A 57,671-nucleotide genomic window follows, 5' to 3' on the forward strand; every position below is an offset into this window, starting at 1 on the left:
CATCTTTGATTTCTCGCGGAGTAACTTGTGATGCTGATAATCTTGTTGACTATCAGTCTGACTCCACAAGCACCCACACGAATTGCTTGATTCAATTGTTAAAGAGCGGTTGGTCAGCTATTCGCTGTACCGATGCGCGCATTCTACAGCAGCCTCTGTTGCTGTCAAGCGGTTATTTTAAAATGTTTTCAAAGTTTCCTTTGTAACATCAACCACTTGCGCCTTCGATCTCTCGTTAGCGGGAGGCGAATTCTACAGCGTTACACGCTGCTGTCAACACCTCATTTCCTGCTTCGATGACTTGAAGCTGGCACTGCCAAAAACCATCCAACTCTTTGAAACTCAAGGAGTTTTCCGTTTCGACTGCGCCGGAAGAGGTGCGAATTATAGGCCGTTTGAACCTCGGGTCAAGCACTAGTTTCACACTTCTGTCATATAGCCTTGAAAGGGGCCTAAAAGCAGAGGCCAGCCTGACGGCTGGCCTCTTTTCTTCTATAGGCTGCTATCGCCTGCCTTACAGACTCGGAAAGGCAAACTGAGAGGCTTCATGGCTGGCACGTTGCGGCCAACGTTGTGTGATCGCCTTGCGACGCGTGTAAAAGCGCACGCCATCCGGGCCATAGGCATGCAGGTCACCAAACAGCGAACGTTTCCAGCCGCCGAAGCTGTGGTAGGCAACAGGTACTGGCAACGGTACGTTAACCCCCACCATACCCACTTCAATCTCGTCGCAGAACAAACGGGCCGCCTCTCCATCACGGGTGAAAATGCAGGTACCGTTACCGTACTCGTGATCATTGATCAGTTGCATGGCCTCTTCCAGGCTCTTGACCCGCACGATGCACAATACCGGCCCGAAGATCTCTTCTTTATAGATACGCATCTCAGGTGTCACGCGATCAAACAGGCAGCCCCCCAGGAAGAAGCCTTCTTCATGCCCCTTGATACTCAACCCGCGACCATCGACCACCAACTGCGCACCTGCTGCTACGCCATCATCGACATAGCCACTGACCTTGTCCCGCGCCTGACCGGTAACCAGGGGGCCCATGTCCAGACCGCACGAAGTCCCCGCACCAATTTTCAGCGCTTTGATTTGAGGAACCAGTTTGGCCACCAGGGCATCTGCCACCTGATCACCGACGCACACTGCAACCGAGATGGCCATGCAACGCTCGCCGCACGAACCATACGCTGCGCCCATCAGTGCACTGACTGCGTTATCGAGATCCGCATCCGGCATCAACACTGCGTGGTTTTTCGCCCCACCCAGTGCCTGCACGCGCTTACCGCGTTTGGTGCCTTCGGCGTAGATGTACTCGGCGATCGGGGTCGAGCCAACAAAACTCAGCGCTTTCACTTCCGGCGCCTCGATCAGTGCATCAACAGCTGACTTGTCGCCGTGCACCACGTTCATAACCCCCTTGGGCAAACCAGCTTCTTGCAGCAGTTGAGCAATCAACAGTGTCGAGCTTGGATCACGCTCCGAGGGCTTAAGAATGAAACAGTTGCCGCACACGATCGCCAACGGGTACATCCACAACGGAACCATGGCCGGGAAGTTGAACGGTGTAATCCCTGCAACTACACCCAGTGGCTGGAAGTCCGACCAGGCATCAATATTCGGGCCTACGTTACGACTGTATTCGCCCTTCAAGATTTCCGGAGCCGAGCAAGCGTATTCGACGTTCTCGATCCCGCGCTTCAGTTCACCCGCAGCATCCTCCAGAGTCTTGCCATGCTCTTCGCTGATCAACTGCGAGATCCGCGCTTCGTTCTGCTCAAGCAACTGCTTGAAACGGAACATCACTTGGGCACGCTTGGCAGGCGGGGTATTACGCCATGCCGGGAAGGCGGCCTTGGCTGCATCGATCGCCTGCTGGATTGTTTCACGGCTGGCCAGGGGAACCTGGTGGATCACTTTACCGGTGGACGGGTTATACACATCTGCGGTGCGCCCGGAATCGTTCAGCAACTCGCCATTGATCAGGTGTTGAATAGTGCTCATGGATGCTCCAGAAAGTTGTCCACAGGCGCGAACGCTGCGCGCCTGGGTGAATGCATTAAGTGTCGCTTCTATATAGAAGGATCAGTCGATCTGATTCAGCGCTTCGCCGACCGCATCGAACAAGCGATCCAGGTCTTGCGGCTTGCTGTTGAACGTTGGCCCGAACTGCAGGGTGTCGCCGCCGTAGCGCACGTAGAAACCGGCTTTCCACAGTTTCATCGCTGCATCGAACGGGCGCACAATTGCATCGCCATCACGCGGCGCAATCTGGATTGCACCCGCCAGGCCATAGTTGCGAATGTCGATGATGTTCTTCACGCCCTTCAAACCGTGCAATGCATTCTCAAAATGCGGTGCAACTTCAGCCACGCTCTGTACCAGGTTCTCTTTTTGCAATAGATCAAGCGCAGCAATACCCGCAGCACAGGCTACGGGGTGAGCCGAATAGGTATAGCCATGAGGGAATTCAACCGCGTACTCAGGCGTCGGCTGATTCATGAACGTGTGATAAATCTCGCTGGTAGCGATAACAGCCCCCATCGGAATCGCGCCGTTGGTGACTTGTTTGGCAATACACATCAAGTCAGGTGTCACGCCGAAGCTGTCAGCACCAAACATTGAGCCTGTACGACCAAAGCCAGTGATCACTTCATCGAACACCAACAGGATATTGTGCTGGTCGCAGATTTCCCGCAGACGTTTCAGATAACCCTGAGGCGGAACCAATACCCCCGCCGAGCCTGCCATCGGTTCTACAAAAACGGCAGCAATGTTCGACGCATCGTGCAATTCGATCAGCTTGAGCAGTTCATCGGCCAGGGCAATCCCGCCCTGCTCGGGCATGCCGCGAGAAAATGCGTTGCTTGCCAACAGGGTGTGGGGCAGATGATCCACATCCATCATTGCCTGGCCAAACAGTTTGCGGTTGCCGTTCACCCCACCCAGGCTGGTGCCTGCAATGTTCACTCCATGGTAGCCGCGGGCACGGCCAATCATTTTGGTTTTGCTCGACTGGCCTTTTAGACGCCAGTAGGCACGCACCATCTTCACCGCCGTGTCGGCACACTCCGACCCCGAGTCGGTGAAGAACACGTGATTGAGGTTGCCCGGCGTCAACTCGGTGATTTTTTCTGCCAGCTTGAAAGACAGCGGATGGCCGTACTGGAACGCCGGCGAGTAATCGAGGGTGCCCAATTGTCTGGCCACGGCTTCCTGGATTTCAGTACGGGTATGCCCTGCGCCGCAGGTCCAAAGACCTGACAGCGAATCGTAAATCTGCCGACCCTTATCATCCGTCAGATAACTGCCCTTGGCCGCGACGATAAAGCGCGGATCGCGATGGAAGTTACGGTTGGCAGTGTAAGGCATCCAGTGAGCATCCAGCTTGAGCTGGCTGGTCAGGTTCAATTCGGCGTTTTCGGGCATGTTCATCAGCAAAACCTCGCAAGGCAAAAGCGGCGTGGGATGTTGAAAGCGTTGTTGCGCCTAAATTGCCACGGCTATAAAGTCCATGAAATCCAACTCTTCTAACCTTTAGTCAGGCATACACTAAACTATGAGCAGCCGTCGCCCCGATGCACTGGCCCAGGTCAGCGACTTTGATATTCGACTGCTGCGTATTTTTCGCAGCGTCGTGGAGTGCGGCGGCTTTTCGGCAGCAGAGACGGTACTGGGCATTGGCCGTTCTGCCATCAGCCAGCAGATGAGCGATCTTGAACAGCGCCTGGGTTTACGCCTGTGCCAACGTGGGCGAGCGGGTTTTTCACTGACAGAGGAAGGTCGTGAGGTCTACCACTCTGCGCTGCAATTACTCGGCGCACTTGAGAGCTTTCGTACCGAGGTCAACGGCCTTCACCAGCATTTGCGCGGCGAACTGACCATTGGCCTGACCGATAACCTGGTCACCCTGCCCCATATGCGTATCACCCATGCACTGGCCCAACTCAAGGAGCGTGGGCCTGATGTACAGATTCATATCCGCATGATCTCGCCCCATGAAGTTGAACAGGGTGTGCTCGACGGCCGCCTGCATGTGGGTGTGGTGCCCCAGGCCAGCACATTGTCCGGGCTTGAGTACCAGCCGCTCTACAGTGAGCGTTCACTGTTGTATTGCGCCGTAGGCCATCCGCTGTTTTATGTCGACGACAGGCAATTGGAAGATGCACGCTTGAATGCTCAGGATGCCATTGCCCCCACCTTTCGCCTGCCCTCGGATATCCAGGCCCACTACCAGGCGCTCAATTGCACCGCCAGCGCGTCGGATCGCGAAGGCATGGCCTTTTTGATTTTGACCGGGCGCTATATCGGTTACCTGCCCGACCATTACGCCAGCCTGTGGGTTCAGCAGGGCCGCTTGCGGGCACTGAAGGCAAAAACACGTTTCTACGATTTGAGCCTGGCATCGGTGACACGTAAAGGCCGGCGCCCGCATCTGGTCCTGGAAAGTTTCCTTGAGAGCCTGGAAGCGACGCGTTAACGTGAAAAACTTCGCTACACAAACAGGTTGCCCGGAGCGCCCATGACCCTTGAAGTTCCTGCCCATGACGGCAAGCCTCCCAGCCGTATCCGGCAGAAAAACGAAGAGGCCATTCTCAAGGCCGCCGAAGATGAGTTTGCCCGTCACGGCTTCAGAGGCACCAGCATGAACGCCATCGCCCTGAGTGCCGGGCTGCCAAAGGCCAATCTGCATTATTACTTCACCAACAAGCTAAGCCTGTATATCGCAGTACTGAGCAATATCATCGAGCTATGGGACCGTACCTTCAACGTTTTGACCGCTGACGATGACCCGGCCCAGGCCCTGACTCAGTATATCCGCGTAAAAATGGAGTTTTCCCGGCGACAGCCCCAGGCTTCGCGAGTGTTTGCGATGGAAATCATCAGTGGCGGGGCCTGCCTGACCGAGTATTTCTCACAAGACTACAGAGCTTGGTTTCAAGGTCGTGCAGCTGTGTTCCAGGCCTGGATAGATGCAGGCAAGATGGACCCGGTCGACCCGGTCCATCTGATTTTCCTGCTATGGGGCAGCACCCAGCATTACGCCGACTTTTCGACACAGATTTGCCGCGTAACGGGGCGCAAGCACCTGACCAAACAGGATATGCATGCGGCCTGTGACAACCTGATCCGTATCATTCTCAAAGGCTGCGGCCTGACGCCCGCAGTCTAAGCCTGGAACCGACATGCCTTCGACCCTCACGGGGCTTTGCGAGTACCGCGAAGAAATCCGTAAAAGCCGCTTTATTACTTTTGCTGCCCCCATCACCAGCGCCCAGCAGGCCCTCGAATTTATCGAGCAACACAGCGACCTGAATGCCTCGCACAATTGCTGGGCGTGGAAACTTGGTGGGCAGTACCGCAGCAGTGATGATGGCGAACCTGGCGGCACCGCGGGCCGCCCGATACTCTCGGCCATTGAAGCGCAGGACTGCGATCAGGTCGCGGTGCTGGTTATCCGCTGGTATGGCGGCATTCAGCTGGGCACCGGCGGCCTGGCTCGGGCCTATGGCGGTGGCGCTAACAAATGCCTGCAAAACGCCGAAAAACTGCCGTTGGTCAGCCGTATCGCACTCAGTTGCTCTTGCAGTTTCAGCGAGCTGGCATTGGTCAAACTGCGCCTGGTTGAACTCAACGGCCTGATCACCGGCGAAGCCTTCACTGCCAATGGCGTTGACCTGCAACTGGCGCTGGTCGAAGAACAGATTGCTCCCGCGCGACAGCTTTTAGCGGACCTTAGCCGCGGCAGGATCCTGCTGCATCGTGACGCTGTCGAGCCAGCCCCATAAAAATGCTATTTTCCGACATCCATAGTTGCCCACAGTCACTGTGCACCCACCTGTGGATAACCTGAGCACATGCGGCCACAGCCCTTGTGTGCTGGGGGCTTGAAGCACTTGTACGATTTTTAACCAACTCATATCAACTTTGTAGAGGACGCTACTCATGACCGCAAAAAAAGCACTGATCATCGGAGCTTCACGTGGCCTGGGCCTGGGTCTGGTCAAGGAGTTGCTTGCCGATGGCTGGGACGTAACCGCCACTGTGCGCCACCCACAAAAAGCCGATGCCCTGAAGGCATTGGGGCCGGTGCGCATCGAACAACTGGACATGAACAATCAACAGGCGATCAAGGCATTGGGCAATACCTTGCACAATGAAGTCTTCGATCTGCTGTTTATCAATGCCGGGGTCAAAGGCCCGGACGACCAGCTGTCGGGCAATGCAACGCTGGCCGAGGTGGGGCAGCTGTTTTTCACCAACAGCGTGGCACCGATCAATGTGGCCCGGGAGTTTGTCAGCCGGATCCGTAAGGACAGTGGCGTACTGGCATTTATGAGCTCAGTACTCGGCAGTGTCACTCAACCTGATGCCCCCGAAATGGCCCTCTACAAGGCCAGCAAAGCGGCTCTCAACTCGATGACCAATACCTTTGTACTGTATGAACTGGGCGACAATAACCCGACTGTGCTGTCCATGCACCCGGGCTGGGTAAAAACCGATATGGGCGGCGAAGGCGCCGACATTGATGTCGAAACCAGCACCCGTGGCCTGGTGGCACAGGTCAAGGCATTTGCCGGAAAAGGCGGCCATCACTTTATCGACTACAAGGGCCAGACGATTCCCTGGTAGGCAGCCTGCGACAAATGGCGGGGGAATTGTGCCCCCTCCGACCTGTAGAATGTCGCCATCTGTACCCGATTTGATGAGAAAACCTTTTATGTATGACTGGCTGAACGCCCTGCCAAAAGCTGAACTGCACATGCATCTGGAGGGTTCCCTGGAACCCGAGTTGCTGTTTTCGCTGGCCGAGCGCAACAAGATCGCCCTGCCCTGGAACGACGTTGAAACCCTGCGCAAGGCGTATGCCTTCAACAACCTGCAAGAATTCCTCGATCTTTATTACAAAGGCGCCGACGTACTGCGTACCTCCCAGGACTTCTACGACCTGACCTGGGCCTACCTGTTGCGCTGTAAAGAACAGAACGTCATTCACACAGAACCCTTCTTCGACCCGCAAACCCACACCGATCGTGGCGTGCCGTTTGAAGTCGTGCTCAATGGCATTGCCAGCGCACTTAAAGATGGCGAGCAGCAACTGGGTATCACCAGCGGCCTGATCCTCAGCTTCCTGCGCCATTTGAGCGAAGAAGAAGCAGAAAAGACCCTCGATATGGCCCTGCCATTTCGCGATGCCTTTGTCGCCGTTGGCCTCGACAGTTCAGAAATGGGCCACCCACCGAGCAAGTTTGTGCGCGTATTCGACCGCGCCCGTGATGAAGGCTTCCTGACCGTTGCCCACGCGGGTGAAGAAGGCCCGCCGGAGTACATCTGGCAAGCCTTGGACTTGCTCAAGATCCAGCGTATCGACCATGGCGTGCGCGCCATTGAAGACGAACGTCTGATGCAACGCATCATCGACGAGCAGATCCCGTTGACCGTATGCCCGTTGTCCAACACCAAACTCTGTGTGTTTGATCACATGTCGCAACACAACATTCTCGACATGCTTGAGCGTGGCGTAAAAGTGACCGTCAACTCTGATGACCCGGCCTACTTTGGCGGTTATATGACTGAGAACTTCCACGCGCTGTACACCGATCTGGGCATGACCCAGGACCAGGCCAAACGCCTGGCGCAAAACGGTCTGGATGCGCGGTTGGTCAAGCCGTAACACGCGGTCTCCCCTGTGGGAACGGGCTTGCCCACGATGGCATCAACTCGATCAGGCAGACACACCTGATTGTCAGCATCGCGAGCAAGCCCGCTCCCACAGACATTTGAAACTGCAACACCGTCACTACCACAGCAGTTTTACTGTTTCCCCGGGTACAACTTGCTCAACATCGCACAGCGCTCACTGAGCATGTCGCGCAAGAGCCGCACCGGTTTACTCAATTGCGCCCGGTGACCACACAGCAGATTCAGCGGCGCCCGCTCGCACATCAGCCCCGGCAGTAACACCTTGAGCCGCCCGCTCTGCACATCTCCCGCCACATCCAGCCACGACTTGTAGGCAATGCCCTGCCCGGCAACCGCCCACAAGCGCACCACGTCGGCATCATCGCTGAAACGATTGCCGCTTACCGTCAGCCCCAGTTCGCGCTTGCCGTCATTGAATTGCCAATGGTCGTGAACCCGCGTGCCGAGCATGTACAACAGGCAATTGTGTTGCAGCAACTGCTCAAGCTGACGCGGCTCGCCCTTGCGCGCCAGGTAGTCGGGGGACGCACACAGCACCCGGCGGTTATCCGGGGCCACCGGCAGCGCCACCAGGCTGGAGTCTTCCGGCTCGCCGTAACGCAAGGCGATATCCACAGGCTGGCGGAACAGGTCGGCAATCCGGTCACCCAATAACAGGCGCACGGTGAGTTGCGGATGCTCACGCTGGAACTCATCCAGCCAGGGCAGCAACAGATTACGGCCGAAGTCTGAAGGTGCCGACAGTTGCAACACTCCGCTAACCTGATCTTGCCCACGCGCCAACAAGCGTCGCCCCTCATCGAGGCTAGCGAGTGCCGTACGCGCATATTCAAGAAAGCCTTCGCCTTCGGCCGTCAGACGCAAACTTCGGGTTGAACGCGCCAGCAGGCGCGCGCCCAGTTGAGCTTCTATCCGTTTGAGAGCAGCGCTGGCCACCGCCGGGGACATATCCATCACCCGGGCCGCCGCAGACAAACTGCCCAAGTCAGCCGCGTGAACGAACAATTGCAGATCATCGAAACGCAGCATTCACAATCCACCCGACCATTATCAATAAAAAATTGAAAGAGACTGCTGTTTTAGCCGGTTTTATCGCGCGATGAAATAGCCAATTATCACTGCCAGTTTCTTAATCATCTTCAGGACATGTCCCATGAAAGCTGTCGCCTACTACCACTCGTTACCGATTCAAGACCCGATGGCCCTGCAAGATATCGAGTTGCCAGAGCCGGTGGCCGGCCCCCGGGATTTGCTGGTCGAGGTCAAAGCCATTTCCGTAAACCCGGTGGACACCAAAGTGCGCCAGAACGTGCAGCCCGAGGCCGACACTGCCAAGGTACTGGGCTGGGATGTGGCCGGTGTGGTCAAGGCCGTCGGCAGTGAAGTCAGCTTGTTCAAGGTCGGAGACAAGGTCTTTTACGCAGGCTCCATTGCCCGTGCCGGGGCCAACAGTGAACGTCATGTAGTGGATGAACGCATCGTCGGGCATATGCCCAAAAGCCTCGATTTCGCACAGGCCGCAGCGTTGCCGTTGACCGCCATCACTGCCTGGGAGTTGTTGTTTGAGCGCCTTGGCGTCAACGAGGGCAAGACCGACGAGCAACAAAGCCTGCTGATCGTCGGCGCGGCGGGTGGTGTGGGTTCAATCCTGACGCAACTGGCCAGCCAACTGACTGCGCTCAAGGTGATTGGTAGCGCATCTCGCCCTGAAACCCAGGCCTGGGTCCGTGAGCTGGGCGCCGATCTGGTTATCGACCACAGCCAGCCGCTGAGCGAAGAACTCAAGCGTCACGGCATCGACGCCGTCACCCATGTTGCCAGCCTGACCCAGACTGACCAGCATCTCGATCAGTTGGTAGAAGCACTGGCACCACAGGGCAAACTGGCGCTGATTGATGATCCCAAGGCGCTGGATATCACCAAACTCAAACGCAAGAGCCTGTCACTGCACTGGGAGTTCATGTACACCCGCTCGCTGTTCCAGACCCCGGACATGATCGAGCAACATCTCCTGCTCAATCGTGTCGCCGGGCTGATCGATGCGGGCACCCTGCGTACCACGGTCGGCGAGCACTTTGGCAGCATCAATGCCACCAACCTGCGCCGCGCCCATGCACTGCTGGAAAGCGGCAAGGCCAAGGGCAAGATTGTGCTCGAAGGCTTCTGAGAGGACGTCTGACGGGACCCATGTGGTCATTTTTTAACCGTCAGTCAGAGACTTGATTCCGGGCATTTTAATCAAAGTTTTTCGGCATACACTGGCCTCCTTTGCGAACCGAAGGAGGCCAGTCATGAAAATCCTGATAAAAGCGCTAGCAAGATCCCGCGACTGCAAATGGCAGGTGCAAATCGACCAGCAAGCCGTCAACTTTCGCAGCGAGGCCGAGGCCCGGGCCTTTGTCGACAAGCTGCAATCGCGCCTGCATGCCCCGCACCGCCTGCCCGAACGTTTGGCTGGCTGAATCAGACCGGCTGCTGAGCGGCGATCCGTGCGGTGTACAGGCGCCGGGTCGCCACTGCCAGGCCCACTGCCACAAGCCCGCACAGGGTGATGACCATCGCCATTGGCATTGCGCTGCCGTCGTGCAATACCCCCACCAGTGATGCCGCCCCCGCCGCCACGCTGAACTGTAAGCAACCCAGCATCGCCGAGGCACTGCCGGCGCGCGCGCCCTGCCCGCTCATGGCGCAGGCCGAGGCATTGGGAATGATGCAGCCCAGGCTGGCAATGCAGATAAACAGCGGCACCAGCAGCGGCCACAGTTGTTCGGTATGCAAACTGCTGACGCCCAGCAAGACCAGACCCGCCGCCAGATACACCCACACCATGCGCGACAGCAAAAAGGCCGGGCCACGCTTGGCCAGCAGGCGGGCGTTCAACTGCGCCACCAGGATAAAGCCGGCCGCGTTGGTACCGAACAACCAGCCGTAATGCTCGGCAGGCACGCCATAGAGTTTGATAAATACGAAAGGTGAACCCGCGATGTAGGCAAACATCCCGGCCATTGCGATCCCCCCCGTCAGGGCATGGCCAAGGAACTCGCGATCCTTGAGCAACCGCCCGTACTGGCGCAATGCCCCCGACAGCGGCTGACGTGGCACGTTGGCCGGCAGGCTTTCAGGCAAGCCAAGCGCTACGGCCGTTGCCGCCAATGCGCTGAACACCGTCAACACCAGGAAAATCGATTGCCAGCCATACAGGTTGACCAGCAACCCACCCAACATCGGCGCCAGGATTGGCGCCAGGCCCATAACCAGCATCAATTGTGAAAACACTTTGGCCGACTGCACCGCGTCGCATTTGTCACTGACAATGGCCCGCGAAAGGACCATGCCCGCACAGCCGCCAAGGGCCTGGACAAACCGGGCACCAATCAGCCACTCCAGGGTCGGCGCAAAGGCGCATGCCAGTGACGCGACAGTGAATAGCCCGACGCCCACCAGCAGCGGCACGCGCCGGCCGAAGCGGTCCGCTACCGGGCCATAGGCCAGCTGACCGATGGACAGGCCTAGAAAGTACACGGCCAGCGTCAGTTGTATCTGGGTTTCGTCGGTTGCAAAGGCTTGTGCCATCGCCGGGAAGCCCGGCAGGTAAAAGTCGATCGCCAAAGGACCGAAGGCACTCAGGGCGCCAAGAATCAAGATTGTTCGAAGGTTCATCAGGTATCCAGGGATCAGGCTGCGATTAGCGCAAGCTGACAGTTTAGCTGTGGTTATCGACCCTGAACATTAAGTTAGCGAGCTAGCTAATAAATCACCTTGAACCCGTCCTGAAACAACACCGCCGTAGCAGCTGCCGAGGAACGAGGCTGCGTTCGGCGGCGCAGCCGCCGTAAGTCTGACCTTGCGGTGCGCCAGTCAGAGCTTGCTCTTAGCATCCACGACGACTACGTCGCCGAACGCAGCCTCGTTCCTCGGCAGCTGCTACATACAGGTTTAGTGCGCCGTGCGCGCCTCAAACCCGGCATTGGTGATCACGTCGATAATTTGCAACGGTGATACGTTGCTGTCCACCTTGACGGTTTTGCTCGCCAGGTCCACTTCAACCTTCGCGTCTTTATCCACCGTCTGCACTGCACGGGTCACCGCGCCCACACAGCCACCACAGGTCATACCGTCTACCTTGAACGTTTGCATGATTACGCCTCCTGTTTGAGATATGCCTACAGCTTCGACCTTGCCATCGTGGCAAGGTCAAGCCCGTTGTTTCACGCGCTGACTGGCAATCCATCCCGTGCTCGGCCAAGCTGCAAGCCTTGCGATTTGATAACAGGATACTTAGCCATGCGCTGGACCGCTTTGAGCCTAGTCAGCCTTTTGGGTCTTGCCAGTGTGCCGCTGTGGGCAAATGCCGATCAGGACTACGGAGTGCTGATCATTTCCCGCGAACGCCTTGAGGTGCCGACCAACTGCGAAGTGGGTGTGTACATCGACGACCAACTGGCCGGGCGATTGTTTCAGGAGCAGGCCCTGGCCTTTAACCTGCCGCCCGCCAGCGTCGATATCCGCCTCAAGCTGCTCCCCGGGCAAGCCCCCGGCTGCCTGCCCGGCATGCTGGTGCCGCCCGCGCAGCAGTTCACCCTGAAGGCCGGGGATGTGCGCAAATACCGCATCGCCCTGGGTAAACAGGGTATGTACCTCAAGCCCGCCAAACTGGAATATTGAGCGGCAAACAACGAACAGCAAGAAGCCTTGACCTTGCCATGGGGTCAAGGTCGATTCTATGGATAGATAACTTCTTGAGGAGGACTGCTCGTGCCCACCCAATTCGATCTGCCGATTGATGGCATGACCTGTGCCAGCTGTGCAGGGCGTGTGGAAAAATCCCTGGCCAAAGTGCCCGGTGTACGTTCGGTCAGCGTCAACCTGGCCACTGAACAGGCCCGTATCGAAGCGCCTGCCGAGAGCCTGCCGGCACTGGTCGAGGCTGTGCAACAGGCAGGCTATAGCGTGCCCGCCCACAGCCTGGAACTGGATATCAGTGGCATGACCTGCGCCTCGTGCGCAGGGCGCGTAGAAAAAGCCCTGGCCAAGGTGCCCGGGGTCAAGAGCGTCAGCGTCAACCTCGCCACCGAGCGGGCCCATGTCGAATTGCTCGGCCAGGTTGATCCGGGCCTGCTGATCAATGCGGTCACTCAGGCCGGCTATGGTGCCAGCCTCCACCAGAGCGAAAAAACCACCGAAGACGATCAGCAAAAACGCCTGCACCGTGAACGCTGGGCGCTGACCCTGGCTATCGTACTGGCGCTGCCGCTGGTGCTGCCGATGCTGCTTGCGCCTTTTGGCATCCATTGGATGCTGCCCGCCTGGGCCCAGTTTGTATTGGCGACCCCGGTGCAGTTTGTTCTGGGCGCGCGTTTTTATGTGGCCGCGTGGAAAGCCGTCAAGGCCGGCGCCGGCAATATGGACCTGCTGGTCGCCCTGGGCACCAGTGCCGGTTATGGCCTGAGCCTGTATGAATGGGCCATCGCCGAACCCGGCAGCATGCCCCATCTGTATTTCGAGGCCTCGGCGGTTGTGATCGCCCTGGTGCTGCTGGGCAAATATCTCGAAAGCCGTGCCAAGCGCCAGACCGCCAGCGCCATCCGCGCCCTTGAAGCCCTTCGCCCCGAACGCGCCTTGCGCATGGTCGACGGCCAGGAACAGGATGTCGCCATCAGTGATTTGCGTCTCAATGATCTGGTGCTGGTCAAACCCGGCGAGCGGTTCCCGGTGGATGGCGAAGTGGTTGAAGGCCAAAGCCATGCCGACGAGGCCCTGATCAGTGGCGAAAGCCTGCCGGTGCCGAAACAGCCTGGGGATAAAGTCACCGGCGGCGCCATCAATGGCGAAGGTCGCTTGATTATCAAGACCATGGCCCTGGGGACGGAGACCGTACTGGCGCGCATTATCCGCCTGGTGGAGGACGCGCAGTCCGCCAAGGCGCCGATCCAGAAGCTGGTGGACAAGGTCAGCCAGGTATTCGTGCCCGTTGTGCTGCTGATTGCCCTGGCCACGCTGCTGGGCTGGTGGCTCTACGGCGCGCCGATTGAAACCGCTCTGATCAACGCTGTCGCGGTACTGGTAATTGCCTGCCCTTGTGCCCTGGGCCTGGCGACCCCCACTGCAATCATGGCCGGCACCGGCGTTGCAGCCCGCCACGGGATTCTGATCAAAGACGCCGAAGCCCTCGAACGCGCCCACGAAGTCAGTGCCGTGGTTTTCGACAAAACCGGCACCCTGACTTCAGGCACGCCGCAAATTGCTCACTTCAGTGCGCTGGACGGTGATGAAGCACGCTTGCTGCAAGCCGCCGGTGCCCTGCAGCGGGGCAGCGAACACCCGCTGGCCAAGGCCGTACTGGATGCTTGCGCGGCGCGTGATTTAAAAGTGCCGGACGTTACCGACAGCCAGTCGCTGACCGGCCGCGGTATTGCCGGCACCCTGGAAGGCCGTCGCCTGGCCCTGGGCAACCGCCGCCTGCTGGAAGAAACCGGTCTCAATCCGGGCTCGCTCGCCGCATCGGCCAGCGCCTGGGAAACCGAAGGTCGCACGCTGTCCTGGCTGATCGAACAAAGCCCGCAGCCCCAAGTGCTGGGCCTGTTCGCCTTTGGTGACACACTCAAGCCCGGTGCCCAGTCGGCCATCGCCCAGCTCAATGCCCGTCATATCAGCAGTCACCTGTTGACCGGCGACAACCGCGGCAGTGCCAAAGTAGTGGCCGAGGCCCTGGGAATCAGCGATGTTCACGCCGAAGTGTTGCCCGCCGACAAGGCCGCGACCGTGGCCGAACTGAAAAAAACCGGTGTAGTGGCCATGGTCGGCGACGGTATCAACGACGCCCCGGCACTGGCCGCGGCCGATATCGGTATCGCCATGGGCGGTGGCACCGATGTGGCCATGCACGCAGCGGGCATCACTCTGATGCGCGGCGACCCGCGGTTGGTACCGGCAGCACTGGAGATCAGCCGCAAGACCTACGCCAAAATCCGGCAAAACCTGTTTTGGGCATTTATCTACAATGTGATCGGCATTCCGTTGGCTGCTTTCGGCTTTTTGAACCCTGTGCTGGCAGGCGCGGCCATGGCTTTTTCCAGTGTCAGCGTGGTCAGCAATGCGTTGCTGCTCAAATTCTGGAAGCCCAGGGATCTTGAATAAGGAGGCGTCATGAATATCGGCCAGGCCGCCAGACACAGCGGCTTGAGCGCCAAGATGATTCGTTATTACGAATCCATCGGTCTGCTCAAACCCGCGCAACGCAGTGACAGCGGCTACCGCCTTTACAGCGATGACGACCTGCATACCCTTGCGTTTATCAAACGCTCGCGGGACCTGGGGTTTTCGCTGGAAGAGGTCGGCAAGCTGCTGACCCTGTGGCAGGATCGCCAGCGCGCCAGCGGCGATGTGAAGGCACTGGCGCGCCAGCATATTGAAGAGTTGAACCAGAAGATCGCCGAGCTGAGCAGCCTGCGCGACACCTTGCAGGATCTGGTCGAAAGCTGTCAGGGCGACCACCGCCCTGACTGCCCGATCCTCAAGGACCTGGAGTCAGGCCCATGCTGCACCGTAAAGACATGATCATCTGCATGATCTGCTGATAAACCTGTGGGAGCGGGCTTGCTCGCGATTCAGGCGCCAAGGTGTATCTGGCTGACCAAGGTGATGCCATCGCGAGCAAGCCCCGCTCCCACAGGAACGTTAATCAGAAAGCTGTCAGCAGCACTTTAGCCAGCATCAGCACGCCAATCACCGCACACAGCCCCGCGAATCCCTGCTGTAGCCACTGGGCCGAGACGTGCGGGGCAATCACCCGCCCGGCAATCATTCCGGCCAGGGTGGCGCCAATAAATATCACGCCTTCATTCGACAGGCTCACGCCCTGGCTCATCAGATTGCCCAAGGTGCCCAGCGATACCAGCGCCACCACCATCAAGGACGTGGACACCACGGCGTGGATACGCACGTCACTGAACTTGCGAAATGCCGGCACGATCAAGAACCCGCCGCCCACACTCAATAACCCCGTCAGCAACCCCGAGGTAGCACCAATGGATACCAGGGTCATGCTGCAGCGGGCATTCCAGGTCAGTCGCCCGGTTGCAGGGTTGAGCATGCAGTTTTTTTCCAGTACCCCCAGGCTGCCGTCATCGCGGGCATCCGCCCGGGCCTGCAGGAACATGCGCACTGAGACAAACATCATCACCGCGCTGAACATCAACACCAGCACCTTGGCCGGCATCAACCGGGCAAGGTGCAGCCCGATGGGCGAGGTGGTCGAGCCGACCAGCGCCATCAACGCCGCTGCCTTGTAGCGCACCAGCCCCTTGCGCAGGCCATCCAGCGCCCCCAGTGCCGCTGCCGTGCCTACGGCCAGCAACGCCACCGGTGTCGCTTGCGCCAGGGTCCAGCCCAGCCCCAGAGTCAGCGCCGGGATGGCCAGGATGCCGCCACCGGCACCGGTCAGCCCGAGCACCAACCCCACCAGCATGCCAAATAAAATAATCAACATGGTCAGGGTCAATCCGGCTTGCAGTCAGTGAACCACTCGCGGCCTTTGAGCATGCCTTGCCAGTAAAACCACGGCAGCAATGTGGCCTTGAGCAGCCACGCCGATTTGCGGGGTACGGTCGGGTCCAGGGGAAAGGTGGGTAGCAGTTTGCCGCCATAGCCGAATTCAGCCAGGATCACCTTGCCGTTTTCTACGGTCAGCGGGCAGGAGCCATAGCCGTCATAGCGCTTGGGCAAGGTCACGCCCTTGCGCAGTGCGAGCAGATTTTCGGCCACCACGACCACTTGCTTGCGGGTTGCCGCCGCGGTCTTGGCATTGGGTGTATTGCACACATCGCCCAGGGCGAAGATTTCGGGGTAGCGTGGATGTTGCAGGGTCGCCGGATCGGTCTCGAACCAGCCCGCCTTGTCCGCCAGTTCACTGCGGCGGATCACATCGGGCGCCTGCTGCGGTGGCACCACATGCAGCAGGTCGAAGGTTTTAGCAACACAAGTCACACCGCCCTTGGCATCAGTCACATCAAACCAGGCCGTTCTGGCGGGACCGTCAACCTTGACCAGATTGGACTGGAAGGCCAATTGAGCCTTGTAGGCTTCAACGTACTTCATCAGCGGCGGGACAAAAGCCGGCACGCCAAACAACACCGCCCCCGCCAGGTTGAACTCCACCTTGATAGCGTCCAGAGCACCGCGTTTGCGCCAATGATCGCAGGCCAGATACATGGCTTTTTGCGGCGCACCCGCACACTTGATCGGCATGCCCGGCTGGGTAAACAGTGCCTTGCCGCCCTTCAGGCTGCGCACCAGTTCCCAGGTATAGGGCGCCAGATCGTGACGATAGTTGGAGGTCACGCCATTCTTGCCCAGGGTTTCTTCAAGGCCCTCGATATTTTCCCAAGCCAGTTCCAGCCCCGGGCAAACGATCAGTTGCTGGTAACCCAGCTCGCTGCCATCGCTGAGCAGCACAACCTTGCGCTGCGGAGCAAAGGCACACAGCGACGCCTTGACCCACACAGCACCTTTGGGCATGACCGCAACGGTGGGGCGAACCGTGTTTTTGATATCGTAGGCCCCTCCCCCGACCAGCGTCCAGGCGGGCTGGTAATAGTGTTCGGTGCTGGGCTCGATCACGGCGATACGCAAGGCCGGGCTACGCTTCAACAGGCTGGCCGACACCGAAATACCGGCCGAGCCACCGCCCACCACGACCACATCGTACTGCCTGGCCTCACGCGTGCCCTGGGTGGCCGCTTCAAAAAGCTTGGCAGAGCGATTGCCCGTGCGGCAGTACGCCAGCACCGGTTTGGGCAACTCGTCGAGCAGTTCACGCAATTGCTGCACCTGCCCGGGTGTTGCGCCGCTGGTCGCTACTGGCAGATAGGCAAAGCTCAGCCCCAGGGCCTGCGCGGCCTGTTGCATCGCGGTGTGTTCGGGTTGCTCAGGCCCGCCTTCATGGTCGGGGCGGTTGCACATCACGCTGGCAAAACCCAGCGCAGCCAAGGATTGGAGATCAGACTGCTCGATCTGACCGGTCACGGAAAATGACGCGTCGATTCGCTTGATGCTTTGCTCCATTGAGCACTCCAGGCACAACTAAAATGAATGGATTGGGAGGGCGTTACTTTTTGAGCGCTTGCCCGCAATACAGCCCCGACAGGGTCTGCATCACAGAAACCACTTCAAAGCTGGCGAGTGAGTAGAAAATGTATTTCCCCAGCCTTCGGGTATTGACCATGCCCTCATCGCGCAACACACCGAGTTGTTGCGACAGTGTGGGTTGTCTGATGCCGGTCAGCGCTTCAAGTTCGCCGACATTGCGCTCACCTTGAGTCAACTGGCAGAGCAGCAGCAGGCGATCTTCATTGGCCAACGCTTTGAGAAGGGTGCAGGCTTTGGAAGCAGAGTCGCGCAGAAGCCCGATTTCTTCGCTGGTTAGCTGAGCAGTCATGAAAAGCTCCGGTGCGTGATGGTCGACAGTCTACGACTCGATAATATATCTTTCAATATATTGATCATTCAACGACCGCCACGAGGCCCCTCATGCATCCCGAAATTCAAGGTTTCTTCGACCCGGCGACGTCGACCGTGAGCTACGTGGTCCATGCTGCTGGCAGCGTGGAGTGCGCAATCATCGACCCGGTGCTGGACTACAATGCCGCCGCCGGGCGTATCAGCACCGTCAGTGCCGACGCTATCGCCGCTTTCGTGCAGGCTGAAGGCCTGAAGGTGCAATGGCTGCTGGAGACCCACGCCCATGCCGACCACCTGTCGGCCAGTGCTTACCTCAAGCGCAAGCTGGGCGGTCAGATCGGCATCGGTGCTGCCATCACCCAGGTCCAGGGAGTGTTTCGCGACATCTATAACCTTGAGCCGGAATTCAAGCTTGATGGCTCGCAGTTCGATCGCCTGTTCGAGCCCGACGAGCTGTTTCATATCGGGCGACTAGAGGTGCGGGCGCTGCATGTGCCCGGCCATACCCCGGCCGATATGGCCTATCAGGTAGAACAGCACAGCCTGTTTGTGGGCGATACCCTGTTTATGCCTGATGTGGGCACCGCCCGTTGCGACTTCCCGGGTGGCGATGCGCGGCAGTTGTATCAATCGATCAAGCGCCTGCTGGCATTGCCTGAGTCGACCCGCCTGTTTATGTGCCATGACTACCCGCCAGCCGGGCGCGAAGCCTGCTGGTCGACCACGGTGGGTGAACAGCGGGCAAAAAACATCCACGTCAATGACAGCATCGACCTGGCAGGTTTTGTCGGCATGCGTACGGCCCGCGATGCCACCCTCGGGGTTCCGGCGCTGCTGATTCCGGCGATTCAGGTCAATATTCGTGCAGGCAACCTGCCGCCTGCGGATGACAGCGGCCTGTGCAGCCTGAAGATTCCGCTGAACCGGTTTTGAGCGCCCAAACACTTGCCAGGAACAGGGCAGCAGCGGTTTTGATGAGCGGCGCATTACCCGTGGGAGCTGGCTTGCCTGCGATGCAAACACCGCGCTCTGACAGGTAAAACACGGTGATTCCATCGCGAGCAAGCCCGCTCCCACAAGAACCCGGGCAGCCCCAGGCGCATAAAAAATCCGGCCTGAGCCGGATTTTTTAGTTAGCCAATTACTGCATCCACGGGGGTGGTGGCTCTTCAGCCTTGCTCGGTGGCGCATCATCGGCAGCACGCACTGCCTGGCGGAAAGCTTCGTCCAGACGTGCAGCTTCGATTTCGCGCATCACCCCGCCGACATCCGCCAGCTCGTCCGGCTCGTCAAACTCGCCCGTCAACACACTGCCAGGGTGCAGGGTGGCAGCTTCGTAAAGTGCCCACATTTCCTTGGCGTACTTGGTCTTCTTCAGTTCCGGCGCAAAACGCCCGAAATAGGAAGCCATGTTGCCCACGTCACGCTCCAGCATGTTGAAGGCGTGGTTGTTACCCGCCGCATCGACCGCCTGGGGCAAGTCGATGATGACCGGGCCGGTTGGCGTCAGCAAAACGTTGAACTCGGACAAGTCGCCGTGAACCAGCCCCGTACACAGCATCAGCACGATTTGCTGAATCAGGAACTCGTGGTACTCGCGGGCCTGATCCGGCTCCAGCACCACGTCATTGAGACGCGGAGCCGCATCGCCGTACTCGTCCGCCACCAGTTCCATCAACAGCACGCCTTCGAGGAAGTCGAACGGTTTAGGAACCCGCACACCCGCACCGGCCAGGCGAAACAGTGCCGCTACCTCGGCGTTTTGCCAGGCATCTTCGGTTTCTTTACGACCGAACTTCGAGCCCTTGGCCATCGCTCGGGCCTGACGGCTGTTGCGAACCTTGCGACCCTCCTGATATTCGGCGGCCTGGCGGAAACTTCGTTTGTTGGCCTCCTTGTAAACCTTGGCGCATCGCAGCTCATTGCCGCAGCGGACTACGTATACAGCTGCTTCCTTGCCACTCATGAGTGGGCGCAGCACCTCGTCGATCAGACCGTCTTCGATCAGGGGTTCTAAGCGTTTTGGAGTCTTCATCAGCTTTTATTGTGGGTCCTTTATTACCAAACACGCGAATGTCATTCGTTATACGGCAATCCACTCACCACGGGGAGAGGGCAAACGATTTGAATGATAGACGAGCAACACGTTTTGAGCACCGACTTAACCCTGTCGAAACAAGTCACCCGGGGTAAAGCCGAACATCTTTTTAAACGCCGCAATAAACGCCGACGTTGATTCATACCCGCAAGACAGCGCCGCCCGCGTGACATGACCGCCCTCCTCCAGCACCCGTAACGATGACAGAAGACGCACCCGCTGCCGCCAACTGCGGAAACTCAAGCCTGTTTCACGTTGAAACAAACGCATCAGGGTTTTTTCGGACATCCCCAGCCGATCCGACCACAGGCCCAGGTTCGCCTCGGCATCAGGGGTTTCGACCAGCTCATTGCACAGCACCAGCAAACGTTCATGACGGGGCAACGGCAGTGAAAAACCGACCTCGGGCAGGCTTGCCAACTGGTCCAGCAGCACCGCCACCAAGCGTTGCTCGCAGCTCCCGCCCTCGGGGTAGTCGACGGGCAGCGCACAAAAGCTTTTGATCAGCTCCCGGGCCAGCGGCGTGACCTCCAATACCCGGCACTGCCCCGGCGCCCATTGGCAGTCCTCACGGCGCACATAGAGGCTGCGCATTTCAGCGCGCATCGAGGTGATCACTTCATGCTCCAGCCCGGCCGGAATCCAGATACCCCACTGCGGCGGCGCAAAAAAACTGCCCTCGTCGGTATGTACGCCCAGCACACCACTAATGGCGTACGAAAACTGCACCCAATCGTGTCGATGGCGCGGTGTCCACGAACCCGCGCCCAGGCTTTCGGCCCGGGCATACAGGGGTCGTGGCAGGGCATCGAGTACCGGAATGGCACGCGGCAGCCCACGTTGTCCGTTTGGCGGCATTGATTGGCCTTATATCGCAAGACGACAGATTGCTGCGACGTTAGGCTAAGTCATCAATTCTTACAATGTTGCGGTGCCGACAATGCCTGTACTCAAACATCTCAAACGAATGTTCACCGACTGGTTTCTGTGCGGCATGCTGCTGGCGACTTTCCTGGCCTATGTGTTTCCGCATTTCGGTAGCACTGGCGGTGCAATGCACGCGGAATGGGTGATCAATATCGGAGTGTTTCTGGTGTTTTTCCTGCACGGGGTGAACCTGTCCAGTGAGCAGATCAGTCACGGTCTGAAAAACATTCGCCTGCACGTTATGGTGCAGGGCTTTACCTTTATCGTCTTCCCGCTGATCTGGGTGGTCGCCAACAAGCTGTTGGGCGCCCATATCCCGCCGCTGCTGATGTTGGGATTTTTCTACCTGTGTGCCCTGCCCTCGACCATCTCCTCGTCGGTGGCACTGACCGGCAGTGCTGGAGGCAATGTGCCGGCAGCGATTCTTAACGCCAGCCTGTCCAGCGTGCTGGGGATTTTCCTGACACCCTTGCTGGTCAGCTTCGTGGTGGGCAGCGGCGCAGGGGGCATCGACCTGGGTTCAACCCTGCTCGACCTGTGCGCCATGCTGTTGCTGCCGCTGGTGCTGGGCCAGTTGGTGCGCCCGCTGTGCGGACGCTTTTTTGCCCGGCACAAGCGCTACACCAATATCTGCGACAAGGTGGTGATTCTGCTGCTGGTTTACGCCGCGTTCTGCAACTCGATGGTCTCGGGCATGTGGCAACAGCAGGGCAGTTCGGTGATTGTCAGTGCATTGGTCGGCAGTGCGGTCCTGCTGGCGATTATCCTGTGGATGACCACCCGCACCGCCCGCGCCCTGAAATTCAGCACCGCAGATGAAATCGCTGCAGTGTTCTGCGCCAGCAAGAAATCCCTCGCGGCAGGTGCGCCGATGGCGGCCCTGATTTTCGGGGCCAACCCGGGGCTGGGCCTGATTTTATTGCCGATCATGATCTACCACCCACTGCAGTTGATCGTGTGTTCGGTGATGGCCGAGAGTTATGCCACGCGCAGTCGCGCAGAAGCCAAACACAACAACATCTCGGGTGGGAGCGGGCTTGCTCGCGATGCCGACGCCACGGCGTAACAGGCACACCGCATTGCGCCCATCGCGAGCAAGCCCGCTCCCACAGACGGCTATCGCTCAATTATTGCAGTAACACCCTGCCCGCCCGCCGCGCAGATCGAGATCAAACCTCGACCCTGCCCGGCGGTGGCCAGCAGCTTGGACATATTGGTCACGATACGCCCGCCCGTCGCCGCAAACGGATGACCCACCGCCAGGGAACTGCCCTTGACATTGAGTTTGCTGCGATCAATCGCCCCCAGCGCTGCATCAAGCCCCAGCCGGCTTTTGCAGTAAGGCTCGTCCTCCCAGGCCTTCAAGGTGCACAGCACCTGCGCGGCAAATGCCTCGTGAATCTCGTAGTAGTCAAAGTCCTGCAAGGTCAGGCCATTACGCGCCAGCAGCCGTGGGACGGCGTATACCGGTGCCATCAATAACCCTTCTGCACCGTGTACGAAATCTACAGCAGCTGTTTCACCATCGCGCAAATACGCCAAGACCGGCAAGCCGCGCTCCCTGGCCCATTCTTCACTGCCCAACAAGACCGTCGACGCACCATCGGTCAGTGGCGTGGAGTTGCCCGCCGTCAACGTGCCCTTGGCGCTGCGCTCAAATACGGGCTTGAGGGCGGCCAGTTTCTCCAGGGTCAGGTCGGCACGCAGGTTGTTATCGCGGCTCAGGCCCATAAATGGCGTAAGCAGATCATCTTCCCAGCCGGCGTGGTAAGCCGCCGTCAGTGCCTGATGGCTGTGCAGCGCCAGCTCGTCCTGCTCAACCCGGGGGATGTTCCAGGTTTGCGCCATCAACTCGCAGTGCTGGCCCATCGACAGCCCGGTGCGAGGCTCGCCGTTGCGTGGAAATTCGGGCTTCAAAAAGCCCGGACGCAACTGCAGCAACGCCTTGAGCTTGTCCACAGGTGCCTTGAGGCGATTGAACTGCAGCAGCCATTTGCGCAGCCCGTCATTGATGCCGATCGGAACATTGGAGGCAGAGTCCACGCCACCGGCAATCCCGCACTCGATCTGCCCCAGGGCAATCTTGTTGGCCACCAGCAATGCCGCCTCAAGCCCTGTACCGCAGGCCTGCTGCAAGTCATAGGCGGGAGTTTGCGGCGACAGCCGCGAGCCCAGCACACATTCGCGGGTCAGGCTGAAATCCCGCGAATCCTTGAGCACCGCCCCGGCCACTACTTCGCCCATGCGCAACCCGTGAAGGTTGTATCGCTCGATCAGCCCTTCCAGCGCCGCCGTCAGCATGTCCTGATTACTGGCAGTCGCATAAGGCCCGTTGGCGCGAGAAAACGGGATTCGATTACCACCAATAATTGCTACACGACGCAGACTCATACGATTCACCCTATTCTCTTAAATCCATTAATCGTTACCAGCGTAGGCCTTATTGCCGATAACGAACGACCACGGTCTGTTTGTGGTCAACCCTTTGAACCCCACCTGTCGGAGAGTGTTCCATGTCAGACCGTTATATCGACTTCGTCAACTCATCCCTCGGCCAGCGGCTGGTCGGCGCGTTGGGGCTGCCGTCACCGGGACGACTGGAGCGCTGGCAGGCCGGGCGCCTGCGCCCAGTCGAAGGCCCGCTGCTGATTGGCGGCGGTGCGCTTGCCGCACAGGTGGCCCGCTTTGGCGGCAAACTCACCGATGCGGTGTTCAGCTATGGCCCTGAACCCTTGCATGCCACACCGTGGATTCCAGGCCAGGGACCAAAGCTCAAGGCCGTGGTGTTTGACGCCAGCGAGCTGTTGCACACCGGGCAGCTCAAGCAACTGCGCGAATTTTTCCAGCCGCTGCTGCGCAATCTCGAGCACTGTACCCATATGGTGATCCTGGGCCGTGCCCCTGAAACATTAAGCGACCCTTTTGCCGCCAGCGTGCAACGTGCGCTCGAAGGTTTCAGTCGTTCGCTGGCCAAGGAGTTGCGTAACGGCAGTACCTTGCAACTGCTGTATATCGGCGAGGGGGCCGAAGATCAGCTTGAAGGCGCACTGCGCTTTTTTCTCTCGCCAAAAAGTGCCTTTATCAGCGGCCAGGTGCTGCGCCTCAAGGCCTGCGCCAACCAGGTGCAGGACTGGACCCGCCCCCTGGCCGGGCGCAAGGCACTGGTTACCGGTGCGGCCCGTGGCATTGGCGCCGCGATTGCCGAAACCCTGGCCCGGGATGGCGCCGAACTGATCCTGCTCGACGTGCCGGCCGCCAAGAGCGATCTCGATGCGCTGGCCGCGCGCTTGGGCGGGCACAGCATCGCGCTCGACATCTGTGCCGCCGATGCCGCAGAACAACTGACCGGGCAACTGGCCGATGGTATCGATATCCTGGTGCACAACGCCGGTATCACCCGTGATAAAACCCTGGCCAATATGACCCCGGAATTCTGGGACTCGGTACTCGCCGTTAACCTCAACGCCCCGCAAGTGCTGACCAAGGCCCTGCTTGATAGCGGCACCCTGCGCGATAACGGCCGGGTAATCCTGCTCGCATCCATCAGCGGTATCGCCGGCAATCGCGGCCAGACCAACTACGCCGCCAGCAAGGCCGGGCTGATCGGCCTTGCTCAGGCCTGGGCAGCGTCGCTGGGCGAGCGTGGCATCAGTATCAATGCCGTGGCCCCGGGTTTTATCGAAACCCAAATGACCGCGCATATTCCCTTTGCCCTGCGCGAAGCGGGACGACGCATGAGTTCGCTGGGCCAGGGTGGCCAGCCCCAGGACGTCGCCGAGGCTGTGGCCTGGCTCGGCCAGCCGGGTTCGGGCGCGCTCAGCGGCCAGGCACTGCGGGTGTGTGGCCAAAGTATTCTGGGAGCATAAGCCATGACCGTGAAATGGCTCGACCTCAGCGGCCCACCGCACTTGCCCGCGCTGTACGCCCATGCCGCGGCCCGGCGCAAGATCACCTCCAGCCCCTTGCCGGAGCAAGGTGTGCGCTGCTGGGTCGAGGTGGAGCCCAAGGCCCTGGCGGCGTTTCGCGATGTTTGCGACCTGGTGCCAAGCCCATTGCTGCCGCCCACTTATCCACACATCCTGGCCTTCGGTCTGCAAATGCAGTTGCTGACTGCCAAGGACTTCCCCTTCCCGCTGCTGGGGCTGATTCATCTGACCAACCGGATCCGTCTGCTGCGCCCGATGGGCAGCGTGACGCAGCTGCGCATCGGGGTATATGTACACAACCTGCAAAAACACCCCAAGGGCGCGACCTTTGAGGTGGTCACCCAGGTTGACGATCTGCTGGGGCCAATATGGGAGGCCGAAAGCACCCTGCTGTGCAAAGGCGTGGAACTGCCGGGCGACCTGCCCCAAATCAACGATCCTGCGCCGGTGGCCCTGAGCGAACTGACCCGCTGGTATGCCCCCGCCGATATTGGCCGGCGTTATGCCAAAGTCTCGGGCGACTACAACCCCATCCACCTCAGTGCCGCCAGCGCCAAGCTGTTTGGCCTGCCCAGTGCAATTGCCCACGGCCTGTGGATAAAAGCCCGAACGCTGGCGGCACTCAATTCGCACCTGCCGGCGGCCAATGTTGAGGTTTTTGTTGCCTTCAAAAAACCGGTGCGCTTGCCCGGCGAAGTGATTTTGCTCAGCAGTGAGGCGGGTTCCAGTGGCGACTTCCAGCTCAATGGCCATGACGGCCTGGTGCACTTGATCGGCAACTGGCGACCGGTTAGCTGACCACCCCCCTGTGGTAGCGGGCTTGCTCGCGATGGCATCCGCGCGTTTTACCTGTTAAACCGCGGCGCCTGCATCGCGAGCAAGCCCGTTCCCACAGAGGATGGCATGCGAGCCGAAAATCCCGCCGGGCTGCCCGTGCCTTTCACTTGCACCAATCCCCGTTCGGTCGCAAGCTTTGCGCCTTCTGGAGAGCACGCCCGCAATGAACCTCGACGAAATAACCCGACGCATGCATCGCATCCGCGATAACAACGACTGGAAGCAGTTCCACAGCCCGAAAAACCTGGCCATGGCCGCCAGTGTCGAAATGGCCGAGCTGGTGGAGATCTTTCAGTGGCTGAGCGAAGACCAGTCACGCCAGCTCCCTGCCGACAAGCTCACCCACGCCGGCCAGGAAGTGGGCGATATCGTGCTGTACCTGGTATTGCTTTGTGCCGAACTGGGCCTGGACATGAATGAAGTGGTACGCAATAAACTGGCCGACAATGAAAGGCGTTTCAACAAATGAGTGACCGTCACTTCGATCAACTGGCCACCCGCTTCGCCGAGAAAATCTACGGTGGCGCCAAGGGTGCGATTCGTCTGGCCGTGCTCCAGGCCGACCTGCAGGAAGCCCTGCCCAAACGCCCGTTGCGGGTGCTGGATATCGGCGCCGGGCTGGGCCATATGTCCTTGTGGCTGGCCCAGCAAGGTCACGATGTGACCCTGGCCGAACCGGCCGCGCCGATGCTGGAAGGCGCCCGCCAGCGTTTTGCCGAAGCTGGCCAGACTGGCACCTTTATTCAGGCGCCGTGGCAGGAGCTGCTGGGCCAACTGACTCAACCGTACGATCTGGTGTTGTGCCACGCCGTGCTGGAGTGGCTGGCCGAGCCCCACGCGATCCTGCCGGTGCTGCATCAATTGACCGCCAAAGATGGCTGGTTGTCGCTGGCGTTTTACAACCGCGACGCGCTGATCTATCGCAACTTGCTCAAGGGGCACTTTCGCAAGATGCGCAAGAACGACATGGCCGGCGAAAAACAGAGCCTCACCCCGCAGCAGCCACTCGACCCACGGGAGCTGGCCATAGCACTCGAAGGGCTGTGGCAGGTCGAAACCCAAAGCGGCGTGCGGGTGTTTCACGATTACATGCCAGTGGAGTTCCAGGCCCGCGCCGAGCTTGAAGCCCTGGTTGAAATGGAGCTGGCCCACCGTCGCCACCCTGCGTTTGCCGGGCTGGGACGTTATCTTCATTGGGTGTGTCGCCCGGTTTAAATCGCCCTGCGGGGGAGAGCATGATGTATCGCCGCGTTGCCTTGATCGTTTTGAGCCTGGGGCTGGGCGCTTGCCAAAGCCCCAACCCGTACACCGCCACCTCAATGCCCATGCCTCCGGCTCCGGCACAGGCAGCCAATACCCTGGACTTGAGTGCCTACCCGGCCCCGCCACGGGATTACGGGCGCTACCAGAGCTGGGCCTGGCTCAATGGTCGGCTGCCGGTTGGCACGGCATGGGCCGACTCGGCGCAAATCGCCGAAGCGGTTAACAATGCCCTGGACCAGCGCGGCTTGCGCCCGGCACAACCCAACCGTCCGGCGGATCTTTGGGTCAGTGCTGATTTGCACACCGAAAAACGCTTGCGCCAGGTACAGGACGACTATGGTTACGGGGCCGGCTACGGCAGCGGTTACGGCCGCTACGGCAGCCAATACGGCATGTACAACTCCGTCCCCGTCATACGTACTTATGAGGTTGAGGTCATGGTGGTTCGACTCAACCTGTATGACGGTAAAACTGGCCAGCCAGTGTGGAGTTCCAGTGCAGAAACCAGCAGTAAAGGCAGCCTGAGCGAACGCAGTGACGCCCTGCGCGAATCACTGAACAAGGCAGTACAGGCTTACCCTCCCCATTGAGTCTCAATAGTGAAGTGGAGAAATCATCATGCTTCGTCGCATTGCATTACTGGGCCTGGCCCTGCTGCTCAGTGCCTGCGAAACCATGCAGGTCAGCCATGATTACAACCCTGCTGTCGATTTCGCCCAGTTCCGTACCTGGGCCTGGAAAGACCCTGCCGTGCAATACCAACCCAACAACCCGATGCTTAGAAGCGACCTGACCGAGCAGCGCATTGTCCAGGCCGTCAGCAGCCAGCTGGACCAGCGCGGCCTGCGCCCGGTAGCGGCAGGCAGCAAGCCGGACTTGCTGGTGCAAACCTGGCTGATCGTGGCCAACCGCCAGGAACAGGTGGTGACCAACTACGGCTACGGTGGCCCTTGGGGCGGGCCGTGGGGGGGGCTACTGGGGCGGCCCGTGGGAAGGTTACTGGGGCGCACCGATGTATAACGAAACCCGCAACGTGGTCTACCAGGTTGGTACGCTGCAGATCGACCTGATCGATGCCAAAGACGGCAAGCTGGTGTGGCGAGGCAGTGCAGAGAAAGTCGTCGACAGCAGCCCGACCCCGGCTGAACGCAGCGCTGCAATCCAGCAAGCAGTCACCAAGATCCTGAGTACGTATCCGCCCAAGTAAGTTACGCAGCATTAACTTGCTCACGATGTATATAAGTAAGTTGGTATTAATACTTTCGTGAGCAAGTTGGTTTTTACACTGTTTTTCTGACCACTTGTCGTTGTCTTTTGATTAACCGTTCACATCGCGCTTATAAAACTGGCAACTGGCCAGCGCACCGATCACTTCTTGTCTACACTCGCTGAAACTTTGGAGAGTTAGCGCTGGGCACTGTTCCAGCATCAGGAGTGCTCGATGTCTCCCCAACTACGCGGTATGGGTTTTTATGGTCCCCGGCAGCAGCATGGCGCAATCGGCCTCATGGCTGCCGTGACGCTGGGCATGGTGCTGCTGTTTATGCTGCTGGTGGTCGACAGCGGGCGCCTGTACCTGGAGCAGCGCAAGTTACAGCGCGTGGCGGATATGGCGGTGCTGGAGGCGGTGAGTCGGGGCGGTAACTGTGCTGGCGCCAGTACTGCTGCCGGTTTCGCCAACCAGAGTGCCACTCGCAACAGCTTCACCCCCGGCAGCGTGCAAAAAGTAAACACCACTTGCGGCACCCTGAGCACCAACAGTAGCCAGTTGCGGGTATTCACTGCCGACGCAACCAAATCCGATGCCATTCGCGTAATCGCCACCACCACTGTGCCGACCAGCGTGGCCGGAGGCTTGTGGAGTATGTTTTCCAAAAACGGGTTTAATCTGAATACCAATTTGACGGCGAGTGCGGTGGGCTCAACACCGGGGCCGACGCTGGCGCAAATAAGTATTCGTACCACACTGGCTACGGTCGACTCCTCACAATCGCCGCTGCTCAACAACCTGTTTACAGGCCTGCTGGGAGGTAACGTAGCCATTTCGGCCGTTGGCTGGGACGGCTTGGTCAAAGCAGACATCAACTTACTGCAGTACTTGAATCAATTGGCCGTTAACTTGAACGTCAAGGCAGGAGATTACACAACGCTACTCACTACCAATGCCACGGTGACTGACTTTATAAAAGCGGCGGCTACTGTCGCAAAACTTAACGGAGCTACGGCAGATGTACAAACAGCACTGACCAACCTACAAGTTGCCGCTATTAAAAACACACCCATAAAAGTTGGTGACTTATTACAACTACAAACCGGAACTTCAACTGCTGGCCTGGACACCAACCTTAACTTATTTTCAGTGATACAAGCCGCCATTCAAATTGCCAACAAGAATAATGCCGCTGCCGTCAGCCTACCGGTTAACGTGCTGGGACTGGCCAAGGTAACGACCACGGTAAAAGTAATCGAGCCCCCGCAGTTCTCTGCCATCGGCAACCCGGCCACGGACAGGCTTTTTGTGCGCACGGCGCAAGTGAGGTCTTTAATCACCATTGAGCTTCCGGTGCTCAATACCGTGGCTTCACTTGTGAGTAAAGTTCTGGATCTTGTTACAGGCTTGCTCGGGGCCATTATCGGTACGACCTACAGCCCTCAAATACTTCCGCCGCCATTAATCCTCAGTGTCAATCTGGATGCAGGTGGCGCAGATGCACTGGTGACCGGATATAGCTGCCCTACGGGAAGTACCGGCACTAAAAGCCTTACGGTTTTGGCACACACGGCCCTGGCCAATTTGAATGTCGGCAACATTGATGGCAGCAAGGCTTTTTCCTCTTCAGCCTCCGTAACCGTTACACCACTGCCCATTGTGAACATCGTCAGCAAGACCTGCTTGGCCCTCATTTGTTCTTCAAAGGATTATGGCGGCGGCGGCATTGCGATCATGGCAAAGCTACCCATTGCTCCAACTCCCAGCACCCTGCTTTTTTCTGCAGCCTCAAGCTCGGAGCCGCCCAATTTGAAACTTCCACCGGCGGCCAAAAACGCCAGCCCCACGACCAACGTGGTGGCCAGCCTGAAAAGTACGCTGAGCAATTTGCCGATTCAACTGTACGCACCAGTGGATAGCACCGGCATCCTCGGGGCACTCGCAACGAATTTGTCGAATGCTGTCACCGCAACGCTGCTGGCAGTGGTAAACATTGCTGGAGGGTTGATTACAGGCGTTTTGAGCCCATTGCTTGATCCTGTGATCAACAACCTGCTCTCGCTGTTGGGGGTCAACCTCATGGTGACGGAAGTTGATGCCAACCTCTCCTGCAACCAGGGTGGCCGCGCCCAGCTGGTGCTTTGACCTAAATGGAGTGCAATACCTTGTGGGAGCGGGCTTGCTCGCGATTCAGGCACCTCGGTACATCTGATATACCGAGGTGATGCAATCGCGAGCAAGCCCGCTCCCACATGAAGGGTGGAACGCTGAATTCAGGCTGCTACCACCGGCAACTCCACACAAAACCGCGCGCCATGCTCGGTATTGCTGACACTCAGCCGCCCACCCATATTGTCGATAATGCCGTAACTCACGGACAACCCCAGGCCGGTGCCCAGGCCGATGGGCTTGGTGGTGAAAAACGGTTCGAAGATCCGTTCCAAAAGCCGCGGATCAATCCCACCCGCATTGTCGTCCACCCGCAGGCGCACACTCTGCGCATCGGACTCAACGCTCAGGGCAATCCAGGGCACAAACTCCTGGTCGGTTTCACGCTTGCTCATCAGCGCATCACGGGCATTGACCATCAGGTTGATCAGCACTTGCTCCAACTGATCTACATGGCCGCGCACCTGCACAGCGCAAGCCTGGCCCTCACTGCGCAATTGCACACCCTTGCCCCTCAAGCCCTCACCCAGCAAGGCTACAGAGCCTTCCATGGCCTGCGCCGGGTTGAACACTTGCTGTTCGATTTCGGAACGCCGGCCAAACACCCGCAAGTGATCTACCACCCGCGCCGCACGCTGGATCTGACCGTCAATACGGGTGAGTTTGTCTTGCAAATAATCGATCTGCGCATCGCCATTACCCAGGCGTTTGAGCACGTTGACCACGGCCATGCGCATCACGTTCAGCGGCTGGTTGATTTCGTGCGCCAGCCCCGTGGCCATTTCGCCCAGGGTGGCCATTTTCGCGCTGTGGGTCAGTTGCTGTTGCGAGCGACGCACTTCGGTGTTGTCGCGGCCCACGGCCTGCACTTCAAGCAAGTTGCCCTGCTCGTCGAAAATGCCCCGGTCCGACCACACCCACCAGGCATATTCACGCCCCGGCAGTTGCAGGCTGATTTCCGCCGTGCTGACCGGTGCCTGCGGAGTCAAGCCGGCAATACGCTGCACAAAGGCCTCGCGCTGCTCAGTGGATAGCCAACTGCTCAGGTTGATGCCCGGCAGTTGCGCAGTGGTGCATTCCAGGTAGCTGGCCAGCGGCTGATTGCCGAAGGTCAGGGTCAGATCGGGCAGGTAACGGCAGATCATCGCCGGTGAGTCCTCAACCAGTATCCGATAACGCTCCTCGCTGTTTTTGACCCGCTCGGCCGCTTCGGTGGCTTCGGTGATATCCAGCCACAAGCCGACCACTTCTACCGGCAAACCAAGGTCGTTACGCAACAGCTTGGCCTCATCCAGCAACCAATGATAATCGCCGCGCCGATCGCGCAGGCGATAACGGTTGCGGGCGCTGCCTTCGCGCAGCAACTGCCGGGTACGGCCAAAAAACTGTTCGAGGTCATCGGGATGGACCCACTCGATCAAGGTTTCACTGGTACATTCCTCCAGCGTCCAGCCCAGTAAAGGCTTGAGGCTGTCACTGAAAAATGCCGGTACCAGCGCGCCTTCAACATAACGCTGTACATAAATCACCGCCGGGGAACTGGCGATCAGGTTGTCCAGCCGCGCATGGGCGGCGGCGACTTGTTGCTGCTGGTTTTTGATATCGCTGACATCCAGCATAAAACCTACGATGCGCCGCCGGGTGCCGCTGCCCAGCACCTGGCCCTGAATCCGGTACCAGCGGGCAGGCTCTGTGGCCTGTGGCTCATGTACCCGGGCAAACAGTAATAATTCTTTGCCATGTTCCAGCAGTTCATTGAAGCGACCGCTAAGTTCATCACGGTCAGCCGGGTGAAACAACGCCAGCCATGCCTGGCGGGTCATGGCCTGCGGCTCGGCCACAGCGTCCAGGTTGATGGCCAGTTGTGGAGCCAGTTCCAGCAGTTCGCTGGTGCTCGACCATTCCCACCAGCCGGTGCCCAGCAGGCCTTGCAGGGCTTCCATGCGCTCGCTTTGCTGCAGGTGCTGCTGCTCACGTAAGCGGTCCAGCAGTGGTGCGGCCAGGGCAGCGCACACCTGCATCCAGTCGCTTTCACTCATTTGCGGGCCATGCAGAGACGCCGGGTAAAACCCCAGCATCAACCAGGCACACAAGCCTTGCTGGTCGCTGTAAGGCACCAGCACACCATCGGCATTGCCAAACAAATCGTTTAATCGCGGGTTACCGTCGCGCTCGACACGCTGGGGTGAGGTTCCGCCAAGCGGATCGAGCAGACTGCCAAGGTTTTGTTCGGGCAGCCACAGTTGCGGCGCATCAAAGGCGTGATACGTGCTGTGCATATACCAGGAAGCCTGTGGACCCTCACGCAGCGCCAGCGCCATACAGGGCACACGCCCATGCTGGGCGACGCTGCGCAGCGCTTCGTGCATGACCTCGGACAGACGCGACGCGCTGCACTGGCGCAACTGCCCGGCCAGCCCCAGGATCAGTTGCGTGCAGCGCTCGCGGCTGCGGGCCTGCTCACTGCCAAGGCGCAGGTCGCTGATATCCAGCAACTGCAAAAGCCAGCTGCCCCCCTGGGGTTGCACCCAGCCCCGGGTATGCACCACACGCAGCCCCGCACACTGGAAGTCGAGATCAAGACTGTGACCAACCCAGTCTGCCGGTACGCCTTCAAGCGCCAGCGTGCTCCCCGGCACCAGATAGCTCAGGAGCAGGCGCGGTGAACCATCGTCGCTGCCCCGCGCCAGGCCGTAGCGCTGCAGGCCGTGGATTTCAATGACGTGCCCCAGCGGATCAAGCATCAGCTGGATACCCGCATGGGTGCGTGATTGCGGATCGGTGGATTCAGGCAAGCGCTCGTCGGTCCGTCCCAACAAGCGCCCGAACAGCCCTTCGCTAGGGGACAAGTTGAGCACTCGATTCGGCTTTCAAATTTGTTGGCAGGCTGGGCACTGTGATCGTTCCCAATTTGAGCACCGGCATGATGGTGGTCAACGCCGTAGCAGGCAGGGTCACACTGGCAGTCAGCACTTTGGTTGTCGGGTTATAGGTCGCGGCCGGAACCAGGCTGCCTTTAACCGCAGTGGGCACCCAGGCCAGTTTCTCGTTCAATACGCTCTTGGCCAACGTCTCCACCAGCCCGCCATAGTTGGCCGCCGTCGGATCCACCGCCATGCTGCGCCGCACCGCCTCGGCCGTCGCATTGTTGAATGACTGCACCAACAGCAGGGGCAAGCTGTAGCTGAGCACGCCATAAAGCACCGCAAAAAAAATCACAAACACCAGCGCGAACTCAATCGCCGCCGCGCCCTGCTGCTTTTTGCCAAGTCTTGTTTTCATGACTGCGTCTACCCTGACTGTCGACAGTAATATCATCATAGAATCATTGGTAAAAAACGGAGGCTCTTTACGTGATCCAGTTAGCTGTTGTGTTGCTGTGGTTTGTGGCCTGTTCCATTCAAGACCTGCTCCAACGCCATATTTCCAACTTCCTGACGTTGGGTGGCGCAGCGCTGGCGCTGCTGTATCTGCTGTGGACCGGTCACACCTGGCTGGGAGCAAGCGCAACCGAAGGAGGCTGGGCGCTGCTGATCGCGCTGGTACTGACACTGCCCGGTTATGCCTTGAACAAGCTGGGTGCCGGCGACGTAAAGCTGTTGATCGCCCTGGCGCTGACAACCGATCGTCCGACAATTCTTGGCACCGTTATCGGTGCTGGCATCTGTAGTGGCATCTGGTGGTTTTGTGCGTCAAAAATACTGCCGTCAATAAATCAACAAGTTAAGACGCTCTCGCTTGCGAAAGGCGCCACAGTGTCAAAAAAGCTTCCCTTTGCACCCTTCCTGTTCGGTGGTTTTACCCTGACAATGGCTCTGCTTCACTAGTCATTACGAGGGATTAATACCTTGTACATAGTCGTAAAGTAGGTCTACGTTTAATTCAATCACCGCAAGTATGTGGACCAAGATGTCCCTGATTGGTTTACCAGGAAGGAGAACCACGTGAACACGCCCAACCCCCTAATAAAAGTGCTCGTAGTCGACGATCAGTCGTTGATTGTCGAAGAACTGTGCGAGTTTCTGGAAAGCAGCGGTTACCGTTGCGTGCCTTGCAATACAACCCGTGAAGCCATTGATGCGTTTGTGGCCGACCCGCAAATCGGCCTGGTGCTCTGCGACCTGCACATGCCCGACATGAACGGCATCGAACTGACCCAGCAGTTGCAAAAACTGGCCGGCAAACACCGCGCCTTTGAAAGCATCCTGTTGACCGGTCGCGCCGATAAACAGGATGTGATCAAGGCCCTGCGTATCGGCATCGCCGACTACTATCAAAAGCCGGTCGACCTCAATGAGCTGCTCGAGGGCATCCAGCGCCAGGAAGCTATTTTGCGTGAGCGCCACAAGAGCGATCAGCTGGGCCACCTGAACCAGAAATTGCAGTTCCTGGCCGAATCCATCGATGACCTGTATCAGGACATGGAGTCCGCCCGGCGCCCTCCGCAAGCTGCCACTCACCCCTTGAACAGCCAAGAACCAGGTGAAGGCCCCTGGCAACAGATCCCGACGATCTTCAAACAGCTGTCACCACGCCAGCTGGACGTCGCCAAGCTGGTCAGCAAGGGCCAGACCAACTACCAGATCGCCTGTGACCTGGGCATCACCGAAAACACGGTCAAGCTCTATGTGTCGCAAGTGCTGCGCCTGACCCATATGAACAACCGCACCCAACTGGCCCTGGCCCTGTCGCCAAACGCCGGCGCCCATCGGCAAACTGCGCACTAGCGACCTGATCACTTCACTGTAGCGGTGCGAGTTGCCCGCGATACAACTGGCGCGGCGGGTGAGTGACGCCGCACCGCTGCGCCATCGCGGGCAAGCCCGCTCCTACAGGTCTTGCGCCGCCTACTGCCTGTGGGGCCCGATATTGCAGGAAAGAACTTATTCCTGGCTGGCCTTGCCACCCTCTTTCTGCCCGTAGTACTCGGGGATTTCATGTTTATAACTGTCCAGCCAGCGCTGCAGGCTGAGCTCACGCTCCGCCGGCGTAGCCGTTTGGTGGATGGGCGACTGGACGCTGCCGCTCACTTGCAATTGCAGCCAGTTCTCGGTTTGCTGCTGGGTTCTGGGGGTGGGGCCAGGCTCGATAGCCAGCGCACCCAGCGGCATCAGGGCCAGCAGCACCCCCACACGAATAGATAAAGTCATGGCAAACCTCCAACGCGTTATTTGACGACAGCCACCTGGTTGCTGGCGGTCCTGGCTTGAGCTTTCAAAGCTTGTGCCCGGTACTGGGCATCACTTACCTGTTCGGGGGTCAGGCCCGCGCGGGTTACCAGTTCTGCGGCCTGCTTCCACTGGTCCTGATAAATCAGCAAGGTCACCAGGTTCAATGCCGCCGGAGATTCATCCTGCTTGAGCTCCAGAGCGGTCAAAAACTCGAACCGCGCTTCATCAACCCGCCGTTGATTGAGATAAACCACACCCAGGTCATTGCGGATCTTGGCATCGGTCGGCGCCATTTGTGCCGCACGCTCCAGATGGGTGATCGCCAGGGCGTTGTCACCGTGCCCGGCTGCCAGTTGGCCCAGGCCATGCTCCCCTTCGGCTGCCAGGCACGACCCCAGCAACCCTTGATACAGCGGCCCGGCCTCATCGCGGCCCAACTGGCGATAAATCCGTGCCTTGCGCAGTTGTACCTGCGCCGAACCCTGCGGCAGGTTTTGCAGGTTGGCCAAGCTGGCGTGCAGCTTGCCTTCCTTGGCCATGTCATCGGCCAGGTTCAGTGACAGCTCCTGGTCACCACTCAACTTGGTGCAACTGCCGCCCATGGCCATCCACGGCGGATTACTCTGACCTCCTGTGGCACAGCCGCCCAGCATCAGCAGCCCGCACACGACGATGACAGCTTTCATGTTCATACCCCTGGTCAAGAGAGAAAGGCTCGCGAGATAGCGACAAAACTCGGCCCGGCCAAGACGATCATCAAAGCGGGGAACAGAAACACCATCATCACTACCGACATTTTGGCGGACATCTTGGAGATATATTCCTCCATGCGGGTCAAACGACGGTCATCCAGCAGCTCCTTGAGTGCCTGCAATGACTTCATCGCGCCACCACCCTGCTGAATCAATTGCTGCAGAATCACGCAGGTGTCATTGAACTCGTCTACATCCAGCAGACTCGCGGTTTTGCTCAGTTCCTGATTCAACTCCAGCCCCGAGTCGACCCGGGCCAGAATCACCCGCAGCTCACCGGTCAGTACCGGCAGCAGGTGCCGCGCTTCCTGGCTCAACACCCGCAGCGCCTGTTCGACTGCCATGCCCGACTCAAACAGAATGCGCAGCAACGGAATAAAGGTTGAAACTTCGATCGCCACTTCCTGCTGGCGCCTTTTTGCAGCATAGGCCAACAATCGCTTGGGGATCAGATAGCCCAAAGCCAGGGAGAACAGCATCACCAACAGCAGATTGCCCGAACGCGGAAAAAACAGCTCATAGCCCAAGAACACCAGCCCGGCAAAAGCTATCGGGGTGCCAACCTGAAAAGCGGCAAACAGCGAGCGCTGACTGGCGGTGCGCCAGCCGATGCGGTTGAGCAGGGTCTGGGTTTCGCTGTCCATCGACACCGAGCGCTGGCCAAACTTGCTGTTGCCCACCGCCCGCATCCACAGGCTGAGCTTGCCGGGGCCGGTCTTGTCACCATCCAGGCGCTGCATGACCCGTTGCTGGCTCATGCGATCCTGAACCACGTTATTGATCAACAGCGCCATGGCGCCCAGCAGCAATACCACACAAATCAAAAAGGCCATGTCATACGCTCCGTACCATGCGCCACAGCGCCACACTGCCGATTATCTGCATGGCCATTGCGGTCAGGAGCATCTGCTGCCCTCCGCCGTCCTGCCACATCTTGAGCATATAGCTGGGGTTGGTCACCATAAAGAAACCCACCACAAACACCGGCAACGAGCCCAATACCAGCGCCGTCATCCGGGTTTCACCGGTCATGGCGCGCAACTTGCGCGCCCCCTGCTCACGCTCGCGAATCAGCACGATCAGGTTCTCCAGCAACTCACTGGCATTACCACCGTAGCGATGGTTGACCTTAAGCCCCAGGGCAAACATGCGAAATTCATCACGTTCATAAAGCTCGGCAAAGTCGTTCACTGCCTCGGGCAGGCTCACCCCCATCTGCACGTTGCGCGATACCCGGCTGATACTGCTTTTGAGCGGGTCGCTGGATGCCTCGATCGCGGTCAACACCGCATCGGCCAAGGTGCGTCCGGCCTTGAGGCTGCGCACGCAGTGATCGAGCAGCAATGGCAGTTGCTCAACCATGCGCCGAACCCGGCGGTGGTAACGCCAGCTGACAAAGAGTTTGAGCAGCACCGGCGGCAACACCAGCAACGCGAGCAAGAACACCCAGCCACCGATCAGGCCCGCCACAATCACCGCAGCGGCCCATAGCGACAGCCACAAACCCAGACGCTCTGAAGGGCGCCCCAGGCCTGCCTGCAAAAAAGCCCGGTCCAGCCAGGCCACGCCCTGGGCTTTCTCCAGCAACTGCGGCTGGCCTTCACCCAGACGCTCCAGCACACGGCCTGTAGTCGGGTCGGTCAGGGCGCGATACACCAGATTCAGCGATAGCGCGAACATCAGGAAACTGATGGTAAAAAGCAGTAAGGCCGGGTTCATATGCAGTGCCTCAGCCGTGGGCGTTCAGGACGGGGTCACGACGCAACTTGTCGCTTGCCGGGTTCAAGGCCTCGCGCATAAAACCAAAGCCGGTGCGCTTGTCGAGACGGAACAGGGTGTTGGTCACATACACATCGTCACGCACCCCCACCACCTCCAGCACTTCACTGACGCAACGGCGGCCATCGGGCATGCGCGTCAGCTGGATAATCACGTCCAGTGCGGCGCAGATCATCTGGCGCAAGGTTTTCTCCGCCACCGTACGCCCGGTCAAACCCACCAGGGTTTCCAGTCGCAGCAGGGCATCCTGTGCGGTGTTGGCGTGGACGGTGCTCATGGAACCATCGTGACCGGTGTTCATCGCGGTCAATACATCGAGCACTTCCACACCGCGGATCTCGCCGAGAATGATGCGGTCCGGACGCATCCGCAGGGCGTTGCGGATCAGGTCGCTGGATTTCACCTCACCATGCCCTTCGGCATTGGGCGGGCGGGTTTCAAGGCGCACCACATGAGGGTGGCCCAACTGCAATTCAGCCACGTCCTCGATGGTGACCAGGCGCTCATGGGGGTTGATCAACTGGCTGAGGATGTTGAGCAGCGTGGTTTTACCGGTACCGGTACCGCCGCTGATCAGGATGTTGCAGCGCTTGCCCACCGCCTCCTGGAAGAATTCAAAGATTGCCTGGTCGATGGTCTGCATGGCCACCAGATCGCTGCTTTGCAGCATGTCCTTGCGAAATTTCCGGATCGACAGGCACGGGCCATCCAGGGCAATGGGCGGAATGATCGCGTTGACCCGGCTGCCATCGGGCAGGCGCGCATCGACCATCGGCGAGGACTCATCCAGACGCCGCCCCAGGGGCGCCAGAATGCGCTGCATCACCCGTTCCACATGATGGTCATCGATAAAGCGCAGATCGCTCTGGCTAAGTCGACCCTCGCGTTCGACAAACACCCGATGGGGGCCGTTGACCAGAATTTCAGTCACGGCCGGGTCGCGCAGCAGCACTTCGAGGGGGCCGAATCCGGTCAGTTCGTCGACGATCTCCTCGGCCAGCCGCTCCATCTCATAACGGGAAATAGCCAGATGCAGGCGCGACACATACTCGGCTACCCGCTCGGTAACAAACTGGGCCAAAGACACCCGGGAACCTTCCAGCAGGTTTTTTCCGGTCTCTTCAATGGCATCGATGATATAGCGGTGCAGCACCAGTTTCAGGCCGTCATGGTCCGCACGACCATCCTTGTACAGGCCTGAGCCAAACAGCTGTTCATTGCTCATTTGGCCCCCCACAGGCGGTTCAGGTTCAGCCAGGTACCCGATTTGGAAGTCGCTTGCTCAGGCACCTGTGAACGCAAGACCAACCGTTCACCGAGTTTTTTCAAAGCCTGGCTCAGGGCTTCGCGCGGGGCCAGGTCAAACAGGGTGGTGGCCTGATTCTTGGCATTTATGCGCAGCTCCGGGCTGGGAGGGAGTGTTGTCAGCACCGGCAGGCCAAAGCTTTTACCCAGGGCATCGGCATTGGGGGCAACGCCACTCATATAGCGGTCGATCAACAAGCCCGTATGCTCGAACTTCATGCCCTTGGCCCGCCAGCGGCTGAGTACGTCGAGATTGCGGCGGCAATCGAGCACGCTTTGGTCGGTGTACCACAGCAGGCTGTCGCAATGGGTGGCAAAGGTACGCAGCGCTTCACTGTCAGGCTGACCGGTGAGGTTGACCACAATATGCTGGAAGTGCTGACGCAAGGCACTGAGCAACATATACAGTTCGGCGGCACTGGTTTGCTCCAGCGGTTCGTCACTGTCACTGTGGGCCAACACCCGCAAGCCACTGGCAGTCTTGGTAAAGGCACTGTCAATCAAGGTGCTGTCCAGGCGCCGCAAATGACGCAGGGCATCACCGAAAAAGAACGAGCTTTCCAGGCCCAGCACGGCCAGGCCATCACCACGGGGCACGCCCAGGTCCAGAAACAGGGTTTTTTGATCGTGCTTTTGCACCACCAGCCCCAAGTGGCTGGCCAGCAATGCACCATCGGCATTGCATTGCGCACTGAACAACACGCTCAGACCACCCAACTGGGCATTCGGTGCCACAGGTGGCAGGCGCTTGCTCAGGCGCCGTACCAGCCCCGCCACTTCACTGGAGCGCGAACCGTAGGCCACAAAGTCCCTCGCCCCGGCGCGCATGGCATTGAGTACCAGCTGGTTATCCATACCGTCGCCCAGGGCAACGATGGCCAACATGGGCTTGGCTTCCAGAGCACCTTCAATCAGCGCGCACTGGTTGACTACCTTGTCCCGATCCAGGCCCACAAATATCAGGCCGGCAAACGTCACATCAACCAGGGCCAGCAGTTCATCCAGGCTACTTGTGCCTGCACCCACCACTTGACCCAACGGCGCTAATGCTCCCTGCAGCCACTCAAGATCGGTGTTGTTGCGCGTCAGCGCGAGAAATGTCTGGCTTAGGCTTTGGCTCATTGAGATAACCCGCTACGGCTATTGAATTTGCCGTTCTCCAGGAAATACAGGCGATACCAGTTAGGGTCGTAATTGCGCAATTGCTCCCCGGGCATCGTCGGCAGTGCCGCATTGGCAGCCAGTGGCTGGACCAGATGCGGGGTGACGATCATCAGCAGTTCTTTCTCTTCACGACTGATATTGGAGTCGCGGAAAAAAGCGCCAAGAATCGGAATGTCGCCCAGCCCCGGGAATTTGTTGACCTGGGAGCTGTTGCGCGAACTGATCAAGCCACTGATCACAAAGCTTTCGCCGTCGGCCAGTGAGATGCTGGTATCGGTGCGTCGAACCGTCAGGCCCGGAACCAGGGTGCCGGCGATATTCACCGCATTGGTGTAGTCCAGCTCACTGACTTCGGGGGCCACCTTGAGCATGATGCGATCACGCCCCACCACGGTCGGGGTCAGCGTGAGGCGGATACCGAACTCCTTGTACTCGATCGACACGTTATCGCTGCCGCTGCTGGGCACCGGGATCGGCACTTCACCACCGGCCAGAAAGGTTGCACTCTGCCCGCTCATGGCCACGAGGCTGGGACGCGCCAGGGTGTAGGCAAAGCCGCTGCCTTCCAGGGCATTGATCATGGCCCTGACCTTGCCGCCGCCAAAGCCGATGTTGAAATACTTGGCGTTGGCCACCGGACCACCGGTGATGATCCCTTCAGCGGTGCTGAGGAATGAGCCCGGCGAGCCGAACAGGAAGTTGCTGCCCATACCGAAGATCGAGGTACTGGCTTCCTGCAGTTTGGTGCGGCTGACTTCGACAAAGCGGATATCGGTTTGCACCTGCACCGGCAAGGTCGGGTCTTCGGAGGGCGGCAACGTCGTACCGGTCAGCCCCGAGGCGGCCTTGCCCTTGACGAAAAGCATGGTCTGGTGCGGCTCTTTCGAGCAGGCACTCCAGACCATCAGGCTGGTGGTGCCCGAGGCAATGCCGGTGAGCAAAAAAGCGTTTGGCCCATTGGAGCGAATATCGGCAATGGTGGGGTCGCCCACGGCAATGCGCGAGATGTTCACCGGAAAGCCCATGGCCTTCTGGGCCCCCTGGGCCACTTCCAATACCGAAGGCAATGCGTTGAATGCCGCGCAGTTTTCGCCTGCGGCCAAGGCCATCTCCAGGGGCAAGCTGCTCAGCAGCAGCGTCCAGAAAGCGCGTTTATAAAGTGGAGGGCAACGGTGGCTCATGTTGGTTTTCCTTTCAGATAAGGATTTTTATTGGGCCTACTGCTGAGCCGTTTGATTGCCGCGGATCACTTCAATACCGCGTACCCGAGGGGCGACAGCGGGATTGCTGCTGACTGGCACTCTTGCCGGACTGGCCATGGCTAACTGGTTAAATTGATAAAGACTGCGCTTGGCATTATCAAGATTAGTCGCAGATTCCTGCTCGCCCGCCCAATATTTGCTCAAACGTTGCTCGTCGGCACTGCGCACGGCCAGGCGCAGGGTGCCTGCCTGGGTCGCCAGCATCAGTTGATTGAGAAGCTGCTCGGGAACCGCCAGGACTGCGGATCGCGCATTGATGCGGCTTTGTTCTTGCTTGAGCGCTTCCTCGGCATTTTTCGGCTGGCTGGCCAACTTGCCATCGCTGGTCAAGCCCAGTTCACCCCCCACGCTCAGCACCCGCACTGCCGGCAATACCACCTGGGCCGACTGCTGAGGGTTGCCACTGTCCTGACGCAAAAACAACAGGATATCGACGTAATCACCGGGGCTGAGCTGCCCACCCGCAGCGGACACCTCGTCAATCATGACACCCAGTGCGCGCTCATCCGGGCGAATCATGCGAGCCAGCGGCCCGCCCACGTCAAAGCTTTGATCACTGAGCCAGGTGCCTGCACTCAGGCTGCGCCACGGGGTGCGGCCCACCGCCTGATCGATGGCAGTCAGGCTGCCAGCGGGGGCGGTACGGAGTTTTTCCAGGGTCAGGTCATCGGCCGTCAAGGCCACATTCGGGGGGACATCGCGAACCAGTACCACCACCGCCTGGCGGGTTTTGTCTTCAACGGCCGCTACACCTTGTTCTACAGACTGAGCCACCGGAACTTCGGCGACCGGCTGCTGTCGACTCAATACCAGCCCCCAGTAACCGGCGGCAATTGCCCCGACAAACAAAATGGCGGCCAATATCAGACTGCGTCGATTGTTCATGCACAAACTCCCTTTATCACTGCGCACTGCAGACTAAAAAACCCATTCACAATCAGGCAGCTACGAACCTTTAATGCGTTTGAAACCAATCGCTATTTAAAAATAGCTCAGGTAAAGCAAAATGCCATTAGCGGACTAAAAAATCTCTAATCAATTGTGAATAGTTTGATTTGACACGCATTTTTTAAATAGTCATTTGGATTAATACTTTGTGATTAGTCCAATGATACAGTTGTGGGAAAGTCATTTATTGCCAATGCTGTGACTGCAGGTGGGAATCACCCTGCACCCAAGTTACGCAGTGCCCGCCCCGGCGCACTAAGGAGAAGTCAGATGATATTAAATACTGTTCTGAAAGTGTATGTACCTGCCCAGGTATTTGTAGCGCGCCAAGCCAAGTTGTTTGCAAAACGGACCGAAGGCGCTTCGGGTATTGAATATGCAATTATTGCAGCGATGGTGGCGGTGGTGATTGCCGGGCTTTCAGGCGATGTACAGGATGCAGTAAAAGCTGTATTTGAAGAAATTAAAACAGGCTTGGCAGTTGCTTAAATAAATCGTTAATTACAAAGAGTAATTAATATGCCTCTCCCCCCATCACGCCAACAGCTTCTCCTGGTGGATGACGAAGAGGACGCACTGCTGGAGTTGGCTGAGCTGCTGGAGGGCGAGGGCTTTTGTTGCTATACGGCAACTTCAGTCAAACTCGCCCTTTCGCAGTTGACCCAACATCCGGATATTGCGCTGGTCATCACCGACCTGCGCATGCCGGAAGAGAGCGGTATTGCGCTGATCAAGCGCCTGCGCGAGCACACATCGCGCCAGCATTTGCCGGTGATTGTCATTTCCGGGCACGCCGATATGGACGATGTAAGCGACCTTCTGCGCCTGCAGGTGCTGGACCTGTTTCGCAAACCCATTTACCACGTGCGCCTGCTCGACACCCTCGAAAACCTCTTTCCACAGCCCACACACTTACACCTGGCAAGAACTTGACCCCCATACTATAAAAGCCCGCCCCCCTGACTTGGGGAGGCGGGCTTTTACGGTCACACACTACAACTGATAACTAAAACTCAATGTATATCGCGGCCGGCGATTAAAACTGTCCAGCGCTATATCCGACATGGGCTTGGCAACTTCCAGGGCAACGTTGTAATAGCGCTTGTCACCAAAACGCAAGCCCAGTGCTGCCGAAGACATATCCGAACCTTTTAACGGCAACTCGTTGTACCAGACTTTGGCCCTGTCCACGACGGCATAGGGTTGCAGCAACTTGACCCATTCACCCTCGCGATTGAAGCTGTAGTTAAGTTCGTATGCCGCCCCCCAGCCCTTGTCGCCGGATGCCTGATCGTCCGGGTAGCCGCGACCGAAGTTCTGCCCGCCAAATACCGCCCTTTCGCTGTCAGGCAGGGTGTCGTCACTCCAGTAAAGAGCGCCCGATATCACCCCCTGCCAATTGTCGAAGTAGCCGTTACTCTGCACGCCCGACAGACGCAAACGGAAGAAGTCCAGATCGTACTGCGTGCCGGTCAGGTTGGTCTCGCTCTTGGCACCCATGCCATCTATGCCCTGGTACAAGCCGGCACTGACGATGCGCAGTTGTTTGGCATCGGACTTGCGCCAGTCGCCCTCAAACGCCAGTGCCCGCACGTTGGTTTTGTCACTGATGGTCTGCCCGTAGCCGACGATCTCGTAGTCAGTCTTGTCATTGACCCCGTAGAAACGCGCGGCGGCGCTGAGCCATTGATCCGGAGCAGCGATCAATGGATGGCTGATACCGATCGAAAAGCGGTCATTCTCGCGATGGGGCTTGAGTTCAAAACCGTCGCTGGTGACGATACTGGTACTTGGATCACTGCGATAACTGGAACCAAACAGGTTCAACTGCGTGCCTTCCGCGTTGAGGTACTGGCTGTAATCAAGGCGGTAGTAGTGCTCCTTGTCATTGCCCGGGGGAAACAACCCGCTCAGGGTCAATTGTTCGGCCATGGCCGTTTGCGAATTGCTGCTGGCCGCCAGCAGCGCCTGGGTGCTGCTGCGATTGCCTTCGACCAGGCTCATGCTGGTGGTGAAGGGCTTGCGGCTGGCACTGATACTCAGCGTCGATGCGCCATCGGTGGTGCCGGGTGGTGGCACTTGCGCCTCCAGAGTGACGCCGGGGATGCGGCTCAACAGCGTGCTGTAGCGGTTGAACGTCTTGCGGGTCAGCGGGCGTTCGCCCTTGAGCTTATCGACCAGCTCATCCACAAACCCTTTGACCCGCCCGATATCGCCGTCAACCTTGTACTCGCTGATATAGCCTTCAACCAGCACCACACGCACCAGGCCCTGGTCGAAGTTCTGCTGAGGCAAAAACGCATAGGACAATAAATAGCCATCGTCCTGGTAACGCTTGGTGATCTTGCGTGTGGCCTCGATCAGTTCGGCCAGAGTGATTTCATGGCCCAGCAGCGGTTTGTACACCGCCCCCAGCTCTGGCAACGGATAGATCGTGCCACCTTCGATCTGCAACTTGCGAATGGTCAGGCGGGTACCCATTTCCAGTGGCCGGGGTTGTGCAGCCGCCGGCTTGGGTAGTTCCAGCGCAGGCGCCGCAGGGCGATAGGCATCCACCGGCAGGTTGGGCGTGGGCAGGGTTTGCATGCTGTCATTGCTGTTGAGAAAACGCGGAAGGGTCTCGGCACCCGCATACGGGGCCAGAGCCAACAACAAAAAGGGAACGCAATTACGCATAGGACACTCCATGTTCAACTACGGCGACATAACGAGGGGCTTTATTTTTAGAATGCTTTGCAAAGCGGCCCGAGCATCAGTCCTACAATCTGCACATGAAAAAAGACGAGAGACTCATCTGAATCTCTCGTCCCAACCAAGCGTAGGCGCTGTAGGTAAGGCCGTCGAACCGGCCAGGTGCAATATTCTTCAGTTATTTCTTGCCCAAGTTGCCCAGCCCGCCAACCACGCCCCCAAGTACCCCGCCCAGACCGCCTGTACCAGCGCCCGCGGCTCCTGCTGTTGTATCGGCAGTGTTGTTGACTGAGTCCACTTTGACACCCAGCAAGCCGCCAAGACCACCAACTACCCCACCGACGACACCGCCAACACCACCGACTGCACCTGCACCTGCACTTGCACCTGTAGTGTCAGCACCAGCTCCGACACTGCCGCCAGTGCTTGCCCCCACACCCAGACCGCCCAGCAGACCGCCAACCCCGGCGCCTACACCAGCGCCTGCACCGGCCCCCGCACCTGCGCTCACACCGCCTGTACTAACCCCGGCACCGGCACCTACACCGGCCCCGGCGCTTGCGCCCACACCCAGCCCGCCCAGCAGACCACCCAGCCCTGTCCCGGTACCAGTACCAGTACCGCTGCCTGTGGAGCCCGCTGCCGGATTCACGTAGCCGCCAGCCTTGTCAACCGCACCGCCTACACCGGTCAGCACACCACCGACCAGAGAAGTCACCGGGTTGTCGCCGCCGGTAGCTGTCACCTTGTCGCCGAGGCTGCTCACGGTGCCGCCTACTTTGTTCAGCAGACCATCTACCGGTGCCCCCAGCCCTGTGGTGGTACCCACTTTGCCCGTGACGTTCTCGACCAGGGAAATCACCGGCACCAGCACCTTGTCATTTACGCCGCCGGTCAAGGCGCCCAGCTTGCCACTGCTCACATCGGTGGTCAGGGTATTGCCGATCATGGTCACCGTGGTGCCCACTTTGTTGACCAGCCCGCCCGTGGTATCAGTCACCTTGCCAACCACGCCACCCACCAGCGGAATCTGGCTGATCGGGGTGTTGTCCAGCACGGTGCTCAGACCGGTACCCACTGACGAAACGCCTTTGCCTACATCACCAACCGCGTTGGTAACACCACCGACAGTCAGGCCGAGGGAGTTCTTGTCGGTACCCAGCGAGCCCAGGCCACCAGTAATGCCATCTGTTACGGAGGTCACGGCATTGCCGGTATTGGTCACCAGGCCGCCAGCCACGGTACCGACCACAGGCACGGTGCTCAGGGTGCCACCAACCCCGCTGACCGTGGTGCCCACGCCGCCAAGGGCGCTGCCGACCTGACCTGCGACCTGACCTGTAACCAGAGGAGTTGTGCCTGTACCGCCTGTACCGCCGGTGCCGCCTGTGCCTCCGCCAGTGCCGCCACCGGTTCCACCGCCAGTTCCACCGCCTGTACCACCACCAGTACCGCCGCCTGTACCACCAGTACCGCCGCCTGTACCACCACCAGTTCCACCGCCAGTACCGCCGTCTGTACCACCACCAGTTCCACCGCCAGTGCCGCCGTCTGTACCACCACCGGTACCGCCGCCAGTGCCGCCGTCTGTGCCACCGCCTGTACCACCGTCAGTCCCGCCGTCAGTGCCACCGCCAGTACCTGCGTCAGTACCGGTATCACTGCTGGCTACATAGCTCTTGTGGCCGCCACCGCCGCCGCTGCAGCCAGCCAGGCTGACAGTCATGACCAAGAGGAGCGCTGTGCTGGTTTTCAGAAAAAGTTGAGTATTCATGATTAAGTCCCTTGCACCTGTTATGCCTGAGTTCGAAGTTCCCTGCTCTGTGTCGGGGATACGTTCGTCCGTTGGGTACATAACAACGCCGCGGGCCTTATCAAACAATTCACAACTTGGTATTAACCCCTTATATAAAACACCTTGCCCCCTTCTTGATGATTAATACTTTGGTTTTAAACGCCAGTAAAAAAACCATATATATCAACGCCATTACTTCCCCGAAAAAACACTGCCAGCAGCGACTCTACTTTAGGTATAAGCATAATTGACGGGTTTCAAGTTGATATTCAGTGCGTAAAACAGGCACAAAGAGGGGCTGTTATTCCACCACACTGAACTCGACACGGGCAGTCTGCCCGCTTTCATCGAGCACGCTCAGCTCATAACGCCCCGGTAGTTCCAGGCTGGTGTTGAATACCTCTGGTTGTGCACTGTCGCCCAGCGGCGCGCCATTGATAAACCACCAGCGCCGACCTTCACCGCCCAAGGCCGATAGCGCCAGGCGCAACATCGCCTGGCTGGCAGCAGGACGGCGCAGTCGGTCGCCGTCACGTACACCGACAATCGACAGCGGGGTCAGCGCACTCAAGGCCGGTGGCGGGCATTGTGTGGAAGCCGCAGGCAGCCGCGCTTCACGTCGCTCTACCCGGGGTAGCCACGGCTCAAGGGGGGCTGGCCACAATGCCACCTCGTGTTGTTGCCCGTCGGCGCATTGCGGGCCAACACGCAAGCCTTGCGGATTGACCCGGATGATTTCGCGCAGGCCCACACCCAGAGGTTGATCCGCCGCCAGCAAGGTCGGCGGCGTGGTGTGATCCAGGGTCCAGGCAAACCGCTGGCGACGACAATTGGCATCGCTCTTGTTCATGGGCTGCCCCAATGGCCAGCAAATCGCTGCCACCCCAACACTGTCCGGCACCGCCTGTACTGGCGCGACAATGCCACGCTGGTTGTCGCGGTTGCTCAATACGTCGTGGACTTGCAGCATCAAGGGAGCCGCCGACGCCAGGCCGAACTGCCCCGGCACGGGGGTTCCATCCGGGCGACCGATCCACACACCGATCAGGTAACGCGGCCCAACACCGATCGCCAGCGCATCGCGAAAGCCATAACTGGTACCGGTCTTCCAGGCCAGTTGCGGGCGCAGCACCAGGTCGGCATGGGGGTCGCGGTCAGGGCGCGCCTGCCCGCTGAGGATGCGCCGTATCACCCATGCCGCCCCCGGCGACAGCATGCGCCGCTCGCGCAGTTCGTCGTCGGGTTGCAGCCGCAGGTTGGCGCTGCGCCCTTCACGTGCAAGGGCGCTGTAGCCGCTGACCAGATCTTCCAGACGGCTGCCGGCGCCGCCCAGAATCAGCGCCAGATTGGGCTCGGCCAGTGCTGGCAAACTCAAGGGCACGCCACCGTTGCGCATATCGGCGGCAAAACGCTTGGGCCCATAGGCTTCAAGCAGTTGTACGGCGGGCAAGTTGAGCGAAGTGACCAGCGCGGCACTGGCCGATACCGGCCCGCTGAAACCCATGGAGAAGTTGCCCGGACGATAGTCGCCATAACGCCGCGGCACATCCTGCAGCAGCGATTCAGAGTGAATCAGCCCAGCATCCATGGCCATGCCGTACAAAAACGGCTTGAGGGTCGAGCCCGGCGAGCGCATGGCGGTGATCATGTCGACATGGCCAAAGCGGCGTGCATCGTTGATGTCCACCGACCCCAGATAGGCGCGTACGGCCATGTTTTCGGTTTCGACCACCACAATGGCCGCCGAGGTGTGATCGGGCAAACGGGCGCGCCAGCCCAGCAGCAAGTCTTCGAGGCGACGCTGCAAACTGGCGTCGATCATGGTACGGATCAGTGGCGGGCTGCCGGGGCGGTTAAGGCGTCGCGCCAGCAAGGGTGCCTGGCTCGGTTCAAGGCGCGGTGCCAGCAGCAGCGGCTCTTCCAGGGCCTCGTCCACCGCTGGCTGTGGCCACACCCGGTACTCGGCCAGGCGACGCAGCACCTTGTCGCGCGCCACTTGTGCGCGTTGCGGGTGACGGTCGGGGCGCAAGCGGCTCGGCGCTTGTGGCAACACGGCGAGCAGGGCTGCCTCGGAACGGGTGAGCTGCTGCGGCGACTTGCCCAGATAAGCCCAACTGGCCGCAGCAACACCCTGCAGGGTACCGCCAAATGGCGCGCGATTGAGGTACAGCTCAAGAATCTGCGGCTTGCTCAGATGCCATTCCAGCTGAGCGGTGCGCCATAGCTGACGCAATTTGCCAGGCAACGTCCGCTCATGGGGATCGAGCAGGCGTGCAACCTGCATCGACAACGTGCTACCGCCTGATAACACCCGCCCGCCGCTAAGGTTTTGCCAGGCCGCACGGCCCAGCGCCAGCGGGTTGACCCCGGGGTGTTGAAAGAACCAGCGGTCCTCGTAGGTCAGCAAGGCATCCAGGTACAGCGGCGACACGTCTTCGACATGCACCGGGTAGCGCCACACACCGTTGGCATCGGCAAAGCGCCACAGTGGCGTGCCGTCTTCGGCCAGGACAACGCGGGCCTGGTCATCCTTGGGCAACGGCAGCGGCCAGATCCTGTCAGCCAGCCACAGCAACGTACACAGCGCCAGCAGGCCGCCAGCCGTCCAACCCAGTAATTTTTTGATCCCTGGCCCCACTCAAACTCACTCGCTACGCAACTTGCACCATGAATGGATGCCTAATGTGTATATCTGGCACAGTGGCCACCTTACTCATCGGAACCTGACCATGCACGTCGAAAGTTTTATTGGAAATCTTGGCCTGTGGCTGGGCACGCTGGTGCGTTTTATCGTCGAGACCCTGAACGGCCTGTTCGGCACCATCACTGAGGCAGGCAGCAACTTTGTCGACGGCATGGCCCGGGCGTTGGGCATGGACACCTCGATCATCAGCATTGCGGTGTTGATCATCGGCCTGTTGTTTTTGTACAACGCCGTGCGCGCCTTTATCCGCGCCTCGATCATCGGCGGTGTGATCTGGCTGGTGCTGGGGCTGTGGCTCTTGAGCTGGATCATCAGTTGAGCTCTTACTCCTGTGGGAGCGATGCGCCATATCTGTTGCCGCTTTAGCGTTTTAACAGGTACACCGGGTACATATCCGGCATCTGCGGTTAACTGAAGTATCGGTTTCGCCCTTACGGCGAGTCCCTTTTTGAAGGACCAAAAAGGAACCAAAAAGTCCTCGCCCTACCATACGGCCGACTCGCCAAGGCTCCCCGGTTCCCTCTCTCCGGCACTGTTATGGGGGCACGCCGCGACGGGCCATCCATGGCCCATCGCGGCTGGCGCGGCGTCCTGCCGCGCCACCCCCATAACAGCACCTGCGTTCGGCCTTCTGTGAGGGGCATTCGCGTCACCTGCACAATCGAGTGGCCACAACAAAAGCAAAAGCAAAAGCAAAAGCAAAAGCAAAAAATTTAACCAACACCAACTCTTTTGGGAGCGGGCCTGCCCGCGATGCCAGCACTTTGTTCCTCCAGATAGAACGAGGTGCCTGCATCGCGGGCAAGCCCGGCTCCCACAGGGAAATATGTCGGTCGCAGATCCTGCATTCAAACAGGCCGGCCGGTCGGCCGCCTCGACGGCTGTTGATCTGCCCGCCCCATCGGGAGGCCGAGAGGAGGTTCTGCGCAGTGGGCCTCCCGGCATGGATGCCGGGAGAGCCGCGATGGGCCAAGGATGGCCCCTGGCGGCGTGCCCACGGAGCGGGACCGGAGCGAGGGAACCTGAGCGCAGCGAAGGCCGGACGCCAGGGGCAAGCCTTTTTGGTTACTTTTTCGGCGTCTGGAAAAAGTGACTCGCCGTAAGGGCGAAACCAATATCCCGTTTAAACGCGAATGCCGGATATGTACCCGGTGTACCTGTTAAACCCTACCGCGACCACAGACCTAACGCTCCTTGATCACCATCTCCCCCGCCGCCTCACCCACGGCCTGCCAGTTGGGCCGGTACATCGACTCCACTTGCGGCGGCGGCACCCGATAGGTACCTGGTGTCACAGCACGGGCCAGGTACAGCAGGTGCGTGGTCCCGTAGCCATCCAGTTTGACTGCCGCCACATAACGATCATCCCGATACTCCTGATGCTGCACGCTGGCGTTCTGCATCGACTCGCGCCATTGCTTCACTTGAGTACTGGCGTTTTCAAGGCTGGCCGCGCTCTGCCCCAGGTTCTGGTTTTCCAGCTCCAGGCCTGCCGGCAGCAAATCCACCACCAGCGCATCAGGCACTTGCTGCTTGGCCGTCACGGCCAGATGCACCAGCACCAGATCACCACTTTTCAGCGCCTTGAGATCCAGCGGCTCACCGTTCATACCCAGGTAGTCGCGGCGAATGCTCATGTTTTCGCCGCCCGCCGCCGGGGCGTGCTGTGGATAACCCGAAATCGTCAGCTGTTGATAAATCGGCGCGCTGCCTGCGTTACGCAGGCTCAGGGGCGAGGCTAGCAGCGGCCCGTCGAGCTTGAGCCCTGAGCGGGCGTTGTTCAGCTCGCGGGTCTGATCGCCACTGGTGAGTTGCGCACTCCAGCTGGCCTCAGGCTTGCCCAGCAAATCGCGACCGGCGAGGAACAGTGAATTGCGTTCCTGGGTCGACAGCCACTGACTCGCCGCCAGTTGATCGGACAGGTCGAACAGTCGCTGTTCACGCTGACCACTCATCAGGTTGTTCTCTTCCAGCAAGGCCAGAATCAACGCCTGATCGCGCAGCGGGCTGCCGTAGTCGCCCAGCCATTGATCAGCCTTGCGCTTCGCCGCCAACCCCGCCACCAACGCTTGATCGGCGCGCGGTTGATCGCCCATTTTCTGCAGGGCAATGGCCAACTGCACCAGAGGCAAACCGGAACGGGCATCGCTGCGGCGCTCAAAAATGCTGCGCAGCGCACCCAGCGGCGCCTGTTGGCTTCGGGCCAGGACCAGCGCTGCATAGGCCTGTACGGCAAAGCGGGTGTGGTCGAGGTTGTCGCTGTAGTCGGCCTCGATCAGGTTGCGTTCCTGCACATAACGCAGCAACCGCTCGCTGGCCTTTTTCAGCGCCTCGGGAGGTACCGCGTAGCCTTGATCGCGGGCGCGCAGCAGGAAGTCGGTGATATAGGCTGTGAGCCAGTACTCTTCCTGACCGTCCGCGCCCCACAGGCCAAAACTGCCGTTGTAGCGCTGCATGCCCAGCAGGCGCTCGATACCCAACTCGATTTTGCGTTTGCGCTCGGTGTCCGGCTCGCCTTCAAGGCCCAGGCGTTTGAGCAGGGCTGCATCGGCATACAGAGCCGGGTACAGGCCGCTGGTGGTTTGCTCGGAACAGCCATACGGGTAAGCCTTGAGCGCACGAATCTGCTCGCCAAGATTCAGCGGCGGGCGGCTCGACAAGCTGAGCAAGGCTTCACGCCCGGCCGGTTCAAAGGCTTGCAGCTCGCCCTCGGGCAGGCTCCAGGGCTGGTCGTTGAGCACAGCACGGTAATGCTTTAGCAATGCTGGATACGCCGGGCGCACCCCCAACGTCCATTCGCGGGTGAACGGCGCCAGGGTTTCACCCGGCAGGTCCAGACCATTGACCGTCACCTTGACCACACCGGTGCCATACCCGCCCAGCGCCTTGACCGGAACCTGCAAGGTACTGCGCTGGCCGGGGCTGAGTGTCAGGCTCTGTGTCGCGTCACCCAGCAGGCTCAGTTGCCCCTCGGTGTTAAGGTTCACGTGCAGCGTTTGCGGCTTGTCAGTGAGGTTGGACAAGTCCAGCGCCAGCCGTGTCTCGTCGCCACCGGCCAGAAAGCGCGGCGCGGCCAGCTCGGCCACCAGTGGTGCAGCGACCACGGCTCTGGCCTCGGCCATGCCGTAGCGATCGTCGGTCCAGGCTTGCGCCATCAAGCGCAACTCGCCGTTGAAGTCAGGGATATCCACACTGACTTCACCCTCGCCCTGCTCGTTGAGCGTCACCGGTGCACTTTGCAGCGCCACGATGGTGACACTGGTGGCAGGTCGCTTGCCGCCCTTGGCCAGTGCCGCATCGCCACCGAACGCCAGGCTGGCCAGACGGCCCTGCCCGGCCTCAATCAACTGCCCGTAAATATCCAGCTGATCCGCCCCATAGGCCTTGCGCCCGAACAGGCTGGCGAACGGGTCGGGGGTCGGGTACTCAGTGATATTGAGAACGCCCACATCCACGGCAGCCAGCAGTACATGGGCCTGCTTGGGAATGCTGCCATCGGCATTTTTAGCCGAGAGCTTCACCGTCAGAGGTTGCTTGGGACGCATTTTTTCAGGGGCATCCAGCGTAAGAGCCAACTTGCGCTGGCTGCGATCGATGGGCAGGTGCAGCACCCCTACAGCACGCTTGGGAGTGATATTGGTCTTGCGCTCACCGGGGCGGATCACCAGTGCACTGATATACAAGTCATGCCGGGCCCAGCTCGGGTCGAGTCTGATTTCGTAGGCCTTGCCCTCGGCCGGCACTTCGATTTCCTGCCACCACAACGGGCCATCGCTGCCTTCAACCAGCAAGTAGCCCTTGCCAGCCGCAGGTGGTGTGACCGTGACCTTGGCCGTATCGCCATCGGCATAAGCGGCCTTGTCCAGCGCCAGCTTGACCTGGTCGGGGCGCACGGCACCGCCTTCGGCGTTGTCCTGGGCACGATAACCGGCCCAGAAACGCAGGCTGCTGATCAAGCCGGTTTGCGGGTCTTCAACCTCTACGCGGTAAGGGCCCCACTCCACCGGAAAGCTGACCTTGGCGGTTTCGCCCGCCTTGAGGCTGAGGGTCTCTTCGTTGAGGTTCAGAAACTTCTCGTTGTAGTGATAACTCCAGCCGTCGTTGTCCGAGTAGTTCCAGTAGTAATCGCGGCGTTCACGCACCAGGCGCACCTTAAGGTTGTCGGCCGCCAATTTGTTGCCCTGGCTGTCAGCAACCAGCAGCTCGAACTCAACCGGGCCGTCGCCATCGGTTTCAGCACCATCAAACAGGCCACGCAGCCCCGGCAGACGGTCTGCCGGCCATACCGGCTGCACCAGGCGACGGGTAATCGGGCGCCCGCCCGACTCCTGCAAACTGGCCTGCACAATCAGTTGCAGCGGCGATTTGGCATCGCTCCACTGGCTGTCGATGCTGAGGGTTTGCTTGCCATCGGCGTTGAGCACGCTTTCGTCCAGCTCCAGATCCTGGGTCAGCTCCGGTTCTGTCACCGAACCGAACTGATAGCCCGGCAAGGCACTGACCGCCTCGCGCAATGGCCGCACATAGACCTGCCCGCTCAAGCGGTTACCGGCTGCCGGAGCACCGTACAGGTAACGCCCCGCAACCTGGATTTCAGCGGTTTGCTCGGGGCTCAGCGGGGTATCGCTGCCCTTGAGTTCAAGTGCCATGCGCTCGGGTAAAAAGTCCTCGACCAAAAACTCGTACAGCTGCGGCTTGCCGTCACCAAAGTCGAACACCAGCTGCCAGCGCCCGGTCGGTGCTTCGGCGGCCAGTTGCAGCGGGTACTGATACAGACCGGAAGCATCCGGCGTCCAGACGAACTTGCGGCTCACCTGCTCGTCCGGGCGACGCACCTCGACGCTGACCGGCTGCGGCTTGACCGGGTTGCCGTCGCGGTCGCGCAGCAAGGCATTGAGCAGCACGGTTTCGCCGGGGCGATACAGATCACGGGGGCCAAATACAAAGAACTGCAACGGATGCGCCTGCGGGCCGCCAATATCGAATTCGGCCAGATCCAGCGCCGCCGTGTTCAAGCGCAACAGGCTGGTCTGGTCGCCCTGGCGCGCCAACAACACTTCGGCCTTGGGTGGCAAGGCCAGCTCGGCATGCCCGTCCTTGCCCGTCTTGTCCTGGCCAAGCATCTTGCCCTTGCCATCAAGCAACTCAAGATCGATGCCGCTCAGTGCACTGCCACCTTCCAGGGCCTGGGTGAACACATCCAGGCGCTTTTGGTAGCGATGCACCGAAAGGCCGATATCACTGAGGGTAAACAAGGTGGCTGGGGTCGAATAGTTGTAACTGCCGGAGGCGGTCATCACCGCCAGATAAACTCCCGGCTGCTGCAAGGGCTTGATCCCGGCCGTGGGCAGGATCAGGGTTTCCCGGGTATTGCGCGCCGGGTTCAAGTCAAAACGGCCGCTGTAAACCAGATCGGCCATATTCAGCAGATCCCTGGCTTCGTAGCTTTGCAGGCTGCTGTTGCGCCCCCACTGGCTGAGAAACGCCGGCAGCGACTCGGGTTTGACCCGAAAGAACTCGACATCGACCTTGTCGACGTTCAGCGCGATCACCGGCAGACCTTCGGCCAGGCGCGTGGGCAGCAGGTTGCCACGGCTGGCGAAGCCGACCGTGGGTTGCAGGTCGCGGGTTTCCAGGCGACTGACGTATTCGGCGGCGAGCTTGGCATCGTTGACGGCGCGCAGGCCGGGGTCGACGGTAAGGATCAACTTGCGCTGCGGCTCAAGGTGGCGCAAGCGCAACTCCATCAGGTTGTCCGATAGCTCCCAGGCGCCATCGACCTTACCGGTTTTGGCGTCCACCAGATGCAGTTTGTCGGCAAAGTTCTGCTGCGGGTCCAGCGGCACTGAAAAGCTCACGGACAAGGTACTGGCCCCGTCCAGCTGCACTTCAGAGACGTCTACCACACTCAACTCGCGCCCGGCATAACGCCCGGCCAGCACTTTGACGTCCTGTACCGGTTTAGCCGGCTGGCTCGTGGCCACCTGTGGCGTGGCGGGTTTGTCGACGCTGGAAGAATCACAAGCGCTCAGCAGCGCCAGCGTGCAGGCCAAAAGCAGTCCTTTGTTCAGCATGGTGTACTCGTTTACCGGGCAGTTAAGGGTTGACTATATAACAGCTGGATGAAGATCAAGAGCCCCTCACCCTAGCCCTCTCCCGAAGGGAGAGGGGACAAAAGCGCAGATCAGCCCCCTCGCCCTCCGGGAGAGGGTTGGGGTGAGGGCAGGCTTTGCGGCTACAATCGCGCTCCCCCAAGGAGCCTGCATGTCATCTTCCCTGTTAGCCGACTGGCGCGACCGTCCTACCCATCGCCGGGTGTGGGCGCTGGCGGCCCCCATGATCCTGTCCAATATCTCCGTGCCGCTGGTGGCGTTGGTCGACAGTACCGTTATCGGCCATTTGCCCCACGCCCATCAACTGGGCGCCGTCGCCGTGGGCGCCAGCCTGTATATCTTCCTGGCCTGGATGATGGGTTTTCTGCGCATGGGCACCACCGGCTTCGCCGCGCAGGCCGCCGGACGCGGTGATGGCGCCGCGCTGCGGCAAATCCTGCTGCAGGGCCTGTTGCTCAGCGTGCTGTTGTCGATGCTGCTGGGGGCCATTGCGATTCCTTTTAGCGGCGTGGCCCTGAGCCTGATGCAGCCCTCCACCGAACTGCACGCGCTGACTCTGGAGTTCTTCCACACACGGCTATTTGGCCTGCCCGCCGCACTGGCCAGTTATGCACTGGTAGGCTGGTTTCTGGGCACGCAAAACGCTCGCGCACCGTTGGCGATCCTGCTGACGACCAATCTGGTGAATATCGCGCTGAACCTGTGGTTCGTCCTCGGGCTGGACTGGGGGGTGGCAGGCTCGGCCCGGGCTTCGGTGATTGCCGAATGGAGCGGCGCCCTGCTCGGCCTGTGGCTGACCCGCGGTGCCCTGCGTCGATATCCGGGCAGGGTAGTGTGGGCCGCCCTGGGCATGTGGCACAACTGGAAGCCGTTACTGGGGGTCAATCGCGATATTTTTATCCGCAGCCTGATGCTGCAACTGGTGTTTTTCTCCATCACCCTGCAAGGCGCCCGCCTGGGCGATGCCACCGTGGCTGCCAATGCGTTATTGCTCAATGGCCTGCTGCTGGCTGCCCATGCCCTGGACGGTCTGGCCCACGCCGTCGAGGCACTGTGCGGACACGCTATTGGCGCCCGCGACCGTGAGGCGTTGCGCCGCTCGATGGTGGTGGCCTGCGGCTGGTCACTATTGGCCAGCCTGGGTTTTGCGCTGCTGTTTATGTTCGGCGGGCATCTGTTTGTGCAAATGCAGACCGATATTCCCGTTGTGCGCGAAACCGCTTTCCAGTACTTGCCCTATCTGGCCCTGCTGCCGCTGATTGCAGTATGGAGCTACCTGCTTGACGGGCTGTTTATCGGTGCTACCCGCGCTCGTGAAATGCGCAATGCCATGGTGATCAGCGTGGTCATCGCCTTCCCCGCCGCCTGGGTCCTGCACGGCTATGGCAACC

50 protein-coding genes and 2 pseudogenes (1 of these 52 running past the window's edge) are annotated in these 57,671 nt (G+C 59.5%); 26 read left to right on the forward strand and 26 right to left on the reverse strand.

The annotated features are described in order from the left end of the window. A pseudogene (locus ACP7BE_RS18505) lies at window positions 1-206 on the forward strand (hypothetical protein); the annotation flags it as partial. Between the two features lie 308 nt (window positions 207-514). Here the strand turns inward: ACP7BE_RS18505 and ACP7BE_RS18510 are convergent. Next, entirely contained in the window at window positions 515-2,008 is a 1,494-nt protein-coding gene (locus ACP7BE_RS18510; RefSeq protein ID WP_095001080.1) for a CoA-acylating methylmalonate-semialdehyde dehydrogenase, read from the reverse strand. 81 nt (window positions 2,009-2,089) lie between these two features. Further along, window positions 2,090-3,439, reverse strand: a complete 1,350-nt coding sequence (locus tag ACP7BE_RS18515) for an aspartate aminotransferase family protein (protein ID WP_095001079.1) — start codon at window positions 3,437-3,439, stop codon at window positions 2,090-2,092. 124 nt (window positions 3,440-3,563) lie between these two features. Between ACP7BE_RS18515 and ACP7BE_RS18520 the strand changes: the two genes are divergently transcribed. From ACP7BE_RS18520 to ACP7BE_RS18540, 5 genes are all read left to right on the forward strand, one after another. Next, entirely contained in the window at window positions 3,564-4,484 is a 921-nt protein-coding gene (locus ACP7BE_RS18520) for a LysR family transcriptional regulator (protein WP_095001078.1), read from the forward strand. Window positions 4,485-4,526: 42 nt separating this feature from the next. Then, window positions 4,527-5,177: a TetR/AcrR family transcriptional regulator gene (locus ACP7BE_RS18525; RefSeq protein WP_426106821.1), complete on the forward strand. Its 651-nt coding sequence runs from the start codon at window positions 4,527-4,529 to the stop codon at window positions 5,175-5,177. A gap of 13 nt (window positions 5,178-5,190) precedes the next feature. Further along, window positions 5,191-5,793, forward strand: coding sequence for an IMPACT family protein (locus ACP7BE_RS18530; RefSeq protein ID WP_095027236.1), 603 nt, complete (start codon window positions 5,191-5,193; stop codon window positions 5,791-5,793). 157 nt (window positions 5,794-5,950) lie between these two features. Further along, window positions 5,951-6,637, forward strand: coding sequence for an SDR family oxidoreductase (locus ACP7BE_RS18535; protein WP_095001075.1), 687 nt, complete (start codon window positions 5,951-5,953; stop codon window positions 6,635-6,637). 88 nt (window positions 6,638-6,725) lie between these two features. Then, window positions 6,726-7,679, forward strand: a complete 954-nt coding sequence (locus ACP7BE_RS18540; protein ID WP_016783589.1) for an adenosine deaminase — start codon at window positions 6,726-6,728, stop codon at window positions 7,677-7,679. A 140-nt stretch (window positions 7,680-7,819) separates the two neighbouring features. Here ACP7BE_RS18540 and ACP7BE_RS18545 read toward each other — a convergent pair whose 3' ends face one another. After that, entirely contained in the window at window positions 7,820-8,737 is a 918-nt protein-coding gene (locus ACP7BE_RS18545) for a LysR family transcriptional regulator (RefSeq protein ID WP_095001074.1), read from the reverse strand. Window positions 8,738-8,861: 124 nt separating this feature from the next. On the opposite strand from ACP7BE_RS18545, the gene ACP7BE_RS18550 reads away from it, so the two are divergent. Beyond that, window positions 8,862-9,875, forward strand: coding sequence for a zinc-binding alcohol dehydrogenase family protein (locus ACP7BE_RS18550; RefSeq protein WP_426106825.1), 1,014 nt, complete (start codon window positions 8,862-8,864; stop codon window positions 9,873-9,875). A 124-nt stretch (window positions 9,876-9,999) separates the two neighbouring features. Next, window positions 10,000-10,170, forward strand: coding sequence for a sensor domain-containing protein (locus tag ACP7BE_RS18555; protein ID WP_130872246.1), 171 nt, complete (start codon window positions 10,000-10,002; stop codon window positions 10,168-10,170). 1 nt (window position 10,171) lies between these two features. Here the strand turns inward: ACP7BE_RS18555 and ACP7BE_RS18560 are convergent, their stop codons facing one another. Both ACP7BE_RS18560 and ACP7BE_RS18565 read right to left on the reverse strand, forming a co-directional pair. Then, window positions 10,172-11,368 carry a multidrug effflux MFS transporter gene (locus ACP7BE_RS18560; RefSeq protein ID WP_095020833.1) on the reverse strand — a complete coding sequence of 399 codons (1,197 nt, stop codon included), beginning with the start codon at window positions 11,366-11,368 and terminating at the stop codon, window positions 10,172-10,174. Window positions 11,369-11,644: 276 nt separating this feature from the next. Further along, window positions 11,645-11,845, reverse strand: coding sequence for a heavy-metal-associated domain-containing protein (locus ACP7BE_RS18565; protein WP_016783584.1), 201 nt, complete (start codon window positions 11,843-11,845; stop codon window positions 11,645-11,647). Window positions 11,846-11,992: 147 nt separating this feature from the next. Between ACP7BE_RS18565 and ACP7BE_RS18570 the strand changes: the two genes are divergently transcribed. From ACP7BE_RS18570 to cueR, 3 genes are all read left to right on the forward strand, one after another. Further along, entirely contained in the window at window positions 11,993-12,373 is a 381-nt protein-coding gene (locus tag ACP7BE_RS18570; protein ID WP_016783583.1) for a hypothetical protein, read from the forward strand. Between the two features lie 84 nt (window positions 12,374-12,457). Then, on the forward strand, window positions 12,458-14,845 hold the full coding sequence (locus tag ACP7BE_RS18575; RefSeq protein ID WP_150629238.1) for a heavy metal translocating P-type ATPase: 2,388 nt from the start codon (window positions 12,458-12,460) through the stop codon (window positions 14,843-14,845). A 9-nt stretch (window positions 14,846-14,854) separates the two neighbouring features. Beyond that, on the forward strand, window positions 14,855-15,265 hold the full coding sequence (cueR, locus tag ACP7BE_RS18580) for a Cu(I)-responsive transcriptional regulator (RefSeq protein WP_095020831.1): 411 nt from the start codon (window positions 14,855-14,857) through the stop codon (window positions 15,263-15,265). A gap of 124 nt (window positions 15,266-15,389) precedes the next feature. On the opposite strand, the gene ACP7BE_RS18585 is transcribed toward cueR, so the two are convergent. Genes ACP7BE_RS18585 through ACP7BE_RS18595 form a run of 3 tightly spaced genes read right to left on the reverse strand, consistent with a single transcriptional unit; the run spans window position 15,390 to window position 18,143 of the window. Beyond that, window positions 15,390-16,196 carry a sulfite exporter TauE/SafE family protein gene (locus ACP7BE_RS18585; RefSeq protein ID WP_095001069.1) on the reverse strand — a complete coding sequence of 269 codons (807 nt, stop codon included), beginning with the start codon at window positions 16,194-16,196 and terminating at the stop codon, window positions 15,390-15,392. 8 nt (window positions 16,197-16,204) lie between these two features. Beyond that, the gene (locus tag ACP7BE_RS18590; protein WP_426106829.1) at window positions 16,205-17,770 is read right to left on the reverse strand and encodes a TIGR01244 family sulfur transferase; all 1,566 of its coding nucleotides are present in this window, start codon (window positions 17,768-17,770) and stop codon (window positions 16,205-16,207) included. Between the two features lie 43 nt (window positions 17,771-17,813). Beyond that, the gene (locus ACP7BE_RS18595; protein WP_095001067.1) at window positions 17,814-18,143 is read right to left on the reverse strand and encodes an ArsR/SmtB family transcription factor; all 330 of its coding nucleotides are present in this window, start codon (window positions 18,141-18,143) and stop codon (window positions 17,814-17,816) included. Between the two features lie 92 nt (window positions 18,144-18,235). On the opposite strand from ACP7BE_RS18595, the gene ACP7BE_RS18600 reads away from it, so the two are divergent. Then, window positions 18,236-19,099, forward strand: a complete 864-nt coding sequence (locus ACP7BE_RS18600) for an MBL fold metallo-hydrolase (protein ID WP_296300875.1) — start codon at window positions 18,236-18,238, stop codon at window positions 19,097-19,099. 208 nt (window positions 19,100-19,307) lie between these two features. On the opposite strand, the gene ACP7BE_RS18605 is transcribed toward ACP7BE_RS18600, so the two are convergent. Together ACP7BE_RS18605 and ACP7BE_RS18610 are read right to left on the reverse strand one after the other, a co-directional pair. After that, window positions 19,308-20,201, reverse strand: a complete 894-nt coding sequence (locus tag ACP7BE_RS18605; protein WP_016783575.1) for a PA4780 family RIO1-like protein kinase — start codon at window positions 20,199-20,201, stop codon at window positions 19,308-19,310. A gap of 126 nt (window positions 20,202-20,327) precedes the next feature. Beyond that, entirely contained in the window at window positions 20,328-21,122 is a 795-nt protein-coding gene (locus ACP7BE_RS18610; RefSeq protein ID WP_095001065.1) for an AraC family transcriptional regulator, read from the reverse strand. 82 nt (window positions 21,123-21,204) lie between these two features. Between ACP7BE_RS18610 and ACP7BE_RS18615 the strand changes: the two genes are divergently transcribed. Then, on the forward strand, window positions 21,205-22,257 hold the full coding sequence (locus tag ACP7BE_RS18615) for a bile acid:sodium symporter family protein (protein WP_095001064.1): 1,053 nt from the start codon (window positions 21,205-21,207) through the stop codon (window positions 22,255-22,257). A 50-nt stretch (window positions 22,258-22,307) separates the two neighbouring features. Here the strand turns inward: ACP7BE_RS18615 and ACP7BE_RS18620 are convergent, their stop codons facing one another. Beyond that, the gene (locus ACP7BE_RS18620) at window positions 22,308-23,582 is read right to left on the reverse strand and encodes an acetyl-CoA C-acetyltransferase (RefSeq protein WP_095019798.1); all 1,275 of its coding nucleotides are present in this window, start codon (window positions 23,580-23,582) and stop codon (window positions 22,308-22,310) included. A gap of 122 nt (window positions 23,583-23,704) precedes the next feature. Here ACP7BE_RS18620 and ACP7BE_RS18625 point away from each other — a divergent pair, with 122 nt between their 5' ends. The 7 genes and pseudogenes from ACP7BE_RS18625 (at window position 23,705) to ACP7BE_RS18655 (ending at window position 30,572) form a co-directional block, all read left to right on the forward strand. After that, window positions 23,705-25,057 (forward strand): 3-oxoacyl-ACP reductase, encoded by a 1,353-nt coding sequence (locus ACP7BE_RS18625; protein WP_095001062.1) that lies wholly within the window; start codon window positions 23,705-23,707, stop codon window positions 25,055-25,057. Between the two features lie 3 nt (window positions 25,058-25,060). After that, window positions 25,061-25,915, forward strand: coding sequence for a MaoC family dehydratase (locus tag ACP7BE_RS18630; protein WP_130872249.1), 855 nt, complete (start codon window positions 25,061-25,063; stop codon window positions 25,913-25,915). Window positions 25,916-26,117: 202 nt separating this feature from the next. Continuing rightward, window positions 26,118-26,423 carry a nucleotide pyrophosphohydrolase gene (locus ACP7BE_RS18635; protein WP_095001060.1) on the forward strand — a complete coding sequence of 102 codons (306 nt, stop codon included), beginning with the start codon at window positions 26,118-26,120 and terminating at the stop codon, window positions 26,421-26,423. Beyond that, window positions 26,420-27,169, forward strand: coding sequence for a methyltransferase domain-containing protein (locus ACP7BE_RS18640; RefSeq protein ID WP_095020826.1), 750 nt, complete (start codon window positions 26,420-26,422; stop codon window positions 27,167-27,169). The genes ACP7BE_RS18635 and ACP7BE_RS18640 overlap by 4 nt, the downstream gene beginning before the upstream one ends. 23 nt (window positions 27,170-27,192) lie before the next feature. Beyond that, complete coding sequence (locus ACP7BE_RS18645) at window positions 27,193-27,807, forward strand: DUF4136 domain-containing protein (RefSeq protein WP_095019795.1); 615 nt, start codon at window positions 27,193-27,195, stop codon at window positions 27,805-27,807. Window positions 27,808-27,835: 28 nt separating this feature from the next. Then, window positions 27,836-28,424 (forward strand): annotated as a pseudogene (locus tag ACP7BE_RS18650) (DUF4136 domain-containing protein). 234 nt (window positions 28,425-28,658) lie between these two features. Continuing rightward, a complete protein-coding gene (locus tag ACP7BE_RS18655) occupies window positions 28,659-30,572 on the forward strand; it encodes a pilus assembly protein TadG-related protein (protein WP_130872251.1) in 1,914 nt (637 codons plus the stop codon). A 128-nt stretch (window positions 30,573-30,700) separates the two neighbouring features. Here ACP7BE_RS18655 and ACP7BE_RS18660 read toward each other — a convergent pair whose 3' ends face one another. Next, entirely contained in the window at window positions 30,701-33,445 is a 2,745-nt protein-coding gene (locus ACP7BE_RS18660; RefSeq protein WP_095001055.1) for a PAS domain-containing sensor histidine kinase, read from the reverse strand. Next, complete coding sequence (locus ACP7BE_RS18665; protein WP_095020824.1) at window positions 33,435-33,878, reverse strand: TadE/TadG family type IV pilus assembly protein; 444 nt, start codon at window positions 33,876-33,878, stop codon at window positions 33,435-33,437. The genes ACP7BE_RS18660 and ACP7BE_RS18665 overlap by 11 nt, the downstream gene beginning before the upstream one ends. Before the next feature lie 71 nt (window positions 33,879-33,949). Between ACP7BE_RS18665 and ACP7BE_RS18670 the strand changes: the two genes are divergently transcribed. Continuing rightward, entirely contained in the window at window positions 33,950-34,423 is a 474-nt protein-coding gene (locus tag ACP7BE_RS18670; protein ID WP_095001053.1) for a prepilin peptidase, read from the forward strand. 117 nt (window positions 34,424-34,540) lie between these two features. Continuing rightward, window positions 34,541-35,323, forward strand: a complete 783-nt coding sequence (locus tag ACP7BE_RS18675) for a response regulator transcription factor (protein ID WP_095001052.1) — start codon at window positions 34,541-34,543, stop codon at window positions 35,321-35,323. A 156-nt stretch (window positions 35,324-35,479) separates the two neighbouring features. On the opposite strand, the gene ACP7BE_RS18680 is transcribed toward ACP7BE_RS18675, so the two are convergent. The 8 genes from ACP7BE_RS18680 to cpaB are packed head-to-tail and all read right to left on the reverse strand — an operon-like array spanning window position 35,480 to window position 42,914. Next, window positions 35,480-35,746, reverse strand: coding sequence for a DUF3613 domain-containing protein (locus ACP7BE_RS18680; protein ID WP_095001051.1), 267 nt, complete (start codon window positions 35,744-35,746; stop codon window positions 35,480-35,482). Between the two features lie 17 nt (window positions 35,747-35,763). Further along, window positions 35,764-36,453, reverse strand: a complete 690-nt coding sequence (locus ACP7BE_RS18685; RefSeq protein WP_095001050.1) for a tetratricopeptide repeat protein — start codon at window positions 36,451-36,453, stop codon at window positions 35,764-35,766. A 14-nt stretch (window positions 36,454-36,467) separates the two neighbouring features. Further along, a complete protein-coding gene (locus ACP7BE_RS18690; protein WP_095001049.1) occupies window positions 36,468-37,352 on the reverse strand; it encodes a type II secretion system F family protein in 885 nt (294 codons plus the stop codon). Window position 37,353: 1 nt separating this feature from the next. Next, the gene (locus ACP7BE_RS18695) at window positions 37,354-38,238 is read right to left on the reverse strand and encodes a type II secretion system F family protein (protein WP_095001048.1); all 885 of its coding nucleotides are present in this window, start codon (window positions 38,236-38,238) and stop codon (window positions 37,354-37,356) included. Between the two features lie 10 nt (window positions 38,239-38,248). Further along, window positions 38,249-39,523 (reverse strand): CpaF family protein, encoded by a 1,275-nt coding sequence (locus tag ACP7BE_RS18700; RefSeq protein WP_095001047.1) that lies wholly within the window; start codon window positions 39,521-39,523, stop codon window positions 38,249-38,251. After that, the gene (locus tag ACP7BE_RS18705; RefSeq protein ID WP_095001046.1) at window positions 39,520-40,725 is read right to left on the reverse strand and encodes a pilus assembly protein; all 1,206 of its coding nucleotides are present in this window, start codon (window positions 40,723-40,725) and stop codon (window positions 39,520-39,522) included. The genes ACP7BE_RS18700 and ACP7BE_RS18705 overlap by 4 nt, the downstream gene beginning before the upstream one ends. Beyond that, entirely contained in the window at window positions 40,722-41,948 is a 1,227-nt protein-coding gene (locus ACP7BE_RS18710; protein WP_095001045.1) for a type II and III secretion system protein family protein, read from the reverse strand. Before ACP7BE_RS18710 ends, ACP7BE_RS18705 begins: the two co-directional genes overlap by 4 nt. Before the next feature lie 36 nt (window positions 41,949-41,984). Then, window positions 41,985-42,914, reverse strand: coding sequence for a Flp pilus assembly protein CpaB (gene cpaB, locus ACP7BE_RS18715; protein WP_095001044.1), 930 nt, complete (start codon window positions 42,912-42,914; stop codon window positions 41,985-41,987). 333 nt (window positions 42,915-43,247) lie between these two features. Between cpaB and ACP7BE_RS18720 the strand changes: the two genes are divergently transcribed. Continuing rightward, window positions 43,248-43,466 carry a Flp family type IVb pilin gene (locus ACP7BE_RS18720; RefSeq protein ID WP_095001043.1) on the forward strand — a complete coding sequence of 73 codons (219 nt, stop codon included), beginning with the start codon at window positions 43,248-43,250 and terminating at the stop codon, window positions 43,464-43,466. A gap of 30 nt (window positions 43,467-43,496) precedes the next feature. Beyond that, window positions 43,497-43,910 carry a response regulator gene (locus ACP7BE_RS18725; protein WP_150629152.1) on the forward strand — a complete coding sequence of 138 codons (414 nt, stop codon included), beginning with the start codon at window positions 43,497-43,499 and terminating at the stop codon, window positions 43,908-43,910. A 60-nt stretch (window positions 43,911-43,970) separates the two neighbouring features. Here ACP7BE_RS18725 and ACP7BE_RS18730 read toward each other — a convergent pair whose 3' ends face one another. The 4 genes from ACP7BE_RS18730 to pbpC all read right to left on the reverse strand — a co-directional run bounded on the left by ACP7BE_RS18730 (window position 43,971) and on the right by pbpC (window position 50,101). Next, window positions 43,971-45,653, reverse strand: a complete 1,683-nt coding sequence (locus ACP7BE_RS18730; protein WP_095001041.1) for a ShlB/FhaC/HecB family hemolysin secretion/activation protein — start codon at window positions 45,651-45,653, stop codon at window positions 43,971-43,973. A 193-nt stretch (window positions 45,654-45,846) separates the two neighbouring features. Continuing rightward, a complete protein-coding gene (locus ACP7BE_RS18735) occupies window positions 45,847-46,968 on the reverse strand; it encodes a collagen-like triple helix repeat-containing protein (protein ID WP_426106841.1) in 1,122 nt (373 codons plus the stop codon). Continuing rightward, window positions 46,932-47,330, reverse strand: coding sequence for a hypothetical protein (locus tag ACP7BE_RS18740; protein ID WP_426106843.1), 399 nt, complete (start codon window positions 47,328-47,330; stop codon window positions 46,932-46,934). The genes ACP7BE_RS18735 and ACP7BE_RS18740 overlap by 37 nt, the downstream gene beginning before the upstream one ends. Before the next feature lie 434 nt (window positions 47,331-47,764). After that, window positions 47,765-50,101, reverse strand: coding sequence for a peptidoglycan glycosyltransferase PbpC (pbpC, locus tag ACP7BE_RS18745; protein WP_426106845.1), 2,337 nt, complete (start codon window positions 50,099-50,101; stop codon window positions 47,765-47,767). A 91-nt stretch (window positions 50,102-50,192) separates the two neighbouring features. Between pbpC and ACP7BE_RS18750 the strand changes: the two genes are divergently transcribed. Further along, window positions 50,193-50,486 (forward strand): hypothetical protein, encoded by a 294-nt coding sequence (locus ACP7BE_RS18750; protein WP_095001099.1) that lies wholly within the window; start codon window positions 50,193-50,195, stop codon window positions 50,484-50,486. Window positions 50,487-51,351: 865 nt separating this feature from the next. Here ACP7BE_RS18750 and ACP7BE_RS18755 read toward each other — a convergent pair. After that, complete coding sequence (locus tag ACP7BE_RS18755; protein WP_426106847.1) at window positions 51,352-56,241, reverse strand: alpha-2-macroglobulin family protein; 4,890 nt, start codon at window positions 56,239-56,241, stop codon at window positions 51,352-51,354. Between the two features lie 190 nt (window positions 56,242-56,431). On the opposite strand from ACP7BE_RS18755, the gene ACP7BE_RS18760 reads away from it, so the two are divergent. Then, a protein-coding gene (locus ACP7BE_RS18760; RefSeq protein ID WP_426106849.1) for an MATE family efflux transporter crosses the window boundary here: on the forward strand, window positions 56,432-57,671 show its 5' portion. 104 nt of this gene lie beyond the right edge of the window; 1,240 of the gene's 1,344 nt are visible here — the first part of the coding sequence; it begins with the start codon at window positions 56,432-56,434; its stop codon lies off the right edge, out of view.

The sequence above is a fragment of the Pseudomonas sp. TWR1-1-3 genome, assembly GCF_049896805.1.
Taxonomy (GTDB): domain Bacteria; phylum Pseudomonadota; class Gammaproteobacteria; order Pseudomonadales; family Pseudomonadaceae; genus Aquipseudomonas; species Aquipseudomonas bubulae.

Coding starts and splice junctions, on each gene's coding strand:
- ACP7BE_RS18665 (WP_095020824.1), bottom strand. CDS start 33,878: ATGAAAACAAGACTTGGCAAAAAGCAGCAGGGCGCGGCGGCGATTGAG.
- ACP7BE_RS18625 (WP_095001062.1), top strand. CDS start 23,705: ATGTCAGACCGTTATATCGACTTCGTCAACTCATCCCTCGGCCAGCGG.
- ACP7BE_RS18555 (WP_130872246.1), top strand. CDS start 10,000: ATGAAAATCCTGATAAAAGCGCTAGCAAGATCCCGCGACTGCAAATGG.
- ACP7BE_RS18640 (WP_095020826.1), top strand. CDS start 26,420: ATGAGTGACCGTCACTTCGATCAACTGGCCACCCGCTTCGCCGAGAAA.
- ACP7BE_RS18595 (WP_095001067.1), bottom strand. CDS start 18,143: ATGACTGCTCAGCTAACCAGCGAAGAAATCGGGCTTCTGCGCGACTCT.
- ACP7BE_RS18720 (WP_095001043.1), top strand. CDS start 43,248: ATGATATTAAATACTGTTCTGAAAGTGTATGTACCTGCCCAGGTATTT.
- ACP7BE_RS18655 (WP_130872251.1), top strand. CDS start 28,659: ATGTCTCCCCAACTACGCGGTATGGGTTTTTATGGTCCCCGGCAGCAG.
- ACP7BE_RS18540 (WP_016783589.1), top strand. CDS start 6,726: ATGTATGACTGGCTGAACGCCCTGCCAAAAGCTGAACTGCACATGCAT.
- ACP7BE_RS18525 (WP_426106821.1), top strand. CDS start 4,527: ATGACCCTTGAAGTTCCTGCCCATGACGGCAAGCCTCCCAGCCGTATC.
- ACP7BE_RS18550 (WP_426106825.1), top strand. CDS start 8,862: ATGAAAGCTGTCGCCTACTACCACTCGTTACCGATTCAAGACCCGATG.
- cueR (WP_095020831.1), top strand. CDS start 14,855: ATGAATATCGGCCAGGCCGCCAGACACAGCGGCTTGAGCGCCAAGATG.
- ACP7BE_RS18510 (WP_095001080.1), bottom strand. CDS start 2,008: ATGAGCACTATTCAACACCTGATCAATGGCGAGTTGCTGAACGATTCC.
- ACP7BE_RS18690 (WP_095001049.1), bottom strand. CDS start 37,352: ATGGCCTTTTTGATTTGTGTGGTATTGCTGCTGGGCGCCATGGCGCTG.
- ACP7BE_RS18615 (WP_095001064.1), top strand. CDS start 21,205: ATGCCTGTACTCAAACATCTCAAACGAATGTTCACCGACTGGTTTCTG.
- ACP7BE_RS18755 (WP_426106847.1), bottom strand. CDS start 56,241: ATGCTGAACAAAGGACTGCTTTTGGCCTGCACGCTGGCGCTGCTGAGC.
- ACP7BE_RS18680 (WP_095001051.1), bottom strand. CDS start 35,746: ATGACTTTATCTATTCGTGTGGGGGTGCTGCTGGCCCTGATGCCGCTG.
- ACP7BE_RS18635 (WP_095001060.1), top strand. CDS start 26,118: ATGAACCTCGACGAAATAACCCGACGCATGCATCGCATCCGCGATAAC.
- ACP7BE_RS18535 (WP_095001075.1), top strand. CDS start 5,951: ATGACCGCAAAAAAAGCACTGATCATCGGAGCTTCACGTGGCCTGGGC.
- ACP7BE_RS18620 (WP_095019798.1), bottom strand. CDS start 23,582: ATGAGTCTGCGTCGTGTAGCAATTATTGGTGGTAATCGAATCCCGTTT.
- ACP7BE_RS18630 (WP_130872249.1), top strand. CDS start 25,061: ATGACCGTGAAATGGCTCGACCTCAGCGGCCCACCGCACTTGCCCGCG.
- cpaB (WP_095001044.1), bottom strand. CDS start 42,914: ATGAACAATCGACGCAGTCTGATATTGGCCGCCATTTTGTTTGTCGGG.
- ACP7BE_RS18600 (WP_296300875.1), top strand. CDS start 18,236: ATGCATCCCGAAATTCAAGGTTTCTTCGACCCGGCGACGTCGACCGTG.
- ACP7BE_RS18590 (WP_426106829.1), bottom strand. CDS start 17,770: ATGGAGCAAAGCATCAAGCGAATCGACGCGTCATTTTCCGTGACCGGT.
- ACP7BE_RS18565 (WP_016783584.1), bottom strand. CDS start 11,845: ATGCAAACGTTCAAGGTAGACGGTATGACCTGTGGTGGCTGTGTGGGC.
- ACP7BE_RS18685 (WP_095001050.1), bottom strand. CDS start 36,453: ATGAAAGCTGTCATCGTCGTGTGCGGGCTGCTGATGCTGGGCGGCTGT.
- ACP7BE_RS18750 (WP_095001099.1), top strand. CDS start 50,193: ATGCACGTCGAAAGTTTTATTGGAAATCTTGGCCTGTGGCTGGGCACG.
- ACP7BE_RS18585 (WP_095001069.1), bottom strand. CDS start 16,196: ATGTTGATTATTTTATTTGGCATGCTGGTGGGGTTGGTGCTCGGGCTG.
- ACP7BE_RS18700 (WP_095001047.1), bottom strand. CDS start 39,523: ATGAGCAATGAACAGCTGTTTGGCTCAGGCCTGTACAAGGATGGTCGT.
- ACP7BE_RS18545 (WP_095001074.1), bottom strand. CDS start 8,737: ATGCTGCGTTTCGATGATCTGCAATTGTTCGTTCACGCGGCTGACTTG.
- ACP7BE_RS18610 (WP_095001065.1), bottom strand. CDS start 21,122: ATGCCGCCAAACGGACAACGTGGGCTGCCGCGTGCCATTCCGGTACTC.
- ACP7BE_RS18645 (WP_095019795.1), top strand. CDS start 27,193: ATGTATCGCCGCGTTGCCTTGATCGTTTTGAGCCTGGGGCTGGGCGCT.
- ACP7BE_RS18605 (WP_016783575.1), bottom strand. CDS start 20,201: ATGAAGACTCCAAAACGCTTAGAACCCCTGATCGAAGACGGTCTGATC.
- ACP7BE_RS18520 (WP_095001078.1), top strand. CDS start 3,564: ATGAGCAGCCGTCGCCCCGATGCACTGGCCCAGGTCAGCGACTTTGAT.
- ACP7BE_RS18710 (WP_095001045.1), bottom strand. CDS start 41,948: ATGAGCCACCGTTGCCCTCCACTTTATAAACGCGCTTTCTGGACGCTG.
- ACP7BE_RS18530 (WP_095027236.1), top strand. CDS start 5,191: ATGCCTTCGACCCTCACGGGGCTTTGCGAGTACCGCGAAGAAATCCGT.
- ACP7BE_RS18570 (WP_016783583.1), top strand. CDS start 11,993: ATGCGCTGGACCGCTTTGAGCCTAGTCAGCCTTTTGGGTCTTGCCAGT.
- ACP7BE_RS18560 (WP_095020833.1), bottom strand. CDS start 11,368: ATGAACCTTCGAACAATCTTGATTCTTGGCGCCCTGAGTGCCTTCGGT.
- ACP7BE_RS18695 (WP_095001048.1), bottom strand. CDS start 38,238: ATGAACCCGGCCTTACTGCTTTTTACCATCAGTTTCCTGATGTTCGCG.
- ACP7BE_RS18730 (WP_095001041.1), bottom strand. CDS start 45,653: ATGCGTAATTGCGTTCCCTTTTTGTTGTTGGCTCTGGCCCCGTATGCG.
- ACP7BE_RS18725 (WP_150629152.1), top strand. CDS start 43,497: ATGCCTCTCCCCCCATCACGCCAACAGCTTCTCCTGGTGGATGACGAA.
- ACP7BE_RS18705 (WP_095001046.1), bottom strand. CDS start 40,725: ATGAGCCAAAGCCTAAGCCAGACATTTCTCGCGCTGACGCGCAACAAC.
- ACP7BE_RS18515 (WP_095001079.1), bottom strand. CDS start 3,439: ATGAACATGCCCGAAAACGCCGAATTGAACCTGACCAGCCAGCTCAAG.